Below are 54,126 nucleotides of genomic sequence, written 5' to 3'. Positions count from 1 at the left end.
CTGGTCTCAAGTGCAAACACCTCGTCGACGTCGCCCACCACCATCGGCGCGTAGACCAGCTGATCAGGGTCGCGCAGCATGCTCATGCGGCGGCCTTGGCGGCGTTAATCGCCAGCCGCTCGGCGCTGGTGTAGGCGATCTTGTTGCGCAAATAAAGCGGCTGGGCCTGGGCTGCCGGCACGGCCAAGCCGGCGGCCAAAGCGTCCAGCGCCAGCTCGGCCAACTGCCGCGCGTGCGGCATGATGTCGGTCAGCGCGGCGGCGGCGTACGCTCGCCCTTGAAAGGCATCCGGATAGGCGGCAAAGCCGTTGCCGCAAGCGGTCAAGGGGCCATCGGTGACAAGCGGTGCAACAGCGGCCGGGGCGCACAAGGCCGGACCGGCGACCAGCTGCGCGCCGCGGTACTGGGCCCAGTAGACTTCACCCATGCGCGCGTCGAGCACGGCCAGCACGTCGGCCGCGCCCGTTTGCTGGCGGCAGGCGAGCGCCATGGCGTCCAGCGTGACCAGCGGCAGTACCGGCAGGCCCGCGCCGTAGGCCAGGCCCTGGGCAATGCCGCACGCGGTGCGCACGCCCGTAAAAGAGCCGGGGCCGGCGCCAAAGGAGATGGCGTCGCACTGGGCCAGGCTGATGCCGGCTTCGGCCAGCAGTTCCTGGACCATCGGCAGAATCGCCTGGGAATGGGTGCGCACGCCCGACGATTCGCGCGACAGCACGGTGGCGCCGTACAGCAGAGCGCACGACGCGGTCTCGGACGAGGTTTCAATAGCGAGGATGATAGGCATCCCCGTATTTTAACCCGACCGCGCGGCGATCGAGCAGTGCAATGCCGGGCAAGGTAGAATGCGGCTCATGCACAGCCACACACTTGACGAGCGCAACCGCGGCACCACTTCCCAGGCCCTGGCCGGGGGCGAGTGGCTTGTCGCCTGCCTGTGCGCGGCCTGGTGCGGGACCTGCGGGTCGTACCGGGCCGCGTTCGAGGCGCTGGCCGCGCGCCACCCGGACAAGCATTTCGTGTGGATCGATATCGAAGACCAGGCCGATGTGGTCGGGGACCTGGATGTGGATAATTTTCCGACCTTGCTGATCCAGCGGCATGACGTGGTGGCGTTTTTCGGGACCGTGCTGCCCGATCCCGTGCTGGCCGAGCGGATATTGCTGTCGCAGGTGGCGCAGTCGGATGCGGAATTGGCACGCCAGGCGCAGGGCAGCGAGGAGCGGCGCACATGGCAGCGCGAGTGCAACTTGCGCACGCTGCTGGGAAACGCACCCTGAGCACGGCCGTAGGTCGGAAAAGGGGGCCGCCCAGGCTCGCGCTTTTCCGGTATCTACGGTTTCCAGTTCGTCAGCAGCACTGCAGGCAATAGCGGCCGGCTGTAGAAATACCCCTGCGCCAGGTTGCAACCATGGCGCAGCAGGAACGCCGCCTGCTCCTCGGTCTCCACACCCTCTGCGATCACCGACAAATTCAAGCTCTTACCAAGCTGGATAATCGCGATCGCAATCGCTTCGTCGTTCACATCCGTCGAAATATCCTTGATGAAGCTGCGGTCAATCTTGAGCGTTTGCACCGGCAGCTGCTTGAGATAGGCCAGCGACGAATAGCCGGTCCCAAAATCGTCAATCGCCAGCCCCACCCCAATCGAGTGCAGGTCGTTGATGAACACCAGCGCGTCGCCGGTATTCATGATCACCGACTCCGTCACTTCAAGCTGCAGGCGCTGCGGCTCGAGCCCCGTCTCTTTGAGTATCTCGCTCACCATGTTGACAATGCTGCCGCGCTCGAACTGCTTGACCGACAAGTTGACCGCGATCTTCGGCACGTACAGCCCCGCCTCCTGCCAGCGCACCATCTGCCGGCATGATTCGTACAGCACCCACTTGCCCAGCTGGTTGATGAAGCCCGTGTCTTCGGCCAGCGGAATGAAGCGCACCGGCGGCACGGTGCCGAGCTCCGGATTATCCCAGCGTACCAGCGCTTCCACCCCGATCAGGCGGCCGGTATCGATTTCAATCTGCGGCTGGTAGTTGAGGTAGATTTCGTTCTTGTCGATCGAGCGGCGCAGCATCGCTTCCAGGCGCAAGCGCTCGACGCCCTCGCCCGTCATCGACGGCGCGTAAAACTGGTAGCCGTTGCGCCCGCGCGCCTTGGCCTGGTACATGGCGACGTCGGCGTTCCGGATCAGCATATTCAGGTCGGCGGCGTCGTTCGGATACAAACTGATGCCCACGCTGCCGGTGACGAACAACTCGTAGTCCGACACCATGAACGGCTCCTCGAACATGGCCATCAGCTTTTCGGCCACGTGGCCGGCGCCGAACTGGCCGTCGACGTTCTCGAGCAGGACGATGAATTCGTCGCCGCCCAGGCGCGCCAGCGTGTCGCCGTCGCGCAGGCGGCCCGCCAGGGCGGCCGCCACCTGTTTCAGCAGCTCGTCGCCCACGTGGTGGCCGAGCGTGTCGTTGACGTTCTTGAAACGGTCCAGGTCAATGAACAGGACGGCCAGCTGGCGATGGTCGCGCCCGGCGCGCTGCAGCGCGTGCTGCAGGCGGTCGTGGAACAGCAGGCGGTTGGGCAGCGCCGTCAGCGGGTCGTGGTGCGCCATGTGATCGAGCTTGTCCTGCGACTCCTTGACCTTGGTGATGTCGCTAAATACGCCCACATAGTGGGTGGTCGCGCCGCTGTTGTCGCGCACCGCCGAAATGGTCAGCCACTCCAGGTACAGCACGCCGTTCTTGCGCCGGTTCCAGATCTCGCCGCGCCAGAAGCCCGTTACGGCCAGTTCATTCCACAGCACCGTATAAAAGGCGCTGTCGTGGCGCGAGGAGCGCGTGAGCGTCGAGTCCTGCCCCAGCGCTTCCATCTCGGTGTAGCCGGTGATCTGGGTGAACGCGGGGTTGATAGCGATGATGCGGCCATCGAGCCCAATGACCATCACGCCGTCGGCGATGTGTTCGAGCACCGTGGCCGACAGGCGCAGTTTTTCTTCCGCCTGGCGGCGCTCGGTGACGTCGGCGTAGACCCAGATGCTGCCGTCGGACGGATGCAGCGGGTCGAGCGCGCGTCCGCTCAACAGGCACCAGAACAGCGTGCCGTCGCTGCGCCGGTACTGGCGCTCTTCGCTGAAGTTGCGGTCCAGCGCCAGCGCGGCGTACTGCACCCTGCCGGCCGTTTCATACGCTTCCTGGTTGGCGAACACCATGGCCGTCGACTGGCCCACCATCTCGCTGTTGGTGTAGCCGAACAGCTCTTCGCAGCGGCGGTTGACCGAGACCACGCGCCGTCCGCGCACGAACATCACGCCGAACATGACGTTGTCGAGGATGGCCGACTGCTCGGCCAGCAAGCCTTCGATGCGCATCTCGTTGTGTTTGCGCTCGCTGATGTCGGAGATGATGCCGTCGATCCAGTCCGCGCCGCCGGCCGGGTCTTTCTGCGGCTGGCCGTGTTCGGCCACCCAGCGCTCGGTGCCGGAAGCGTCGGTGATGCGGTATTCGATGGTGTAAGGGCGGCCATCGGCGAGCGCCCCCTTCACCGTGCGCGCGTGCATGCGGCGGTCTTCCGGGCAGACGATGTCGGACCATTTGTCCGACGAGGTGCGCATCAGCAGCGCGGCCGGGTAGCCGGAGATGTCTTCGATGGCGTCGCTGACAAAGTCGATCGGCCCGCCCGGACGCACGCGAAACACGGCGCCCGGGACCTGGGTAACGATGGTGCGAAAGCGTTCCTCGCGCCGGCCGATGTCTTCGAACAGGCGCTTGATGGCGACCCGCATTTCTTCCATCTGGCCGGCCAGGCGTCCGAGCTCGTCGCTGCCGCTCAAGTCTAGCCGCGTTTCAAAGTCGCCGTGCGAGAGACGATCCGAAAAATTCATCAGTTTGCGCAGCGGGACCAGCAGCCGACGGTTCAGGAACAGCACGATGAGCAGCAGCGAAATGGTCAGCTGGAAAGCGAGCACAAAGGCATAGTTGCTCTGCTTGTTGTGCAGGTCTTGCTGGCTGCGGGCGTCATCCATCTCGACGACGATGCGGCCGATGCGCTCGCCGCGCACAAGAATGTCGCGCTCGGCGCGAAACACATTGCCGATCGGGCGATTGGGCGAATGCACGTTCATGAACTGGGTATCGGACTGGCCGATCACCTGGATCTGCAGCACCGACGGGTCGCGCATGACCGACTCGACCAGCGACTGGGCTGAATCGGCGTTCATGTTCCAGAGCGACTCCTGCATGCCGAGCGCGAGGATGTCGGCATTGCGCTGAAGCGATTCGTTGAGCGCCGTCTTGGCCGACTTTTGCTCCTGCACGCCGATCAGCACATAGCTGCCGACGATGGCAGGAATGACCAGCCCGCCAAAGACGACCAGCAGCAGCGCGCCATAAATTGACAGGCCGTACAGCGCACCGAGCCGGGCGCGAAGACGTTGGTAGACGGTATCAGGCATTCAAGAAGGGGATCAACGTTTTTTTCATGGATAAGCGCGGCAAGTTATTCCAAATGGATTATGCACGGAAAGTGACGCCGAAGCCATGAAGCAAGCGCCATCCAAACGGAAACAGCCCATGCCGAGCGGGATGGGCTGCAACTTGTTATGATCGCAGCACTTTTCAAAGGGGAATTCCATGACTTTTTCCATGTACGAGGCATCCGTGCCGGTTTTCAAGCAGATCCTGACCAGCCTGTCCGCCATCCTGGACAAGGCAGAAGCGCACGCAACCGAAAAAAAGATCGAGCCGAACGCCTTGCTGCAAGCGCGTTTGTACCCGGACATGTTCCCGCTGGCGCGCCAGGTGCAGGTGGCGTGCGATTTTGCCAAGGGCGCATCGGCCCGGCTGGCCGGCGTGGATGTGCCGCGCTACGATGATACCGAGCAGTCGTTTGCAGATTTGAAGGAACGCATTGCCACGGTGATCGCGTTTATCGACGGTTTGCCGCAAGATGGGATCGAGGCCAGCGCGCAGCGCGATATCAGCACCAGCAGCGGGGCCAATGCCAAGCAGTTCAAGGGGCAAGTGTATTTGATGCATTATGCGCTGCCGCATTTTTACTTCCATGCGACGACCGCGTATGCGATTTTGCGGCATAACGGGGTGGAAGTGGGCAAGAAGGATTTTATTGGCAGTTTCTAACTGCACCTCTCTGTAGAGGTGTAGCGACATCGTTCTCGCCAATGCAGCGGTCCGATGGTCCCATGGAGTATTGAACCCACATCGTCCTCGCCCACGAGGCTGTCGCAAAATGGTCGGATATCGCGTAGGTCGGAAAAGGGCAAGGCCCGCATTCCGACATGCGCCGCCGAGACGCATGGCGGAATGCGGGCCTCGCCCTTTTCCGCCCTACATTGACGGGGCTCGCGACCAGCGCCAATGCGCGCAAACGTTTTGCCGCAGCCTCGTGCGCGAGGACGATGTGCGTTTCTGCGTAAATGTGCTTACTGTTATTACTGTTAAGTATTCCGGCGCGGATAACCCTGGCTCAGGATTCTCTGCCACACCAGTTCCTTCTCCTGCGCACTCATCGACACCCAATGGGCCACCTCGATCACGGTGCGCCCGCAGCCGCGGCACACATCATCAAAGGTCGTTGAGCACACCGCCACGCACGGCGTATCGGCCCTTTCGGGCACGCTCACGGGCGCCTCATTTGGCAGGGCCGACATCGAGCTTGTCCCAGCCGTCATGGCCCAGTTTTTGCAACGTCTCGATATTCTTGTCGAAAATATCTTCGGCCTCGGGAAACGCCTCGACCGCGCGGCTGATGCTCTCCTCGCGCAGCAAGTGCAGAATCGGGTACGGCGAGCGGTTGCTGTAGTTGCCGATATCGTTCACATCACTGTCGGCGAACTGATAGTCAGGGTGGAAACTGGCCACCTGCAACTCGCCATCCACCTGCATGTCTTCCACGGCAGCATCCGCCACGTCCAGAAATTCGTTGTAGTCGAGAAAATCGTTCAGTACAAAAGGATGAATCAGCAGGGTCGTGTCAGTCACTTCCGGGGCCGTGTCCGAGAGCCGTTGCAGTTCGTCCATCAACGTTTCCAGCAAGGCTTCAGGGGTCGTCGCGTTCGAGACGACATAGCGCACTTGCTGCTTGACGTGGACCGCTTTGGCAAAGGGGCAAAGGTTCAGGCCGATCACGGCTTTTTCAAGCCAGTTGCGGGTGGCGGCGATGATCTGGTCATCGTCGGCGTGGGGATTGGGGGTGTTCATGGGATGCTTTCGTCAAGTCTGGCAGGTTGCGCCGTCCCTAAATTGTAACCATTCTTTGCGGGTACTCATAGTTTAGCAACGGTGCGGGAGTACTTTAAAGACGGACGCGGCGTTGAATTGGTATTGCCGGATAGAATCTTACCTATTCATCAACAGCTGCAAAAAGCGCCCTTTCCAACGGGGGGATAATGCAGATACTCCCCCTCAGTATCGTGTTTCACGCATGCGAAAATGACACGTATGTTTGCCATTTTTATCGCATACTCCCGCCAATTGGTCTGTGCCGCGGCAGCCGGACCGGGCCAAATAGTTGCCATAAAATTTACCGTCGTTACAATCAATTGGCTTGACTCGACAAGCGAACGCTACGTACACTCCGAACTTATCTGTCGTCAGTCCAAAGTTCCAGGACGCAACTATGGAAGTGCCATGACCGAAATGACTCGCACCAAAGCAGCGCTCGCAGTATTGGCTTTCACGTTCGCACCGGCTCTTTGCCATGCGGACAGTACCCCGGCTACCGCCCTTGCCGCGCCTGCAGCTGTCGCGCCCGCCAATGCCACGCCATTCGCCGCCGCCAAGCCACTGCAGTTGCCGCAGTTTTCGTCCCTCAAGGTGGATGAATTCAAGGAAACCGACGTCTGGGGCCGCATCCGCACCGGTTACGCCATCCCGGATATCAGCAATGCGCTGGTCGACAAGCACGTCAACTATTACAGCTCGCGCCCGGAATACCTGGCCCGCATCTCGACCCGCGCCAACCGCTACATGTTCCACGTTGTCCAGGAACTGGAAAAGCGCAACATGCCGACCGAGCTGGCCTTGCTGCCGATTATCGAGTCCGCGTTCAATCCGCAAGCCTATTCCAGCGCCGACGCTGCCGGCATGTGGCAATTTGTGCCGGGCACGGGTCGCGACTACAACCTCAAGCAGAACATGTTCAAGGACGAGCGGCGCGGTGTCGTTGCCTCGACCGACGCCGCCCTGACTTACCTGCAAAAGCTGTACACCATGTTCGGCGACTGGCCATTGGCCCTGGCCGCCTACAACTGGGGTGAAGGCAACGTGCAAAAAGCCATCAAGCGCAACCAGGCGATGGGCAAACCGACCGACTACGAAAGCCTGTCCGAGCTGATGCCCGCTGAAACGCGCAACTACGTGCCCAAGCTGCAAGCGGTCAAGAACATCATCGCCAACCCGGCCCAGTTCAACGTGTCGCTGCCGGCGATCGACAACACGCCGTATTTCACCGCCGTCGACAAGACCGGCGACATCGATCTGACCCTGGCGGCGCAATTGGCCGAACTGTCGGTCGACGAATTCAAGGCGCTCAATCCGCAGTTCAACCGCCCCGTCATCACCGGTGGCGAGCAAACCAAGATTTTGCTGCCGCAGCATAATGCGGAGAAATTCCGCCTGAACCTGGCATCGTGGGGCCGCGCCCTGTCGACCTGGACCACGCACAAGATTTCCGGCGCGCGCGAAACAATCGCCTCGCTCGCGTCGCGCTTTGGCACCACGCCGGAAGTGATTCGCCAGGCCAACAATATTCCCGGGAAATCGGGCGTCAGCCTGGGCTCGACCATCCTGGTGCCCAAGACGTCGGCCTCGGTCAATGTCGATATTGCCGAGCACGTGGCCGACAGCGCCGTCATGTCGCTGCAGGCCGAGCGCACGGCCCGCCCTGCCCGCGCGCAAAAGATGAGCAACGCCGAACGCATCAAGGCCAAGATGGCTTCGCTGTCGGGCCGCGTCTCGAAAGGCGCGCTCAAGACCGCGGCGGACAGCCCGCGCCGCAAGTCGCGCAACGGTTGATTGTGCCAAAAGTAAAGGCCGGCCGCGCTCACCCGCCGCCGGCTTTTTCCGTTTTTGGTGGCCACACGCAACGCATTACCCTATACAACTACAGTGAAAGTACTGTATAGTCTTGTTTGTGCGCTGCAGTATGTTTTGTTGCAGCCGACTTAAGCAGTAAAAAACTAGCAGCTTCGCAAGCCTGGGCATATCCACCGGATTGCCCGTATAAAGCCCTCCCGCCTTTGGTGTCGCACCTGACACCGTCCCGGCGCAAAGCTTTTGTGCCGAAATTTCTTTCATCCTGAGTCATTTCGTTGTTGTGGTTGGCGTTGCTATTTTGCGTCCGGAGCATCTGCTCGGGCGCTGATTTCTATCGAAAGAAAAGAACACATGAGTTTTGAAGCACTAGGCCTCCACGCGTCTATCGTAAAAGCAGTGACCGATGCCGGTTACACCAAGCCGACCCCAGTTCAGGAGCAAGCCATTCCTGCTGCGATCGAAGGACGCGACTTGCTCGTGTCGTCGCAGACCGGTTCCGGCAAGACGGCAGCATTCATGCTGCCAGCACTCCACAAATTCGCTGTCGCCGAGCAATCAGCAGCCGCCAAGACCGCAGCCCAGGAAGCGCAATCTGCGCGCGCCCGCGGCGAGCGTCCACGTTTCAAGGCAGCCCAGCCTAAAATGCTGGTACTGACCCCAACGCGCGAACTGGCACTGCAAGTGACCAGCGCCACCGAAAAATACGGCACCCAGATCCGCCGCATCAAGGCTGTATCGATCCTGGGCGGCATGCCTTATCCTAAGCAGATGCAATTGCTGGCCCGTAACCCGGAAATCCTGGTCGCGACCCCTGGCCGTCTGATCGACCATATGGAATCGGGCAAGATCGATTTCTCGGAACTGGAAATCCTGGTCCTGGACGAAGCTGACCGCATGCTGGACATGGGTTTCATCGACGATATCGAAAAGATCATCGCCGCCACCCCGTCGAACCGCCAGACGATGCTGTTTTCGGCAACCCTGGACGGCATGGTCGGCAACATGGCGCGCCGCATCACGACCAACCCGCAGATCATCCAGATCGCCGGTTCCGCTTCCAAGCACGAGAACATCTCGCAGCGCGTTCACTTCGTCGACGATTTGTCGCACAAGAATCGCCTGCTCGACCATTTGCTGCGCGACGAAACGCTGGACCAGGCCGTGGTCTTCACCGCCACCAAGCGTGACGCCGACACCATCGCCGACCGCCTGAACATCGCCGGTTTCTCGGCCGCAGCACTGCATGGCGACATGCACCAAGGCGCGCGTAACCGCACGCTCGACGGTCTGCGCCGCGGCCAGGTCAAGGTACTCGTTGCCACCGACGTTGCCGCGCGCGGTATCGACGTGCCGAACATCACCCACGTGTTCAACTACGACCTGCCAAAGTTCCCCGAGGACTATGTGCACCGTATCGGCCGCACCGGCCGTGCCGGTCGCAATGGCCTGGCGATCTCGCTGGTGAACCATGCCGAAGGCATGAACGTCAAGCGTATCGAGCGCTTCACCAAGCAGCTCATTCCGGTCAACGTCATCGAAGGCTTCGAGCCGAAGAAGACGGCGTCCGCGCCACGTTCGGCAGCGCGTCCTGGTTCGTGGAAGCCGGGCGACAACCGCGCGGCCGCGGCCAAGCCGGGCCAGCGTACCTTCAGCAAGCCTAGCGCTCCGCGCAAGGAAGGCGCAACGGCCGGCGGCGGCTACAAGGGTTCGAACCCGCGCTCGACCGACGGCGCCCGTCGTTCGTACGGCGATCGTTAATCGATGCCATGAGCTCTCGCGCAAGCGGGAGTCTCCATCAAGACGGCTGCTTCGGCGGCCGTTTTTTTTCGCCTTGTGAAAAGATTGCCGGTGCTACGCAAGTGATAATGTGTATTCAAGGAAATTTAATCGGGGAGAGCGGTGCGTCTCGAACGTTTTTGTGCCGCCATGTGCCTGGCCGCAGCCCGCGGCGAGAACGCAGAGCGCATGAAGCCGCGAACAGGTAAGACGGCCGCCACCGCAGTTGCGGGAAAATGGCGCTGCTGGCACTGGCGTGTGCGCTTGCGGGCGCCGCGCAAGTGGGCAGCGCTGTTGCCGGCGAGATGTACAAGTGCCGCTCCGCTCAGGGAAAGCTCGCCTATTCGCGCCAGCCTTGCCCTGGTAACGACAAGGTTATCCGACAGTTCACCGTGCCCGCACCTGCCATCGACGAAGGCGACCGCGCTGTTGTCAGCGCGGCGCAGCGCACGCGCAATAATACCCAACAATTATTCATTCTGGAGCTGACCCGGCACCGTCGCGAACAGGAAGACGAGCGGCGCGCCGCGAACCAGCGCAACGAGGCACGCAACGCAAAGTGGCAGCGCGAAATCGATGGTGCGAATGCCAAGGCGCTTGCGCAGCGACGCGCCAACGGGTATGTGACTTGCATGGCGCCCCATGGGTGCTGAGCGCTGGCGGTCCACTACCCTTGCCGCCTAATTTGTGATAATGTTGCAAATTATTTATCTATTTAGCGAGCCAGCACATGTCCACACCATTTAAACCCGCCCTGTGCCTGACGCTCTGCGTTGCGCTTGCCCTGTCCGCTTGCAAGCCGAAACCGGGCGAGCCCACCGCGGAGCAAAAAGCGGCGGCGGCGGCAGCAGCAGCGGGGACGCCCGCTCCTGCTGCAGCTCCTGCTGCCGCGCCCGCGGCAGTGCCGGCGGCCGTGCCCGCACAGGCCAGCTCGGCGGCAATAGCCGACCTGGACAAGGTCGCCGTGATCGCAAAGCCGCTGCCACCGTTCCCGTATATCGACTATCCGCCCGCCGTGGACGAAAGCGCGCGCGAAACCAAGGAATCGGATTTCGACCAGGTTGGCGTTGTCGTCGGCGACAAGGTGCTGATGGTCGAAGGACGCATGAAACTCAGCGGCTTTTTGCTGCGCGACGCAAAAATCTCGGAGTTTCAGGCAAGGCGCGACTATACAAAAGCAGCGCTTGATATGGGCGGCGTAAAAGTCAACACGCTGGCGCCGAAGGAAGACGCTTTTTATGCAGCCAATGGCATGGGCGGCGAGCGGACCGAGGCCATCGACCAGAAGCGCTATGAGCTGGATAAAAAAACGCACTACCAGGCGCCGCTGTCCTACGACGTGTATTTCCTGCCTACGGCGGCGGGTCGCAGGTGGCTGGTGTTGATGTTTGGCGATGACCGCGTGCGCATGCTGGCGCTCGAAGAAAAGACGACCGCCTCCTCGGTCAAGCTGGTGGCCGCCGCCGCCATCAAGTCTGCGCTGGACAGCAAGGGTCACATCGCGCTGTACATTAATTTTGACACCGACAAGGCCGTGCTGCGCGCCGAGGGCAAGCCGGCCGTGAATGAAATCGCGACGCTGATGAAAAAGGAAAGCACGCTCAAGCTGACCGTGGAAGGACATACCGACAATGTCGGCGAGGCCAAGCACAACGTGGCGTTGTCGCGCGCGCGGGCGCAAGCGGTGGTCGATACGCTGGTCAAGGATGGTATTGACGGCGTGCGGCTGACCGCTGCAGGGCTCGGTGCGGACAAGCCGATTGCCGATAATGGCAGCGATGAGGGGCGGGCAAAAAACCGCCGTGTCGAGTTGGTGAAGGTTGTGAAGGGATAAGCGACAGCTAACGTCGGCAGCTAACGTCGGCAGCTAACCCAGGCAGTTGGCGTACCGACCTGCGGTACAAGCTGTGAGAGACGGGCGCAGGCTCCTCGCGGCCTTGCTGAACAAGGTCCGCGATGTCGCTTCAACGTCAGTCCTGATGCCGCTTTTGCACGCCCGGCGCTTTCAATAGGCACAAGTCCGAAAGCCGGCAAAGATATCGTCGCGCTCGGGCAGGTAAAAATTGCGGTACCTGGCCGACGCCATCCTGGCCTGCGTGGCGAACGACGCGCCGCGCAGCACCTGGTGCGTGGTGAACCACGGCGCTGAATATTCGCGGTAACGGTCCGCCACAAAGCCCGGATACGGCTCAAAGGGCGAGGCCGTCCACTCCCACAACTGCCCCCACCGAAAGCCGGCCTGCCCCGACAGCGCCGCATACTCCCATTCCGCTTCGGTCGGCAAGCGGCGCCCGATCCAGGCGCAATAGGCCTGCGCTTCGTACAGATTCACATGACGCACCGGTTCGGCGGGCGCAAGGGTCGACAAACGTCCCATGCGCATGCTGCGCCAGTTGGCGCCGTCGCGCTGCCAGTAGCGCGGCGACGAGCGCTCCTGCTGCATCAGCCAGGCGCTGCCGGCCACGCTCCAGAACTGGCGGTTCTGGTAGCCGCCGTCGGCCATGAACTCGGCAAACTGCGCATTGGTCACCACCCCCGAATCGACCTCGAACGGGGCCACGTAGCACTGGTGCGCGGCCCGCTCGTTGTCGAACGTAAAACCGCCCTCTTGGGCGCCGAGCATGATGGTCCCGCCGGGATAGCGAATCGCCGCGCCCGGCGTGTGCGACGGCTCGTCGCGCGAGAGCGCCAGCGGCACTTGCACCCCCAGCGTTTGCAAGGTGATCAGCAGCGCTTCGCCGTGCATGTCTTCGTGCGCCAGCGCCAGCCGGTACGGATACAGCGCGGCGTCGGTGCCCGGCTCGCGCGCCAGTTTGTCGAGCACGCGGTCGTGCACTTCGTGGCAGTAGGTTTTCAGCGCGCCGGCACTTGGCAGGTCGAGCGTCCAGCGCGAGCGGTGCGGCACCAGGTTCGAATCGAACCAGTCGTCGCCGCGCGTGAGCAGGCAATGGTGCTGGGCATCGGCCGGGTGGCTCGAGCGCGCCTCGCGCAAAATGAACCATTCGGCGAACCAGGCGGTGTGGCCCAGTTCCCACAAGGGCGGATTGATGGTGGCGATGTGGGGCACGCGCGCCAGCGCCTCAAAGCCGGCCTCGGCGCAGCAATCGAACAGGCTCAGCGTATAATTTCTCGCCCCTTGCAACGCGTCGGCCAGCTGCTGCCCCTTGGCATGCCGGAACGACGGCGATGTTGGTGATGTTATAGAGTTCATCATTCAATTGTAGCGACTTTTCCGAGGATGCCGGTGTCAACCAAGCACGTGCTGATCGTCAGCCCCGCCCTGGCGCGGGAAAATAACGGCAATTGGCAAACCGCCAGGCGCTGGTGCCACTTCCTGCGCAGCCGCTACCAGGTAACGATCGCGTCCGACTGGAACGGCGACGCCAGCGCGCCCGACCTGCTGATCGCGCTGCACGCGCGCCGTTCGGCCGCCGCCGTGGCCGCTTTTGCCCGGGCGTATCCGGCCCGCCCCTGCGTGCTGGTGCTCACCGGGACCGACCTGTATCGCGACATTGACACGGCGAGCGAGGCCCAGGCCTCGCTCGCGAGCGCGGGCGCCCTGGTGCTGCTGCAAAGCGACGGCATGGCGCAGCTTGCGCCCGCTTTGCGTGCCAAGACGCACGTGATTTACCAGTCGGCGCCAGCGCTGCGTCCGGTGGCGCATGGCGCGCAGCGGCGCTATTACGATGTCTGCATGATCGGCCATTTGCGCGCCGAAAAAGACCCGCTAACCTTCATGCGCGCCAGCACGCTCGTCACCAGCGCCAAGGCACGCCTGCTGCACATCGGCGGCGCGCTTGAGACCGCCCTGGGCCAGGCCGCCAACGCCACCGTCGCCAGCAATGCGCGCTACCGGTGGCTGGGCAACCTGGCGCACAGCGTCACCCGCCGGCGCCTTGCCCGCAGCCACGCGATGGCAATCTGTTCGCTGATGGAAGGCGGCGCCAACGTCATCATTGAAGCGGTGACCAGCGGCGTACCGGTGCTGGCCAGCGACATCAGCGGCAACCGCGGCATGCTGGGCGACGACTATGCCGCTTATTTTCCGGTCGGCGACGCGGCCGCCCTCGCCCGCCTGATCGATCGCAGCATCGACGACCCGGCGTTCCATGCCTTGCTAAAGGCGCAATGCGCGGCGCGTGCCGCCTTGTTCGCTCCGGGAAAGGAACGCAACAGCTTGTTGCAATTGGTAGATAATATGTTCCGAGGATAATTTTTTGCCTGAGGAAAAATAAGCCATGAATACGGCACGGATTCCCGCCGCGGCAAGTACCTGGCAGCGCCTGGTCAGGCTCGTGTTGACCGACGACTTCCGCCAGCGCCGCCGCATCGTCATGGTCTTGATGACGGCGGTGCTGTATATGGTGTGTCTCGCGCTGCTCACTTACGGGGTAGTGTTTGGCATTTTCGCCGGCCAGGGTGTGATCGTGCTCGGCATCCTGTGCGCATTGACGGCGACTGTTTTTTACGCGCTCGTGCGCAGCGGCCTGAACCTGCGGTTTTCCGAACCTTCGCTGGCCTTTCCCCAAGCCATGGTCGCGCAAACGCTGGTAGCCACCGCCTACGCGGTCAGCGGCCCGGCGCATGCCGCCAACCTGATCTTCCTGGCCATGGTGATGTTTTTCGGCATGTTCGACATGCGCCTGCGCAACGTGCGCATCCTGATGTTTTACACAATTGGTTTGATTGGCGCGGTGATGGCGTGGAAATCCCATGTCGACCCGCTGGTCTACCCATGGGTGCTGGAGCTGATCTACTTTGCGACGGCCACCACCGCCCTGCCCGCGATCTCGTCGCTGGCGGTGCAACTGACCAAGATGCGCAACCGCCTGCGCAGCCAGAAACAGGAGCTCGAAGCGGCCCTGGCCCACATTCGGCAAGTGGCCACCCACGACGAATTGACCAAGCTGGCCAACCGGCGCCACATGATTGCGCTGCTGGGCGAGCACATCACCCGCCACGCGCGCGGCGGACCCGGTTTTTCGGTCGCGCTGGCCGACATCGATCACTTCAAGAACGTCAACGATACCTACGGGCACCGGGTGGGCGACGAAGCGCTGGTCGCCTTTGCCGCCCAGGCGCGCGCCCACTTGCGCAATACCGACATCATCGCGCGCTGGGGCGGCGAGGAATTTTTGTTGCTGTTGCCCGAAGCGCCGCCCCCGGGCGACCCGAACGTGGGCATCGAACGGCTGCGCGCGGCGCTGGCCGTGGCCGAGGCCAGCGCACAGGCGCCGCACTTGCGCATCGCGTTTTCGACCGGCATCACGCGCTATATCGACGGCGAACAGATCGACGACATGATTGAACGCGCTGACCGCGCCCTGTATGCCGCCAAGGCCGGCGGTCGCAACCGGACCGCACTTCTGTAAGCACAGCATCAGGCGCGCCTGCCGGGGACGGCACCAAGATGCGTGAATCTGCCGGCCGACGCCGTTTCGGTCATAATCTCACGCATTGATATCACTTCAGAGATGAACACACCATGAGCAATACGCCCGAACAAGCCATCAAACTGACCTCGTTCTCGCACGGAGGCGGCTGCGGCTGCAAGATCGCGCCCGGCGTGCTGGCCGAGATCCTGAAAAATTCGACCGGCTTTCCCGTTCCCAAGGAATTGATGGTCGGCATCGAAACGGCTGATGACGCCGCCGTCTACAAGCTCAACGACGAGCAGGCGCTGATCGCCACCACCGATTTTTTCATGCCGATCGTCGACGACCCGTATGATTTCGGCCGCATCGCCGCCACCAACGCCATTTCCGACGTGTACGCCATGGGCGGCACCCCGATCATGGCACTGGCCCTGGTGGGCATGCCGATCAACAAGCTGCCGCTGGAAACGATCGGCCTGATCATCCGTGGCGGCGAAGCCATCTGCGCCGAAGCGGGCATCCCGATCGCGGGCGGACACACCATCGATTCGGTCGAGCCGATCTACGGGCTGGTGGTGCTCGGCCTGGTGCACCCGTCCAAGGTCAAGCGCAATGCCGACGCCCGCGCCGGCGACGTGCTGGTGCTGGGCAAGCCGCTCGGCGTGGGCGTGCTCTCGGCCGCCCTCAAGAAAGATGCGCTGGGCGCCGACGGCTACGCGGCGATGATCGAGAACACCACCAAGCTGAACAAGCCGGGCAAGGCACTTTCCGAAATGGCCGGCGTGCATGCGCTGACCGACGTCACCGGTTTCGGCCTGCTGGGGCACTTGCTGGAACTGGCGCGCGGCGCCAAGCTGACGGCGCAACTGCAGATGGCGCGCATTCCCTTGCTGCCCGGCGTCGAGCAACTGGCCCATGACGGCTTTTTTACCGGCGCCTCGGGTCGCAACTGGGATGCGTACGGCAAGGACGTCACGCTAGCTCCGGCCATCACGCCGGCCCAGCAAGCCTTGCTGACCGACCCGCAAACTTCGGGCGGGCTGCTGGTGTCGTGCGACCCGGGCAGCGTGGACGAGGTGCTCGCACTGTTCACGCGCGAAGGCTTTGCCAGCGCCGCCGTGATTGGCAGCATGCAGGAGGGCGCCGCGCGCATCGACGTCCAGGTCTGATCTGGCGCCAGGCCATCTCGCCCGTTGGCTTTTTGCCGTGCTCGGCTCCGGGTGGAACCAGCTACGCGCGCCCCCACGCCCGGCTTGCCCGGGCGCTGGCCGGGTAAGCCGGCTCAGCGCCGGTCGCGCCGCCTTTGGCCGCGCAGCATGTCGAGCCTGCCCTGCGCCTCGGCCAGACCGTGGGCCACGTACAGCACCGCGCCGGCGCCGCCAATTGCTGCAACCGCCATCAAGATGATTTCCATGATTACATTCCTTTTCAGTGAGCAATATCAACCTTCATCCCACTTTGCCACCAGGTTCCTTCACTCGGCTTGATCAATCGCAAGCGTTCATATCAAGCGTGCGCGGCGCGGGGGGGTATGATCAAGATCTCACTTTGAAGGAGAACACGATGCCTTACATCGATGGATTTGTCCTTGCAGTCCCCAAGAACAAGCTAGACGAGTACCGCAAAGTTGCCACCCGCTGCGGCGAAATCTGGCGCGAACACGGCGCCTTGGCCTTTCGCGAAAACGTCGCCGACGACGTCAAGCCGGGCAAGCTGACCTCTTTCCCCCAGGCGGTCGACCTGCAAGAGGGCGAAACCGTCATCTTTTCCTGGATCGTCTACGCCTCGCGCGCCGCGCGCGACGAGATCAACGACAAAGTCATGAAAGACCCGCGCATGACCGAGCTGTTCAAACCTGAAAACATGCCCTTCGACGGCAAGCGCATGATCTACGGCGGCTTTGAATCGCTGATCGACATGTAGGTTTGTATAGATGAGTTTGTGCAACTAAGCGTTGACAAACAAAGCGGGCCTCACGTAAAGTAAGTCTATGACTTTCCCCCTGCACCTGTCGTCTTTCCTACTGCAAGCTGGCGCGCTATCGCCAGCTTCGCTACTAGCTGCACGCGCTTAAACAGCGCCGTGCACCGCCGGCTCCCAGCCGTCGATCAGTCGATTAGTACTTTTACCCCCGGAAAAGACCCATGTTCGCACCCATCACCACCCTGCTGCTACTGCTAAAGCTACCGATCGGTTGCCTGGCCTAGCGTTTCGTGGCCGCCCGGCAGCCTCTCGCCACACCGCGTCCCCTTTTTCGCCAGTCCCAACCGGAGCACCCAGACATGATCAGCAATCCAGCAGCCAAATATCGCGCCTTTCCCGCCATCGACTTGCCCGACCGCCAGTGGCCGACCCGGACCATCACGGCCCCGCCAATCTGGATGAGCACCGACCTGCGCGACGGCAACCAAGCCTTGATCGAACCGATGAGCACCGAAAAAAAGCTGCGTTTTTTCGACATGCTCGTCAACATCGGCTTCAAGGAAATCGAAGTGGGTTTTCCGTCAGCCTCGCAGACCGATTTCGATTTCGTGCGCACCCTGGTCGAAGAAAACCGCATCCCCGACGACGTGACGATCATCGTGCTGACCCAGGCGCGCGATGAACTGATCCGTCGCACGGTGGACTCGGCCGTGGGCGCCAAGCGCGCCATCGTTCACCTGTACAATTCTGTGGCCCCCGTATTTAGGCGCGTGGTGTTCAACATGACGCGCGAAGAAATTGTGGCCATTGCCGTCAACGGCACCACGCTGGTCAAGCAACTGGTGGCCAATCACCCGCAGACCGAGTGGGGCTTTGAATACAGCCCGGAATCGTTTTCCACCACCGAACTGGATTTTTCGCTGCAAATTTGCGACGCCGTCAGCGCCGCGTGGCAGCCTACACCGGCGCGCAAAATGATCTTCAATTTGCCGTCGACAGTGGAATGCAGCACCCCCAACATCTACGCCGACCAGATCGAATGGATGTCGCGCAAGCTGGCGCGGCGCGACGCCATCGTATTGTCGGTGCACCCGCATAACGACCGCGGCACCGCCGTCGCGTCGGCCGAACTGGCCGTGCTGGCCGGCGCCGATCGCGTCGAAGGCTGCCTGTTCGGCAATGGCGAGCGCACCGGCAACGTTTGTCTCGTGACGCTGGCCATGAACCTGTACACGCAAGGCGTGCACCCGGGCCTGGACTTTTCCGACATCGATAGCGTGCGCCAGCTGGTCGAGCAGTGCAACGAGTTGCCCGTGCACCCGCGCCATCCGTACGCGGGCGACCTGGTGTTTACAGCCTTTTCGGGCTCGCACCAGGATGCGATCAAGAAGGGCTTCGCACAGCAACAGAGCGACGCGCTGTGGGAAGTGCCGTACCTGCCGATCGACCCGGCCGACCTTGGCCGCGGCTACGACGCCGTCATTCGCGTCAACTCGCAGTCCGGCAAGGGCGGCATGGCTTACCTGCTTGAAAAAGATTACGGCCTGGCATTGCCGCGCCGCTTGCAGATTGAACTCTCGCGCGCCGTGCAAAAAGTGGCGGACGCCAGCGGACGCGAAATTTCCGCCGCCGGCATCCATGACATATTTTCCAGCGAATACCTCGAGCAGCAAAGTCCGTACGCGTATGCGGGCCACAAGATGGTGGAAGACACCAGCAGCGCCCAGCCGGTCCAGATCGACATTACGCTCTCGCACGCCAATGTGGTGCAGCAGCTGCAAGGCGGCGGCAACGGCCCGATCGACGCCTTTGTGGATGCGCTGGGACTCGATATCAAGCTGATGGATTACCATGAGCACTCGATCGGCTCGGGCGCCGACGCGCGCGCCGCGTGCTACGTGGAGTTGCGCCTGGCCGATGGCCCGACCGTGTTCGGCGCGGGCATCGACAGCAATATCGTGACCGCCTCGTTCAAGGCGGTGCTCAGTGCCGTGAACCGGGAACTGGTGCGCAGCGCAGTGAGCGCATAGCGGCATAGAGCTTGTCGCAAAGGTCAGTGCGAGAATACTTCGCACTGCAACGGAACGTCGGTCGGCAAAGCCGACCCCTTTGCGACAGCACCCCGCGAGCGCGTTTAATGCATCCCGGCGCGCGCGGTGCCGATGATGCGGCCTTCAACGGCCGCCACCAGCGGCGAGAGCTGGCGCGGACACGCCGCATCGACATAGGCGGTGGCGATCTCGAACGGATCGACCACGAATTCGCCGTTGGCGTACATGCTAAAATTACCCACCACGCAACGCCCGAACAAACGCGAACCCGGCGTTTCCTCGATATACCAGCCGCCGCCATACTGCTGCGCGAAATATTCGCCGATAAAATACATCATGCGCACCAGCAGCCAGCTGCGATCGTCAGCGTCGGCAATGGCCATGTCGGCCAGCGCTTTTTCCACATACGGCAAATAGTGGCCGGCTTGCGTGAGCACTTCCTGCGGCGGCTCGATGCCCAACGCGTCGATAAAGTCGACCAGCACCGGCGCCAGTTCGGCATGGAAGTGCTCGAAGGTAGCCTGTCGTTCGACGGGCGTGGCAGCGTGTTGGGATGGCATGGTTGCTCGAATTGCGTGGGATTGATCAAGTATTTTTCACAGCTCTGCCAAGCTTAACCGAAGGCGAACTCGGCAGGATAAATACTTATTCCTCTTGCGTTGACTTGACGCTTTGAACCAACACTGACGCCACCAAAATATCCGCATCGGGTTATCCGATGCAGAACAAGCACTGTTTGCCACCGTAAGACAATACTGATTACGGAAAGTTCGTCGGTATCGATCATGACGCGACAACGCGCACGAAAAAAAAGCCCGCCGAAGCGAGCTCTGTTCCAATGTATTACCAATGCTTTGTTCGTGTCTCAGGCGCCCATGCTATCTGCGTGGTGCCCTGACGTGTAAATCGACCAACGTATTCGGAAGTACAAATCCAGGCTGGTTGCCGCCGTCTACGCACCAACATTACACATATAGGCGCGAGGCGCAGGGCCCGGATAGTGCCGCGGTTCGCAAGAACCCCAACAACAGAACGCAGTATAGCACGGCTTTGTGCGATGCAGCAAAGATTATTTGATCCCGCAGCGCCAACAGCGAAGACGGCGCGGCAAACCTGCGCCCCTTACTGTGGCGCGCCGGTCGTCAGGCCAACCGGCTCGTCGCCCTGCTCGTCGCGCCCCACCCGCTCGTATTCGGCGATCACCTGCGCGCCGAACAGCAGCAAGGTCGCGCCGATCTCCAGGCTGAACATGACGACGATGGCGGTCGTCATCGAACCGTACACCACGTTCACCTGCGACAGCGTGGTGAAATACCACACCAGCACGTGGCGCGCGATTTCCCACAGCAGCGCCGCTGTTACACCGCCGATCAGCGCGTGCGGCAGCGACAAGCGCCCCACCGGCATGACCAGGTAGATGGAACTGAGCACCAGGATTTCACCCGTCAGCCCCAGCAGGTACAGCAGCACGCCGGACACGCCGCCCAGCTGCCACTGGTAACCGAGAAACTGCAAGCTTTCCTCGCCCATCACCTGCAGCCCGCCGGCCACCAGCGTGATGATCATGATGCCGGCGCCCAGGCCGACGATGTAGCAATACGGCAACACGGCCGAAATGAAAAAGGCGCGCCGCCTGATCTTGACGCGATGATGAAAGATCACCGACATGGCGTTTTCGAGGGCCGTAAAGGCGAGCGAACTAAAAAACAGCATCACCACGAACAGCACCCAGGTGACCAGATCGCGGTCGCCCAGGAAGTGCGCCAGTTCAGCCACCACCGCCGCCGACTGGCTCGGCACCAGCCACTCCAAATAGCGCGACAGCGTGGCGAGCAGTTCGTCCTGGTCGATCACATGCGACAGCGCCACCACCACCAGCATCAGGAACGGCACGATCGACAGCAGCGCGTAATAGGCCACGGCGCCGGCCAGCAGCAAACCCTGGTTGGCCTTGAAGCCCTTGAGCGTCTGCCACAAAAAGGCCAGCGGATGCTTGACGATATAGGCATTGGCGCGGCCATTGAGCAGCTTGATGTCGAAGTGGGGCAAATGCAGTTGACTCATCGCGCCAGCCTCAGGCCCGAAAACTGCCAGCGTGTGGAAGCCGGAAAAAAATTGCGGTAACTGGCACGAGCGTGCCCCGGTGGGGTGGCGCAGGACGAGCCGCGCAGGACGTATTGATTGAGCATGAACTTGCCATTATATTCGCCAAGCGCGCCGGGAGCGCACACGTAACCGGGATACGGGCAATAGCTGCTGCTGGTCCACTGCCAGCAGTGCCCGTACAGCTGCTCGATGCGCGCGCCCTGCGCGTCTTGGGCGGCCACTTCCCACTCCGCCTCGGTGGGCAGGCGCGCGTGCATCGCCTGCGCGCAGGCGGCCGCCTCGAACAGCGACAGGTGCGCGACGGGACGCGCCAGGTCGAGCGCAACCTCGCCGGCGAGCGTGAATTCATGCCAGGCGCCGTCATCGTCGCGGCGCCAGTACAAGGGGTGTTCAAGCGCATGCCGGCACACGTCATCCCAGCCTTCGGCCAGCCACAGCGCGGGATCGCGGTAGCCGCCCGCTTCGATAAAGGCGAGGTACTCGCCATTGGTGACCAGACGGCGCGCCAGCGCGAACGGCGCCACATAGGCGCGATGGCGCGGCAGCTCGTTGTCGAAGCAGAAGCCGGCGCCGTCATGGCCAATGTCGACCAGCGCGGCCTGACAGCCAATCCACTCCTGAGGCGCCGCTTCGCCATGCTCTGGCGGTGAAGGCGAATACGCCGGCAGCAGCGGATGCTGCGCCAGCAAGTGCAGCACGTCGGTCAGGATCAGTTCCTGGTGCTGCTGCTCGTGCTGCAGGCCCAGCGTGACCAGCACGGCCAGTTCGGCGTCCTCGGGCAGCTGCGCCATCAGACGCGCCATGCGCGCGTCCACATTGGCGCGGTAATCGCGCACGTAGGCCAGCGCCGGGCGCGTGAGCAGGCCGCGCGCGGCGCGCGGATGGCGCTCGCCGATGCCGTTGTAGTAGGAATTGAACAGCACCCTGAACGACGCATCGAAAGGCGCGAAAGCGCGCTCGAAGCGCTCCAGGATGAAGGTCTCGAAGAACCAGGTGGTATGCGCCAGGTGCCACTTGACGGGACTGGCGTCGGGCATCGACTGGGCGCCGCAATCTTCGTCGGACAAAGGTTCGGCCAGCGCCAGCGAGCGCGCGCGCACCTGCGCGTAAATCGTGGTAGCGTCCATCTCAGGCCGGCAGCGCGCGCGCATACACCAGCGCAAACCACGCTTTGGGATCGGTCCACAGCGCGACGCTCTGAAAGCCCGACTGCTCGATCAAAGCACTGATGGCGTGCGGGCGGTACTTGTAACTGTTTTCGGTATGGATCCGCTCCCCGGCAACGAAGCGGCGCGCTGCGCCCTGCCACGTGACGGTAAGCGCCGCGCGCGCCTCGAGGTGCATTTCGATGCGGCTTTCAGCCTCGTTGAAAAAGCCCAGGTGGCGCCATTGCCGCACATCGAAGTCGGCTCCCAGCAGCCGGTTCACATGGCGCAGCAGGTTCAGGTTGAAGGCGGCGGTCACGCCCAGTTCGTCGTCATAGGCAGCGTCAAGGATGGCCTTGTCCTTGACCAGGTCGATCCCGATCAGCAGGGCGCCGTCGTTGCCGCACTGGGCGCGCGCGCGGCGCAGGAAGGCACACGCCTCGTCGGGAGTAAAATTGCCGATCGAAGAACCGGGATAGAAAAACAGGCGCTTTTCGGCGCGCACCTCGCCCGGCAACACGAGCTGCTGGGAAAAATCCAGACCCAGGCCGGTCATCTCGATGTGCGCAAAACGCTGGCGCAAGCGCTCGATCGCCTCGCGCAAAAAGTCGTAGGATATGTCGAGCGCCACATACTGGGCCGGATGGAGCAGCGGGAACAAGGTCGCCGCCTTGGCGCAGTTGCCCGCCCCCAGGTCGATCAGCGTGGCGCCCGGACCGATGGCGCGCGCGATGTCGGCCCCGTGCCGCTCAACGATGGCAGCTTCTATGCGAGTCGGGTAATATTCGGGAAGCTCGCAGATCGCCTCGAACAATTTGGAACCGAGCGCGTCATACAGGAACTTGGGCGAGAGCATGGCCCGGTCGGCCAGCAAGCCGGCCTGCAGTTCCGCCGCAATGGCGCTCGTGGCAAGGGGATGCGCCGCGTCGGCGGTGGGAGAAATTGGCATGGTTGTATTGGCGCACGGGCGTCAGGTGGCTTTGTGGGGTTTTTGTTATCATAGCCGATTACGTTTTTTTCGACGGTTGGCCACGTTCAATCGTGACTACCGCTTGCTGTTTGCCAGGCACCTTTTTATAGACAGGTTCATATGACACATTTTTCCGCGTTTCGCACCATCAAACACTTGCTGACCGCTTCCGTTACTGCCGGCCTGATGCTGGCCGCTTCCAGCGCGCTGGCCCAGGTCACCCCGGGCGTGCTGCGCGTGTCGGCCATTCCCGACGAAGCGCCGACCGAACTGCAGCGCAAGTTCAAGCCGCTGGGCGACTACCTGGCCAAGGCCACCGGCCTGAAGGTCGAATTCACCCCGGTGACCGACTACGCGGCCTCGGTCGAAGGCTTGGTCAACAACAAGCTTGACATGGTCTGGTTCGGCGGTTTTACCTTCGTGCAGGCCAAGGTGCGCAGCAAGGGCCAGGTCGTGCCGCTGGTGCAGCGCGCCGAAGATGAAAAATTCCGCTCGGTGTTCATCACCACCGCCAAGGATATCAATTCGCTGGCCGACCTGAAGGGCAAGACGCTCAGCTTCGGCTCCGAGTCGTCCACCTCCGGCCACCTGATGCCGCGCTCCTACCTGCTGGCGGCCAAGATTAATCCTGACACGGACCTCAAGCGTATCGCCTTTTCCGGCGCGCATGACGCCACGGTTGCCGCCGTTGCCGGCGGCAAGGTCGATGCCGGCGCGCTCAACATCTCGGTCTGGGAAAAGCTGATCGCCGAGAAAAAGGTCGATCCGGCCGCGGTGCGCGTGTTCTACACCACGCCTGGCTACTTCGACTACAACTGGACCGTGCGCAGCGACATGAGCCCGGCCCTCAAGAAAAAAATCACCGACGCCTTCCTGGCGCTGGACAAGTCCACAGCCCAGGGCAAGGAAATCCTCGAACTGCAACGCGCCACCAAGTTCATTCCTACCAAGGTTGAAAACTACACCGCGATTGAAGCTGCCGCGCACAGCGCCGGCCTGCTGAAATAAGCGTTCAAGTCAACACCCCATGACCACCTTCCTGCTCGATCAGCTCACCGTGCGCCACCTTGCCGCCGGCAAGGCCACCGCGCTCGACGCGATCGACCTGGTGGTCACGCAGGGCGAGCAACTGGCCATCATCGGCCCTTCGGGCGCCGGCAAGACCACGCTGCTCTCAACCCTGGCCTGCGCCCACCGTCCCGCCCATGGCCGTTTCGCGTTGTTCGGCGACGACCCGTGGGCGCTCGGGGACGCCGCGCGCCACCGGCTGCGCGCGCGCCTGTTCCTGGCGCCGCAAACGCCGCCGCTGCCGCCGCGCCAGCGCGTGGTCAATGCGGTGCTGGCCGCGCGCTTGCCGCACTGGAGCCTGTGGCAAGCCTTCGCTTCACTGATCACCCCCTCCGACCCCGACGCCGCCTTCGACGCCCTGGCGCGCTTTGGCCTGGGCGACAAACTGTATGCGCGCGTGGACCGCCTTTCGGGCGGCGAACGCCAGCGCTGCGGCCTGGCGCGCCTGCTGCTCTCGTCGGCCCAGGCATTGCTGGTTGACGAGCCGCTCTCGGCGCTCGACCCGACGCTGGCGCAAATGACGCTCGCCGCGCTGCAGCACGAAGCGGCCAGCCGCAACGCCACGCTGGTGTGCAGCCTGCACCAGGTCGATATCGCGCGTGCCAATTTTGCCCGCATCGTCGGCCTGCGCGACGGGCGCATCGTGTTCGACGCCGCGCGCGACAACGTCACTGATGCCATGATCGCCGCGTTGTATCAGAACGAGAGCATGACCGTGCGCGAAGCGGAAGCGCACGAAACGCCGGAACGGCTCGCCGTCGGCGCCTGTTTTTAACTGATGGCGCCACAGGCCATCCTGCACCGCGATCCCGCCTGGCGCGGCCGCGTCATCACCGCCCTGGTCTGCCTGGCCTTGCTGTGGCCGGCGCTGGTGTACTCCGAATTCAAACCCTGGATCCTGTTCGACCTGCGCAGCCTGCGCTCGGCGGGCAGCTTCCTGCTCGGCTTTCTGACCCCGGCCACCGAGCGCGGGTTTTTACTGATGGTGCTAGAGCAGACCTGGCAAACCGTTGCCATCGCCACCGCCGGCCTCACGCTGGCGCTACTGGGCGCCATTCCGGCCACCCTGATCGTCACCGAACGGCTGTCCATTTCGCGCCTGGGCACGCACCGCATGCGCCTGCGCTCGAGCCTGCTGCGCCAACTGGTGCGCTGGATACTGATTGTGCTGCGCAGCGTGCCCGAACTGGTATGGGCGCTGCTGTTCGTGCGCGTGGTGGGCCTGGGGCCGACCGCCGGCGTGCTGGCGATCGCCATTTCATACAGCGGCATGCTGGGCAAGGTGTACGCCGAAATCCTCGAGTCGTCCGACGCGCGCGCCACCGATGCGCTGCTGGCAAACGGCAGCTCGCGCCTGGCCGCACTGCTGTACGGCGCGCTGCCCGAATCGGCCTCCGAGCTGGTCTCGTACACGGTGTACCGCTGGGAGTGCGCAATTCGCGGTTCGGCCGTGATGGGCTTTGTGGGCGCGGGCGGCCTGGGCCAGCGCATGCAGGAATCGGTCAATGCCATGAATGGCGGCGAAGTGTCGACCATGCTGATCATGTTCGTGCTGCTCGTTGCGCTGGCCGACCTGGTCTCGCGCATGCTGCGCAAAAGGCTGGCATGACAGCTCGCCGCCACCCCGCGCGCCCCTTCCCCGCCCGCCCCCGGCGCGCGCTGTCGACCTGGCTGCTGCTGGCCGCCCTGGCTGCGCTGGTGGTGGCCAGCTTCGCCTCGCTGCCCCTGCAGTGGGCCGCATTTTTTACCGCCGACGCCACGCGCTCGATGGGTGAATTTTTAAGCGGCTTCGCGCCGCCCGACCTGGAACCGGCCTTTGTGCTGCGCGTGGCGCAGGCCAGCGCCGAGACGGCATCGATGTCGGCACTGGGCACGCTGCTGGCGGTGGGCGGCGCGCTGGCGCTGGCCTTGCCGGCGTCCGGCCGTTTTGGCGGTACGCTGCGCATTGTCGCGCGCGGCCTGCTCAACGTGCTGCGCTCAATTCCGGAACTGGTGTGGGCCTCGCTGCTGCTGGTGGCCGCCGGCCTGGGGCCGTTCGCCGGCACGCTGGCGCTGGCCGCGCACACCAGCGGCGTACTGGGGCGCCTGTTTGCCGACGCGCTTGAAAACGCCGAACTGCTGCCCGAAACCACGCTGCGCACCAATGGCGCCGGCGCCATGGCCGCCTTTATGTACGCCACGCTGCCGCAGACGCTGCCGCAAATGCTGTCGTACACGCTGTACCGCTGGGAAAACAATATCCGCGCCGCGGCCATCCTGGGCGTGGTCGGCGCCGGCGGCCTGGGCCAGCTCCTGAAGTACAACCTGTCGCTGTTTAACATGCCCAGCGCGGCCACCGTCGTCATCGCCATGCTGCTGCTGGTGGCGATGGTGGACGCCGTCAGTTTCGCGCTGCGGCGCGCGCTCACCCACTAAGACAATCCCATGCTCGAACTACGCGACCTGAAAAAAACCTACGGCGGACGAACCGTGCTGCACGGCCTGTCGCATCACTTCAAGGCTGGCGAATTCGTCGCCATCATGGGTGAATCGGGCGTGGGTAAATCGACTTTACTGAACCTGATCGCAGGCCTCGATGCCCCCGACAGCGGCGACATCGTGATTGACGGGGTGCGCATGGCCGCGCTTGACGACGACGCCGCCACCGGCCTGCGCCGCACCCGCATGGGCTTTATTTTCCAGGCCTTCCACGTCCTGCCGCACCTGACGCTAGCGCAAAACGTGGCGCTGCCGCTGCTGCTCAACGGCCAGCCGCGCGAGCGCGCCGGCCAGATGCTGGCGGCGGTCGGCTTGCAGGGGCGCGATCACGACTTTCCGCGCCAGTTGTCGGGCGGCGAAATGCAGCGCGTGGCGATCGCCCGCGCGCTGGTCCACAGGCCGGCGCTGGTGCTGGCCGATGAACCAACCGGCAACCTCGACCCGGAGACGGCGGACAGCATTCTGGCGCTGCTGCGGGCCGAAGTGAAGGCCAGCGGAGCGAGCGCGATCATGGTCACGCATTCCCACGCGGCAGCGGCGCAGGCCGATAAAACCCTGCTTTTGACACGCTCGGGCCTTCAAATCGTGACTAATACGCACAAAAATGGGTAACACGACCATTTTTTTATCAACTTTGCTGCGAATATATTCTTATCGTAGTATTATCAAAGCACCCGCGCCGCATGAAATGTCGCCAAATGTCACGTGCGGGCCGAAAGCGACAGCAAAGGTCGCTCCCTCGCCCATCAAGCAGGTAACCTTTTGAGGAGAGTACGATGAACGTACGGCAAAAAAAATTGGAAATGATTGAGGCGATGAACCGCGCCCGGGCACTCGAGCCATCGAGCTTTGTGCCTAACAAGCTTCTGGACACCTTGATCGAAAAGATGAAGCTCAAGAACGATGCGGAATTGTGCCGCGTGCTGGAAGTGCAGCCGCCAATCATCAGCAAGATTCGTCACCGCAAGCTCGCAGTCGGCGCCACCATCCTGTTGCGCATGCACGAAAAGTCTGAAATGAGCATCAAAGACTTGAAGGAACTGTCGAACACGTCAATGCACTAAGACGCGCGCGTCAACGTCATGCTGCCAGGCGCCGGCAGCCGATCAGATGATCCCGATCGGCGGCGCCGTTGTATAGCAAGCTGCAAAGGCCGCACCCAAACCATGTGCGATCACCCGTATTCGGTCTTATTCGCTTTTAGGGCGTCCCGTTTTCAGTTGCGGCAGGCTGGCCAGTACCCGTTGCAGGGTTGCCAGATCGAGCTGGCTGATGAGCGCTACGCCGATGCGCAGCAATTCACTCTTCTTGATTTCAAATCCCGCCTTGATGCAGGCTTTTTTCACTTGTCCCAGCACCGCGTATTCCTGCTCGGGCATGGTGAAGCTGTCGCGCACCAGCTTGGCCTTGCTCTCTTTGCTCTCCTTGGGCAGCTCGGGCGCGGCGGCCGCTGGCGCTCGGGCCGGCGCTTTTGGCGCTGCTTTCGCGACCGCTTTGGGCGCCGCGCTCTTTTTCAGCGCAGGCTTGGAAGCGCTTTTCGCTGCCGGCTTGACGGCCATTTTTTCTGGCGCAGGCTTGGCTGCTGCCTTGACGGCTGGCTTGGGCGCTGCTGTTTTCACGGCTGGCTTGGCGGCCGGCTTGACGGCCAGCTTTTCAACTGGCTTGGCGGCTGCTTTTTTTGCCGCAGCCTTGACCGGCAGCTTGGCCGCTGCCGGGTTGGCGGCAGGCTTTTTTGGCGCTGCCGGTTTCAGGGCGGCGACTGCGTGGCCGTTGGTTTTTGCGGTTGGGGACTTAGCCATGGCAACTCCATTGTTTAATCGTTAAAACAATATATATCATTTAGCTTCTATTGTGAAGCGAGCCGCTTGGCAAACAGTACGCCAAGTCGGCATGGTATGCCCAGCATCGATTGCTTGACCAGCGACAATTATTGATCCAGATCATACCGAGCACGCGCGCCGGGCGGATTACGCTACCCGGCGCACGCTGAAGTCGACGCCCACTTCATCCCAGCATTCCTGCTCTTTTTCGATCCAGAACGAGAGCGTCGGATGGCTGGCCACCCAGTCGCGCTTGATCTCCAGTTCGATCTTGTGCTTCATGCGCAGCTTCAGTTCCGCGCCCGAGGTTTCCATGCGCGCATGCATGAGCAAGATCGCCATGCGCAGCGCCAGCACCGCCTTGGCGAAATCGGCCTCCGACAGCGCATCGGCCACCTTGCGCAAATTGCCCTTCTGGGCCAGCACCAGCCTGCCCATCAGTTTTTGCTCGCGCGTGGTAAAGCCCGGCAAGTCGGCGTTTTCGACCATGTAGGCGGCATGCTTGTGATAGCCCGTCTGCGACAGCGCCAGCCCGATTTCATGCAGCATCGCGCTCCACTGCAGCGGGCGCAGGCAGCTCTCGCCGGCCGGCTTAAGCTGGGCGTACAGCACGCCGGCCTGCTGCGCCACGCGCGCGGCGCGCTCCTGGTCGACGTGGAACTTGGACGCCAGTGCGGCCACCGACTGCTCGCGCCGGTCGCGCTGCATCGAACGCAGATACAAGTCCCACATCACGCCCATGCGCAAACCGGCTTCGATCGGCTGCACGGCTTCGATGTCGAGCTCGCGCACCAGCGCGATCAAGATCGCCAGACCGCCGATGATGGTGCCGGCGCGCTCGGGCCGCAGGCCGGCCATGTCGATGTTGGCCACCTGTCCAAAGCCGATGAAGCGCTGCTTGAGCGCTTCCAGAGAGAGCGCCGACAGGCGCGCGTCGCCCAGCTTGTTCCTGGCGATGATGTCGGCAATCGCGCGCGCCGTGCCGGACGAACCGTAGGCCGCGTCCCAGTGGAGCTGCTCATAGAACGGCGCGGCGTCCTCGAAATGGCTGCGCGCCGACAGGATCGCCGCTTCATAGGAAGCCGCGTCGATGCGCCCGCCGACGAAAAACGACAGGCTTTGCTTGACCGTGCCGATGCTGAACGATTCGACCCGCTCGATGTCCGGCCCGCGCCCCAGTATCAGTTCGGTCGAGCCGCCGCCGATGTCGATCACCAGGCGCCTTTCGGCTGGGGCGGCGAGCGAATTGGCCACGCCCATGTAGATCAGGCGCCCTTCCTCCTCGCCCGAAATGATTTCGATCGGGTAGCCGATGGCTTGCTCGGCAAGCGGCAAAAAGGCGGCGCTGTTTCTGGCGATGCGCAGCGTGGACGTGGCCACCACGCGCACCGCATCGAGCCGGTAACCGGATAGCACGGCGGCAAAATTGTGCAGGCACGCCAGCGCCGACTGCCTGGCAGCTTCGGTCAGGTTGCCCTGGGCGTCCAGTCCTGCGGCCAGGCGGATTGGTTCGCGCATGCTTTTGAGGACACGGATGGCGTCGCCCTCGTGTTTGCCGATATGCAGGCGAAAACTGTTAGAACCTAAATCAACTGCGGCGTACATCGTAGCCTCTTCATCAAGTAGCATATTCATGGGAGGCATTCCGGTGGAGGGCGTCTGCCCACTCTACCGGGTCCGGATGACCGGCGTGTGACGCGACCGGCCGGCAGCATGCATCAGGCCGGCAGCGCCGCCGGCGCTGCTTCGACCACGCTGTTGCGGCCCTGCTGCTTGGCCTGGCGCAGCGCTTCGTCGGCGCGCTTGAACAGGCTGACGGTATTGTCGTCGGGTCGGATCACGGTCACGCCGAAACTGGCGGTCAGGGTGATCATCGCGCGTTCGGTTTTGATGGCCCCGCCGGCGACGGCGGCGCGCATGCGCTCGGCCACCAGCAGCGCTTCGGCCACGCCCGTGCGCGGCAGCAGCAACGCAAATTCGACGCCCACCAGACGCCCGAGCTGGTCGCTGTCGCGCAGCTGCTTTTTGCACACGTCGATCACTTCGCGCAGCACCGCGTCGCCGGCCGGGTGGCCATAGCTGTCGTTGACGCGCTTGAACTGGTCCAGGTCGATCAGCACCAGCGCGGTGGGCACGCCCGGGCGGCGCGCCAGCGCCATCCAGGGCGCCAGTTTATCGAAAAAGCCGCGCCGGTTCGGCACGTCGGTGAGCGGGTCGACCAATTCCAGGCGCGCCAATTCTTGCTGCAACTGCTCGCGCGAAAGCAGCAAAAAGCCAAAGCCGCCCAGCAGCATCAGGATATAAAAGGCGCCCGAGGACAGCGTTTGCAGCAAGCCATTGCTAAGCCAGCCCCAGCCGCCGGGCATGGTCAGCACCAGCACCGCGCGTGCGGCCACCAGCAGCGCCAGCAAGACAGTGGCGACCACCAGGAAACGGCGCAGCATGGAGCCGTTGCGCCAGCCGGTGGCCAGCGCGGCCGCGCCCGACAGGTAGCAAGCGCCTAAAATGAGGGAACTGGCCACCACCCGCATGCCGATTTGATCGATGTAATAACAGGCGAAAAACGCCAGGATTGCCAGCGCCAGCAGCGGATAGGTCAGGCGCCGCCAGCCGAGCTTGCCCGCACCTTCCCACAGCGCGCCCGACTCGAGTGCGACCCCGACGAACAGCACCGCGTAGCCGATGGGAATCGACACCGGGTCGGGCACCACGCCGTTGCCGCGAAAATACAGTAGCAGCCAGGCTGCAGCCTGGCATTGCTTGGAAATGCTCCAGATCGACAGCGACGGCGACTTGCCGCTCTCGTACTGGTAAAAGAACAAGGCCCCGCACAGCGTGATATTGCCCAGCGCCAGCGCAAAAACCAGGGTGGTGATATCGATCATGCGCCGCTGCGCTCAGGTTTCGTGTTCAACATTGGTGCTGCCGTCGCCGATTTTGCTGGCCCATGCGCGCGCAAAAAAAGCGCGCTCGATCTCGGTCGGCTCGCCGCTCCAGAACACGATCAGCGTGCCCTTGTGGTCATGCAGCTGGCTGAATTTTTCAATGAAGCCCTCGCCCACGCCGTGCGCGTCGGCCAGCGCCACCGCGTAGCCGTAGACCCGGGTCAGGCGCTCGATCCGGTCCGGTTCGGTCTGGCTGTTGGTGGCGGTGATGGTCGGGTGGTCGAGGAACATGGGCGCCTTTCATGGGGATCAGGATCAGCTTATCAGAAACCGGTGCCGCGCAACAAGCAGGGCGTGCGCGGCGCGCCGGGATATACTTGCCCTGGGCAACTTGCCCACAACACCACCAGGTCCACGCCGCCATGCCGCCACGCCCCGCTCCCTTGCCGCCCTGCCCCGCGCCGCTGGTCAGCACCGAGGGCGACTTCCGCACGCTGGCCTTTGCGCCGGGCGAGGTGCAAAGCGCAATGCGGCTGTCGGACCCCACGCGCCTGGTGCTGGCCTATTGCCGCGCCATCATGTGCTTTGCGCTATTCGTGCCGCGCCCGCGCCACATCATCATGGTGGGCTTAGGCGGCGGCTCGCTGGTGAAGTTTTGCCATCGCCATTTTCCCGACGCAGCCATCACCGTCATCGAATCGCGCGCCGACGTCATCGCCCTGCGCGCGCAGTTTGCCGTACCGCCCGACGACGCGCGCCTGCGCGTGGTGCATGCCGACGCCGCCGACTGGCTGGCGCGTTTTGCCGGCAGCGCCGACGTGCTGGTGGTAGACGGCTTCGAGCGCACCGGCCTGCCGCCCGCCCTCGGCAGCGCCCGTTTTTACGGCGATTGCCGGCGCGCGCTGGCCGATGGCGGCGTGCTGGTGGCAAACATCTTCAGCTATGACCCGCACTACCCGCGCATGCGCGCGCGCCTGTCGCTGATGTTCGACGCGCGCGTGTGCTGCCTTGCGCGCGCCGCCGGCAACAACCGCATCCTGTTCGCGGTCAAGGCCGGCATCGGAGCGCACGCGCCGCGCGCGCTGCGGGTGCAACGCTGGGTGGCGCGCGCTGACGCTCGAGGCTTGCGCTTTGGCCTCGGCCTGTTCCATGCGATGCTGGCGCAAGCAGTGGTGCTCTGGCTAGCGCACCGTGATGCCATCCAAAAGGCAACAAAATCCCGGAATTAGCATTGCCGTTCCGCAATGCATTTGCCCGATTGCATGGTTCTATGACACACTGGCGGCGCACGCAAGAACGGCGCAGCCGCGCCGCCACGCCACGCCACCGTTAGGACACTAGGACATGCCGCGTCGTCGCCTGCACCTCTCGCTTGCCGTTGCGGCAGCCCTGACCCTGGGCGGCGCTTTGGCCGCCACGTTGGCCGTGTCGGTGGCGGTCGGCCGGCTCGAGTCGGGCAAGGTCGCGCTCGCCTTCCAGCAGCGCGCCGGCGTGCGCGTGGCGGCGATCCACCAGGGCCTGGACGAGGCGGTCGAAGTGCTTACCGTCACCAACCAGCTCTTCGGCGCGGTGCAGCCGGTGACGCGCGATCAATTCCATGACTTCACCACGCCGCTGCTGGCGCGCTATCCTTTCATCCAGGCCTTCAATTTTCACAGGCGGGTAGGTGCCGCCGAGCGCGTCTCGGTCGAGGCTGAACTGGCGGCGATCGTCCCGGGCGTGCGCATCACCGAGATGGTCGGCGGGCACCGCAGCGTCGCGCCGGCGCGCGCTTTTTACAGCATTGTCGACTACCTCGAACCGATGGCCGGCAACGAAGCGGCGTTCGGGCTGGACGTCGCGCCCAACACGCGCGTGATGGCGGCCCTCGAGCGCGCCACGGTCAGCGGCCGGGCCGCTTCCACCGATCTGATCAGCCTGGCGCAGGACACGCGCAGCAACGGCGGCTTCCAAGTGATCATGCCGGTCTACCGAGCCGGCGCGCCGCTGGCCACGGCCGCGCAGCGGCGCGCCGCGCGGGTGGGTGACACGGCAGCTATCATCCGGGCCGGCGCGCTGGTGCAGAAAATTCTCGACGGCGGCAAGTTGCAAACCGATCCAAGCGTGCAGATGTGGGTGTACGTGGGCGCGCGCGCCGATCCCGCGCGCCTGGTGTACGCCAGCGCCGGCGCGCCGGCGGCGCCGCCGCCGGCGCTGGCCGGTTCGCGCCTGGAACGCTGGCTCGCGCCCGACACCCGCATCAGCGTGCAGCACACGCGCGACATCGCCGGCCAGCCGTGGCACGTGATCGTCGGCCAGGCCGAGCGCGCGCTGCTGCCGGACCACATCGGTTCGCTGTCCTGCCTGCTGGGCGGGATCCTGTTTTCGCTGTTGATGACGGCCTTCGTGCAAACGCTGGTGCAGCGCTCGCGCCGCGTGCAACGCCTGGTCAACGAGCGCACGGCCGACCTGAAACTGTCGAACCAGCGCCTGATCGACGACGTCGCCGCGCGCGGGCGCGCCGAGCACGCGCTGCAGCTGAGCGAACAGCGCTTTCGCCAGCTGGTGGCCATGTCGTCCGACTGGTATTGGGAGCAGGATGCCGAGCTGCGTTTCGTCAACATCACCGGCGGCATCGATGAAAAAGGCGGCATGCCGCCGGAGCGGCTGATCGGGCGCACGCGCTGGGAAGCGGTGGAAGGCATGCAAGCGAGCGCCTGGGGCCAGGCCCACATCGCCCAAGTGATGGCGCACGAACCGTTCGAAGATCTCGAATACGCCACGCGCGACGATTTCGGCGAATTGCGCTGGTTTTGCGTGAACGGCGAACCGTTGTTCGACGAGCGCGGTAACTTTTCCGGCTACCGCGGCACCGGGACCGACATCACCGCGCGCAAGCTGACCGAACAGCGCATCGGGCATATCGCCCAGCACGACGTGCTCACCGGCTTGCCCAATCGCAGCCTGCTGCAAGACCGCCTGGCCGAGGCAGTGGCGTACTCGGCCCGCAGCGCGCGTCCGGTGTGGGTCATGCTGGTCGATCTGGACCGCTTCAAGTTCGTCAACGACAGCATGGGCCACAAGGCCGGCGACGTGCTCTTGATGACGATCGCGGCGCGCCTGCGCTCGGCGCTGCGCGACACCGACACCGTGGCGCGCTTGTCGGGCGACGAATTCGTCGTCATCCTGGCCGAGCACGACGACGAGCAACTCGCGCCCGACATCGTGCAGCGCCTGATGGATGCCATCGCCCAGCCGGTCATCCTGGGCACCAAAGAGTTTTTCGTCACGTGCAGCATTGGCGTAGCCGTGCATCCGCCGAACGGCGCCGCCAGCGACAGCTTGATCGAGCATGCCGACATTGCCATGTACCGCGCCAAAAAGCTCGGGCGCAATAATTTTCAGTTTTATACGCCGGCCATGAATGAAGAAGCCATGGAACGGGTGCGCATTGAAAGCGCCTTGCGCAATGCGCTCGAACGCAATGAATTCGTGCTGCATTACCAGCCGCAGGTCAACCTGGCGAGCGGCCAGATCGTGGGCATGGAAGCGCTGATCCGCTGGCAGCATCCGGAGCTCGGCGTGGTGGCGCCGTCGCGCTTTATTTCCGTGGCCGAGGAAACCGGCCTGATCGTGCCGATCGGCGCCTGGGTGATGCGCACCGCCTGCCGGCAAAACAAGCAGTGGCAAGATGCCGGGCTGGGCGCGCTGCGGGTAGCGGTGAACCTGTCGGCGCGCCAGTTTGCCGCGCCCGACCTGCTGGCCGACATTACGGGCGTCCTCGAGCAGACGGGGCTGGCGGCGGCCTGCCTCGAGATCGAATTGACTGAAAGCCTGTTCATGAGCGACGTCACGACCGCCGTCGAGGTGTTGCATGGCATGAAGTCGCTGGGCGTGAATTTGTCGATCGACGACTTCGGCACCGGTTACTCGAGCTTGTCGTACCTGTCGCGCTTTCCGATCGACGTGCTCAAAATCGACCGCTCGTTCGTGTCCGACATCGCGAGCGACGCCAGCGACGCGGCGATTGTCGCGTCAATCATTGCCCTGGCACACAATTTAAAATTGTCGGTGATTGCAGAAGGGGTGGAGACGGCCGAGCAGCTCGACTACCTGCGCCGCCACGGCTGTGACGAAATGCAAGGCTACTACTTCAGCCGGCCGCTGGCCGCTGACCACTTCGAGCACCTGTTGCGCCAGCGCGCCTGCCTGCCGCCAGACCCTGCGGCAGGCGCGGTGCGCGCCGCGTGAATCCGCCACACATATTTTGTGGTTATTTCGACATGAAAGCTTGGAAATAGCTTATCATCCATAATCATCCGAGAATGTCGGAGTGCGAAGGAGAAACCAGATGAACCAGCCGACCCCCATGCAGCGCGCCCCGCGCACCGACTTTCGCACACGCGACGTAGTCAACCAGGCCATTGCCGCGATTCCCACGCTGGGATTGCAGCAAGTTGCCGAATTTCTCAACGCGATGAACGTGCCGCCTGAAGTGGCGATCCGCACACTGGTCTACCCGACACGCCGCCGCAACTTCTGATCACTGATGACGGCGCATGCGCAAACGGGGTCGGACCACCGGATGGGATAACAAGTCCTGTCCAGTGGTCTGACCCCGTTTTTGTTTGACGGCGTTTTGTTGCTGCAGGTTGCTGCAGGTTGCTGCAGGTTGCTGCAAAACCGGTTCAGTTGTTCAGCTTGTCCTGCGCCTCGATATCGGCCAGCGATTCGCTGCCTTTGTCGGTAATGGCGTAACCGCCCGCTTCAAGCGCGACGATGTGGCTTTTCTTGCTCAGGAACAGGCCGACATCGGCATCGAGCACTGCTTGCGGGTCAGCCGTGAGCGCGCGCAGCGCGCTGATGCAGCGGCGCAAGAACAGCGACTGGCGCCCGTTCTCGGTCAGTGCTACCCGGCCATCCTTGGCGTATTCGATCAGTTTCAGGCCGGACAGGCGCTTGGCGTTGCGCCCGACGCAGGCGTTGACGCGGTCATGCTGAGCGCCACGTTCGATGTGGCCGAGCGCATCATATTCGTCGGTCGTCAGTTTTACATTCTTCATTGCAGCTTTCATAGGGGCCAGATTTCGGCCCCCATGGTAACCGCACGCGCCGCCGCGGGCAACCCGCAAAACACGCGCGGCGCGCCGAGCCGCTCAGTTGAAGTTGCGAATCACCATCCACAACAGGCCGATGGTGACAAAACAGCTCACCAGCAGCGCTGCCTGCAGCGGCCTGGAGTCGAATACCGAGCTTCGTCCAAGAGGAATTTTATTGTGTAAGGAATTGCCCATCATATTCTCCCGTAGGGATCACAAGCGATTGTTGGAAGACCGGTTTTACTATGCAGTATTTGTGCCGAGAATGGCAAATTATTCCACGACTTTGTAGCCATAAAGCAACGTATGTTGCTATTTTGCTGGTGGCGCTATTGCGCGCCGGCGGCTTGGTCGGGCTGCTAGGATCACCACACCGACCGACCACGCACGCTTGACCACGGAGCCTATCATGCCCAACACCAAACCCTTCCCCGACCCGGCCACTGCCCACGCCCTTTCCGACGAAGCTGACATCGGCAGCGGCGAAAAAACGCCGGGACAGCTAGAAACTGAACAAATGATCCGCGAAATCCCCCCGCTGCCGCCTTCGGGTCAGCAATCGGCCGAAGACGATGCCGCAGGACGCGACGCGGTTGGCGCGGGACGCGAACGGCGCGAGCATGACGCCTCGCTTCAGCGCGACGAACCAGCCGACAACCTCGACGCGCTCGATCCGGCCCCGCCAGAGGGAAACTAAGGAAAGTGAACGAGGAGGGTAAGCAAGGCGCTAAGCAAGCCGTCCTGCTCAGGCCCGCAGCGAGGCCCGCAGCGAGGCCCTCAGCGCTACCTTGAGCGGTGTCTGGGGCGCGCGCGGTTCCTCGACCGGCGCATTGACTGGCGGGGGCACATCCTCCGGCACCGGGGGTGGTTTTGGTTCGGGCACCGCCGGCGCGTCCGGGTCGGGCGTGGAATGGGCGCGCGCGGCGCCAGGGCTTGTTGCTTGCGTAACCATGATGTGCCTTTCTGCGTACTTTGTTGCAAGATTGGCTGCGACGTTTGCGGCGACGGACGTCACCAAACGCGTCGCGACCCTCTTGGCTGGATTACCGCGCGCCCTGCAGGCACGTGGCAATGACGGCCCCGCTGGGCCGCTGCGGCATCAGTGTTTCTGTTTTTGCTTGGCGCCGCCGCCGGCACCGCCCTCTTCGCCGGCCTTTTGGCGCGACATGTGCTCGTGACTGCTCTTGTCGGTGCTCTTACCGGCATTTTCCTTGGCGACGTCTGCCTCCGACTTGTGATCGGACTGCTGGTTTTGCGTTTCGTTCGTTTTAGATTGCGTCATGGTGTGCTCCTTGAGTGAAGTGAAGTTAAAAAACAGTTTGAATGGGTGGGTTAAGGCGCCCGGCGCGACAAAGCCAGCAAGTTGTCGACCTCGGTGCGCGCCACTTCCACGCCCGCCACGCAGGCAATGTCGGCGGTGGCATGCCCGCCCGCCGTCTGCGACCGGGTGATCGTCGCCGCCGGGTCGCCATCCTTGCCGCCGTCGACCGTTTTGCTGATGCGATACTCGAAGTCCCACATGTCGCCGCAATCCTTGAGCGGTGTCACGGCAATGGTGAAACCCTTGTACTCTTCCGTTGTAATTTGCATATGTTTCTCACTTGTTTTTCGCAGACTATCATGGAAAAAGTGAAACTTCCGTACGGTGCTTCAATCGTGCGCGGGCCGTCCCGCCTGGCGCTGTTGCCTTGCCGCAGCAAAACTCGGTATAGTCTGACAACTCAACTTCCCGCACCCGCCCCCATGACGTTTCGCATTCGCTCCCGGATCGCTTCGCTCGTACCCGCCCTGTTTGCGGCCGGCGCCGCCGCCGCCCCGATGACGCTGGCCGATTACTTGGCGCTGTCTGGCCCCGCGCCCACCGCCACCATCACCTATGGCAGCGCGCCTTCACAGTTTGCCGAATTGTTCCGCCCGGCCGGTCCAGGCCCATTCCCTGTCGTGGTGCTGGTGCATGGTGGCTGCTGGACGGTCAAATACGGGGGCATCACGCAAATGCACAATGTGGCCGGGGCGCTAGCCGCGCGCGGTATTGCAGTATGGAACGTGGAATACCGCCGGGTTGACGAAGACGGTGGCGGCTACCCCGGCACCTATCTGGACATGAACGCCGCGCTCGACAAGCTGGCAAGCGAGGCCCGGCGCTACCAGCTCGACACTGCGCGCATCGTCGCCATGGGCCACTCGGCGGGTGGGCAGCTGGTGCAATGGATCGGCGCGCGCGCAAAGATTGCCCCGTCCAGTCCCCTGTTCCAAGCCAAGCCGCTGCCGGTGCGCAGCATCATCAGCCTGGGAGGCCTGGCCGACCTGCGCCATGAACAAGCGCTGATCAAGTCGAGTTGCGGGCTCGACCTGGTGCAACTGACCGGCTTGCCCAGCGCTACCCGCCCGAACGCGTTCGTCGACACCAATGCTGCCGAGCTGATGCCCAACGGCAGCCGCACGCTGCTGATCACGGGGGCGCTCGACACCATTTCGCCGCCTCGCGTAGCCTACGCCTACGCGGCGCGGGCCCAAGCCGCCGGCGACAGCGCCAGCGTGCTGATCCTGCCAAACGCCAGCCATTACGATGAAATCGCCGCCATTTCTCCTGCGTGGGAACTGATCCTGCCAGAAATCAAAAATGCCCTAGGCATAGTCAGATAACCATCTTCCAAGGAAAATTCTTGTTGCGTGCATGCAACAAGCGACACTGGATAGCTTCCCACTTCTGGTATCGTCGATTTACGCGTCAACTTTCAACCTACGCTTACCTTGCGCGCAGCGCTGGCCCATTCCCCGCCAGCCAACGGTTTTTTGGCATTCCAGCCGCCTAGCGCCCCAGCCTCGCCTTGGACAAACGCAACACGCTGCATGTGCAGCAAAAGGAACACCATGCATCAACTCGACACGGCTGCAGGCGCTGAATTTCTCGCCTTTACCATGGGTCAGGAAGAATACGGACTCGACATCCTGAAAGTTCAGGAAATACGCGGCTACGAAGCGGTCACCACCCTGGCCAACGCGCCGGATTATTTTAAAGGCGTCGTCAATTTGCGCGGCGTGATCGTCCCGGTAATCGACATGCGCATCCGCTTTGGCCTAGGCACACCCACTTACGACGAATTTACCATTGTCATCGTGCTCAATATCGGCGGCAGCGTGATGGGCATAGTGGTTGACAGCGTCTCGGACGTGACCACGCTCGCCCCCGAGCAGATCCGCCCCGCCCCGCAACTGGGCAGCGCGATCGGCGCCGACTACCTGATCGGAATGGGCACGATCGACGGGCGCATGCTGATCCTGATTGACATCGACAAGCTGATGGGCAGTGACGACATTGGCCTGACGCGCAAGCTGGCTGCCTGATTTTTTGCCAAATTAATGCATCTATTCGAAGCTACAAAGGAAACGCTATGTTTAACAATATGACCGTACGAACCCGTCTGCTGTCCGGCTTTTTGCTGGTGGTACTTCTGGGGGCCGTCGTGGCCGTAATTGGCATTGCCAGCATGGCGAGAATGAATGCACAGGCCAGGCAGGCGTATTCGGACGACTTGCTGGGCATTTCGGCGAGCAAGGAAGCCAACATTAACTTGATTTACATGACGCGCGCCATGCGTAACATGCTGCTGACAAGCAGCGCCGAAGACAAAGCCAAGTACGCGCGCGTTGCCGATGAAGCACGCAAGACCATGCTGGAGCGGATCGCCGTCGCGCGCCCGCTGTTTCGCAGCGCCGAAGCAAAAACATTGTTCGTGGAGCTGGACAAGGGCCTGGCCGACTACGAGGCGGGACGCCAACAGGTGATCAAGCTGGCCGCCGGCGAGCGCCCGGAAGAGAAGGCGGCCGCAATAACGTACGCACTTGGCCCGTTGTCCAAAATAGTGAACTATGCCGACGACAAGCTGACCCAGATTGGCGTGACCAAGGAAAAAATCGCGGCCGAGTCGGCCGCGGCCTCCGACCAGGAGTACACCGACACGCGCACCCTGATGATCGTGCTGGTCCTGGTTAGCGTGGGCGCGAGCATCGGCCTTGGCCTGTGGATTACCAGGGTGCTGACGCGCCAGCTGGGCGGCGAGCCGGCGTATGCGGTCGAAGCGGCGGGCGCGATTGCCGCCGGCGAACTGTCAAACCCTATTCACACCGGCAACGGCGACCAGAGCAGCCTTCTGTTTGCGATGGAAGCGATGCGCAAATCGCTCGTCAAGATTGTCGGTGAGGTGCGTAGCGGCACCGACACCATCGCTACCGCCTCCAACCAGATCGCCGCCGGCAACCTGGACTTGTCCTCGCGCACCGAAGAACAGGCCAGCTCGCTGGAAGAAACTGCCTCTTCCATGGAAGAGCTGACCAGCACCGTCAAGCAAAATGCGGACAATGCGCGCCAGGCCAACCAACTGGCCGTGTCGGCCTCGGAAGTGGCGCTCAAGGGCGGCAGCGTGGTGGCCGAAGTGGTCGACACGATGGCCTCGATCAACGCATCGTCCAAGAAAATTGTGGACATCATCGGCGTGATCGATGGCATCGCGTTCCAGACCAACATCTTGGCGCTTAACGCGGCGGTGGAAGCGGCGCGCGCCGGCGAGCAGGGCCGCGGCTTTGCCGTTGTCGCCACCGAGGTGCGCAACCTGGCCCAGCGCTCGGCGGCGGCGGCCAAGGAAATCAAGACCTTGATCAACGATTCGGTCGACAAGGTCGACGCCGGCGGCAAGCTGGTCGACCAGGCCGGCGTGACGATGGCCGACATCGTGCAGTCGATCACCCGCGTAACCGACATCATGTCCGAGATCGCTTCGGCAAGCATGGAACAGACCATGGGCATCGAGCAGATCAATTCGGCCATTGCCCAGATGGATGAAGTAACCCAGCAAAATGCGGCGCTGGTGGAACAAGCCGCGGCCGCGGCCGGTTCATTGCAGGACCAGGCAGCCGCGCTGGCCGAGGTAGTGAGCGTCTTCAAGCTGGGCTACGACACGGCGGCGCCGGCCGCGCGCGCGCCTATGCGCAAGAGTCCGGCGGGGCGTCTCGTGGCCCGCCCTGCACCGGGCGCTGCACCGAACCCAACTAAGGCTGCGCTCGCGCCCGCCACGCCGGCCGCGCGCCGGCCCGCGCTGTCGAACAGCGCGGCAGAGGACTGGGAAGAGTTCTGATCGGCCTGGTTTGATTTCGACGCCCGGCCGCTTGCAACCCCCTTGGCCTGTTTTTTTGTGCGCTTCCGCACAGACTGGTATATCTCTCAGGAACTAGTCTCGGGCATCTGACAGTTTTTTAAGGGGCTTAAATTGAAACATCCATCGTTATGCATGATCGCCGCCTGCCTCGCCGGCGCAGCCCTGGCGCCTGCCCAGGCAGCCCCGGCCAAGACCACCGTTGCCAAGAGCGCGCCCGCCCCAACCGCACTCGCGCCAACCGTACTGAACGCGGAAACGGTCAACGCCGCCGGCAAGGGCGCGCCCACCGACGGCAAGCCGGACAGCGCAACAATCCTGCGCGCCCAAGTGCTGCTGGACCGCGCCCACTTCGCGTCGGGCGAGATCGATGGCGCCGCCGGTTCCAACCTGAAAATGGCACTCGTTGGCTTCCAGCGCAAAAATGCCATCAAGGAAACTGGCACGCTTGACGCGGCCACCTGGACCGCGCTCAATGCCGACCCGGCGCCGGCGCTGGCCACTTACACACTGGCCGATGTCGACGTCGCCGGTCCGTTCACCCCGATTCCCGAAGACATGGCCGCCAAAGCCAAGTTGCCCACGCTGGGCTATGCCAGCGCGCTCGAAGGCCTGGGCGAAAAATTCCACGCCAGCACCAAGCTGCTGCAAAAGCTGAACCCGGACAAGGACCTGACCAAGGTCGGCGAGCAAATCCTGGTCCCCAACGTGCTCGATACCGAACCGCTGCCCAAGGCGGGCAAGATTGTCGTCGACAAGTCGGACCGCACGCTCGCCCTGCTCGACGCGAGCGGAAAATTGATCGCCCAGTTCCCGTCCTCGTCCGGTACCGACAAAGACCCGCTGCCGATCGGCACCTGGAAAGTGAACGGCGTGTCGAAAAATCCAAAATTTCACTACAACCCGAAACTGTTCTGGGATGCGGACGCCGGCGAAAAGAAAGCGACCATTCCATCCGGCCCGAACAACCCGGTCGGCGTGGCCTGGATCGACCTGTCCAAGCCGCACTACGGCATCCACGGCACCCCGGTGCCCGGCTCGATCGGCAAGACCCAGTCGCACGGCTGCATTCGCCTGACCAACTGGGATGTGCAAACGGTGACGGCGTCGGTCGGTCCCGGCACCGAAGTGCTGTTGCAAGAATAATTGCTATTTGAAATTTACTGCGTAAAACGAGAGAAGGAACACTTCCATGAAATGGTTATTGACGTTTTTGGCCGGCTTGCTGTTGGGCGCGGGCGGTTTATTTGTTTATCTGCGCCAGGTGGGCCACGTGGACGCCCAGCCGGTCGTGGCCGTGGCGCCCTGCCCGGCCGTGGTCAGCGCTCCGCTTGTCCCCGGCGCCGTCATTGCGCCGGGCAGCCTGCCGCCGGCCCCGATCGTGCCGACCGACTTGAGCGAAGCGGACTTGCCGCTGCGCCCCGTGCAAACGGCTGCCGAAGCGGCCTTGACAGCATCGGCTGCGAGCTCGGCAGCAGCGAGCGCCAACAAGCTGCTCATTCCGGTGGACGGCATGAAACTGGCGCAGCTGTCGGATAATTTCGACCAGCCGCGCGGTACCGAACGCCACCATGAAGCGCTGGACATCATGGCACCCAAAGGCACCAAGGTACTGGCGGTGGCCGATGGCAAGGTGACCAAGCTGTTCGAAAGCAAGGCCGGCGGCCTGACGGTGTATCAGTTCGACGCGACCGACAAGCTCGCTTACTACTACGCCCACCTCGACAAGTATGCCGAAGGCTTGAAGGAAGGCGCGCCGATCAAGCGTGGCGAGCTGATTGGCTACGTCGGCGTGACCGGCAATTCCGCCGCCAACGCACCGCACCTGCACTTCGCCGTCTTCGAGCTCACGCCCGAAAAGCAATGGTGGAAAGGCACGCCATTAAATCCCTACCCCATGATGGCTGACTAAGACCTGGCGGCCACAAAAAAATCACCGCCTCACCCGGGGTCAGATACCCATTACGACACGAGCCCATCAGCGAAAGCGGATGGGCTCGTGTCGTAATGGGTATCTGACCCCGGGGTGGATTTTTAGCAATTATTCATCCACGTCGGCGCCCACGTTGATGGCGGCGTAGGCGCGCTGGACGGCGAGCGCTTCCTTGCTGCTCATGCCGTACAGTTCCTGGGCCGAGGCGATCATCTTGGCGCGCGCGTCCTTGTAGTTGGTGACCGCCGTGAACTTGGTGGTGGCGGCCTTGAACCAGATCTTGTACGCCTTGTCGGTGCCGATCCCGCTCATCGCCGTCGGCTTCTTGACCAGGTATTTGCTGTAGTAATCGCTCTCTTTCTCGGCCTTCGATCCTTGCGCCAAAAAGTAAAACATGCGGTTGTTCGGCCCGCTGCTGTAGTGCACGTCGAGCCGCTTGAGCGAACTGGTCCAGGCGTCCGGACTACTGCCATCCTTGCCCGGCTTGTACATCCAGCGCAGCGGCGTCCCATTCTTGCTGATTTCCTTGCCCATCACCCAGTCATTGCCCACGTCCGGAATCTGGTCGCCGCTGCCGCCCGCGCGCGCGTAGGCTTCGACCACTTCGCCCGAAATGTCCGAACTCGATTCGTTCAGCCCGCCCGACTCGCCGAAATACAACAGGTTCGAGGTGGCCGCCGTCACGCCATGTCCCATTTCGTGCCCCACCACGTCGATCGAGCCCAGGCTGGTGAACGAGGAACCGTCGCCGATGAACATGCACTTGCAGGTGTCGCTGTAGTAGGCATTGTCGTAAGCGGTGTTGACGTGCGCGGCGATGTAGCTGGCCGTGTTTTGCCCGTCCAGCGAATGCCAGCCAAGCACGTTTTTCAGCATGTCATAGGTATTCATCAACCCCCACATGGCGTTCACTGCCGCGGTCTGGCCGTTGGCGTCGGTGGTGCTGCCGCCCGCTTTGTACTGCAAGCCGTCGCCCCAGTCGTTGCTGGTGTGGATAAAAATCTCGCCGGCATCGGTGCCGTGATCGGCGTTGGTAATGGCCATCGCGCCAAACTGGCCGCCGGTGCCGCGCAGCGGGTCGAGCATCTTGAAATTTTTTCCGTCCGGCGTCGTGCTCAGCGGGACTACGCCGTTGTACTGGCTCTTGCCGCTGCCAATGGCGGTTTGCAGCATGCTCCACTGGTCGATAATGCGCCCGGTGCTGGCGCTGACGATGGTGTCGTGGTACAGCGGCTGCCGGTTCAGGCGCATGCGGGTGCGCACGTGATAGGCCAGTTCATGCGACTCGACAACGTCGGCCACGTCCAGCGCATTCAATTCTTCTTCCGGCTTGTTGACGGCGGAAGGCAGGCGCTCGGTCTTGACGATCGGGTAAATGATCAGCTCGGCGCGCGGTGGCGCGACCGCCACCCCGCCGGCAGCGACCGACTTGACCGCCGTCTCGATCGCTTGCTGGGGCGTGATCGATGGCTTGACGTGAAACGCGGGCGGCGTGCCTGATCCGGCAGGTTTGGGACCCGGCGCCTTGCCCAGCCCCTGGCGCCGTTCGGCCACCGACTCCGACAAGATCTTGCCGCTGCTGTCGCTCACGACGACCGACTCGGAACCGAACACGCGCACGCCCTTGTAGGTGTGATCGGCGCGCACCACCTGGGTGCCGCTGGGACCGGGGTGCTGGCTGGCGACGGCGAACTGGTGGTCGCCGTCCAGGCCGCGCTGCGCGCGCCGCGCGCCCAGTTCGCCGATCAGGGTCGACAGGGCTTGCGGCGACTGCACCGCCGGGCCGTTCATCAGGGGCACGGCGGCGTTGGCCGAGGCCAGCGCCAGCAAAGGTAGTGCCCCCAGTAAAGCGGCCAGCGAAGTTTTGCGGATCTTCATCTCGTTCTCTCCAATAAGAAAATGTCATCGCTACAAACGGACTGAGCAATGTCAATATTGGGGGAGATGCAGCCGGGGTTTTTGCAGCAACGCAAAGACTTGCCGATCCTGATTATCGGCTTGTCATCGTCCTGGCGTTCGAGATTGAAAACTTCGCGCTGGATCAAGTGGCCGGCAAATAAGGGGAACTTTTCAAGCTTTGCGGATGCCTGGCGCGCGCTTGTAAAACCCTTCCAGTTCGCGCTGCACCAGCGCCTGGCCCTGGTCGATGACAAAATCCTGGAATGCCGCCGCCACTTTGGGGATCGGGTGGCCGGCCAGGTGCATCACGTGCCAGTCCGCTTCCACGGGATTGCCCGCCATCGGCAGCAGGCCGATCAGGCCCGCCTGGAACTCCAGTGCGCACGCGTGCACCGACAAAAAGCCCAGCCCCAGCCCGGCCGACACCATGCGCTTGATCGCCTCGTTGGACGAGACTTCGGAGCCGAAATTAAGCGGATGGCCGCCCTCCTTGAACAGTTTTTCCACCGCCGTGCGGGTGCCCGAGCCGCGCTCGCGCACCAGCAGGTTGGCGCCCGAGACGTCGGCCAGCGTCACTTTTTTCTTGCGCATCAGGGGATGGGCGGGGCTGGCGACAAAGCCCATCGGATGGCGTGCGAAGCGGGCCGCGTTGGTGCGAAACTCGCGCGGCGGCGTGCCCATGATGGCCAGGTCGATTTCCTGGCGCGCCAGCATGTTGACGATCTCGACCCGGTTCCCCACCTGCAGCTTGAGGCGCACGTCGGGACGCGCCATCGTAAACGGCACCAGCAGCGGCGGCAGCAAGTGTTCGGCCGTGGTCACCACGCCAATGCGCAGCGTGCCGCTGCTGATGCCATTGAGCGCGGCCAGCTCGTCGCCGGCCTGCTCCCACAGGTGCAGGATGCGCTCTGAAAACGCGGCCATCACTTCGCCGGCGGCGGTCAGCTGGATGCTGCGCCCGACCTTGCGCGTGAGCGCGGTGCCGGCGATGTCTTCCAAGGTGCGCAGCTGCAGCGACACCGCCGGCTGGGTCACGTGCAGCGCCTCGGCCGCCTTGGACACGCTCTCCAGGCGGGCCACGAGAACGAGCGACTGGAGCTGGCGGAAGCTGGCGTGATACATAAGGTTTTCCTTATTGATTATTAAAAAAGTCTGATTTTTCTTTTAACAAGATACGATTTATATTAACAGTCATTGGAGGAACACATATGCAAACGATCGTCATTGTCGGTGGTGGGGCCGGTGGGCTGGAACTGGCGACGCGCCTTGGAGACAGCATGGGCAAGGCCGGCACGGCGCGCATTGTGCTGGTGGACCGCTGGCCGGCCCACTTCTGGAAGCCGCTGCTGCATACGGTTGCCTCGGGCAAGCGCGACGCCCAGGCCGCGCAGATCGACTACGCGGCGCAGGCCTGCGAGCATGGCTTTGATTTTCACCGCGGCGAAGTGCTCGGCGTGGACCGCGCCGCGCGCCGCATCGCGCTGGCCCCGTGGCTGACCGATGACGGCGTCGAAGTGCTGCCGGCCCGCTCGCTCGGCTACGACAAGCTGGTGCTCGCACTGGGATCGGTCACCAATTTCTTCGGCGTGCCGGGTGCCTGCGAGCATGTGCTCACGCTGGACGACGTGCCGCAGGCAGAAGCGTTCCACCAGCGCTTCATCGACGGCTGCATTCAGGCCAGCGCCCGCAACGCGGCCGGGGCCGGGCTCGACGCCAGCCTGGACGCCAGCCTTGACACCGGCATTTACCCCGGCCTTGACGCCGGTCTCGACATCGTCATCGTCGGCGGCGGCGCCACGGGCGTGGAACTGGCCGCCGAACTCAGTCACAGCGCGCGCACGCTGGCGCGCTACAAGGTGCATGCGCTCGACCCGGTCCGCAATGTCCGCATCCGCATCCTCGAACGCGGCCCGCTGCTGCTGCCGCACTTGCATCCGCGCCTGTCCAAGCGCGCCGCGCGCCATTTGCGCTCGCTGGGAATTACCGTGTGCGTGGACACAACCGTAGAGCGGGTGGAGGCGCATGCCGTCGTCGACAACGAAGCGCGCGTGTTCCCCTCCTCGATCACACTGTGGGCCGCGGGCGTGGAAGCGCCGGCCATGTGCGCCACGCTGGGGCTGTCCGTCAACCGCCTGCGCCAGATCGCAGTGGGGCCGTCGCTGCAGTCGATGGACGACGCGGCCATCTATGCCATCGGCGACTGCGCCAGCTTTGTCTGTCCGGTCAAGGGGACGGTGCCGCCGCGCGCGCAGGCGGCGCATCAGCAGGCGATGTTCTTGGCACAAACCTTGGCACAAACACTGGCGCACGGTGCTTCAACGGCGGCGTTTGCGTATCGGGACTATGGTTCACTGGTGTCGCTCGGGCCGCTCGCCGCGGTCGGGGTGCTGGCCGGGACCGTGGGCGGGCGCAAGTTCCAGGTCGGCGGGCTGCTGGCGCGCTGGCTGTATTCGCTGATGTACAGGAAGCACCTGATGGCGTTGCACGGCTTTGCCAGGATGGCGGCGCGCACGGTGGCGGACTGGATTGGCGAGAAGATTTCGCCGTCGGTCAGGCTGCACTAGCCCGCCATCTGCTTCCGGTTACTGCTCCGCGTTCAGCAGCGCGGCAGCCCAGCTGCGCGCCTCGTCGAGCGTATAAAACACGGCCAGCGGCAGCACTCCCTCGTAGGCTTTGAAGAAGCTCGACTCCACGAAATCGCGCCCTTCAACGGTCTTGTCGGCCACGATCGCATGCGCCACGCAACCCAGCGTGCGCGCCGCATGCTCCGCGCAGCGCCGCAGCACCAGCAGCGCCTCGGGCGTGGACAGCATCGAACCATGGATGACGGCGACCCCGACATGCGGACCCACGCCCATCGCCACGGGCTGCACCGCAAGCGCCCACGCTTGGACCAGTTCCTTGTTCCAAGGCCCGGTCACGTCTGAAATAATCAGGCGGCCGTCAACCCGGGTCAGGAAGGTGCCGTGGGGGCGAAAGGCATGGGTGGGAGTTCTCTTGTGCAGCATGCGCAAAGTATACACCAGCAGGCATGCCCGACCAGTGCTTCAGCGCCGCAGTGGCCGGCGCGCGCGCGCGCCGCGGGCCGCGTGCACGCCGTCGAGCCAGTCGCGCCCGCCGCCGGCCAGCGCCGCGTCGATCACTTCCTGCGGCAGCGAAAACACGCTCGCCCAGGCCGCACGCCCGTCTGCCGTATTGGTCGGAAAGTCGTGCCGCTCGATCGGCCAGCCGTATTTCCGCATCAAGGCCCGCACTACCGTATGCAAGGTGACTTTGCGGTTCTCGAAAATGCTTTCCATGCCCGCCATGTCGTCCGACGCCAGCAGCACCGCCAGCACCTGGGCCCGCATGGTGGCCGGGCCGGTGGGAAAGCGGCCCACCTTCTGTTCATTTTTCTGGTTCATCGCCGCTAGCATACCAGCGACAGCGCAACTAGCAGCGCCAGCGGGAACTTTCTTGAAATTGCACTGTCTATGATTGCATGCTTCCTATCGCTTCTGAACAATACGATGTGGCCGCCATCATGGGCGGGCTGTACGGCGACGGCATCATCGCCTGCCAGGGCGCCTTTTCACGGGCATTTATCGACCAACTGGGCGACGAGATCGCGGTGCTGTTCGCCGAAGCGCGCAGCCGCCCCGGCGGCGCACTTGAACGCGGTCCCAACCGCTACTACGTCGAGATTCATCCCGAACGCCTGTCCGGCTTTGCCGCCATTGCCGCCCACCCGTGGGTGCACGCCGTCTGCAGCGCCGTGCTGGGGCCGCACTACCAGATTGTTGAAGCAGGCTTCGACATCCCCGGCCCGGGCGCTATGCGCCAGCCGTGGCACCGCGACTTTTCGACCCCGCCCGAAACGTTGATCGGGCGGCGCCTCAATTCACTCGCCTTCAACATCACGACCGTCGACGTGCAAGACGATATGGGTCCGCTCGAAATCGCGCCCGGCACCCAATGGGATGACTGGCCGGGCGACCCAATGTTCCCCCCGCTTGCCGCGTGGGAGCGCTACGAGCAGCGGCGCGTGCGCAAGCGTCCGCAGATGGGCGACATCTCGGCCCGCTCGGCCCTGACGATTCACCGCGGCACGGCCAATGTCTCGCAGCAGGCGCGCCCGGCGTATGTGCTGGGCGTGGACGGGCCTGACGGGCGCAACGCCGAACGCCACGACCTGCAGCTCACGCGCGCTTACAACGACAAATTGCCCGCCGCGCTGCGCGATCATCTGCACTGCCGCATAGTCGACACCCTGCAGCCACTGGTGCAGGCGCACACGATACAAGGCCTGTTGATGGGAGCGAAAGGCTGATGCATGCTATATTTTTCCCGAAGGAGACAGCCCATGGATGATCACCACCACCTCCCCCGTCCCGATTACAAGTCGGCCAAGCGAGTCGAGCAGGCGCTCAATGTGCAGGCCGTGCTCGACACCCACGCGGCCGCCTTGTACCTGCGCTCGCGCGGGATCGACTTTGCGGTGGCGCTGCGCGTACTGACGCGCCCTGCCCGCCGGCGCGCCAGCAATTGACCTTTCAAGCACGTCTCCCGGCTGCGTTCGCGGCCGTTTTATTTCCGCTTAGCCAACTAAAACCTGTCACGTAGGAATTAGACGACACGTTTATTTTCTTGTGCCCTACATTCCCGCGTCGGTTGGTCCGATGACTGCGGCTGCTCAACCATATAAAGTTCTACCCAGATGAAGCGCGCAGCAACGATTGCAGCGCACGACGCAGCCATACACTTAAAGAGGCCACCCATGTACCAGCCGCAATCGATCCGCCCTTCCGTCAACGTTCCTGCCGCAGCCGTGCGCGACATTGTCCTTGGCGCGCGCAGCGAACTGGCGTGCGCCCCGGTCAGCCTCACCGGCGCGCAGCAGAACGAATTGCTCAGGGCACTGGGCCGGGTCGATCTTGAGCGCCTGTTCCCTAACCTGGAGCTGGTGCCGCTGAAAAAAGGCGACTACTTGTACGAATTTGGCAGCAAATTCGACTACGCCTACTTCCCGACCAATGCGATCGTCGCGCTGCATTACGTGATGGAAGACGGCGCCACGACCGAAATCGCCGTGGTTGGCCGCGAAGGCGTGGTCGGGGTGGCGATGTATGCCAATGAACGGGCGAGCTGCTCGGCCGTGGTGCAGGCTGCGGGTTACGGCTACCGTCTGCGCACCGATGCGCTGCGCAACCTGTTCAACGAAGGCGGGCCGTTTGCCCAGCTGATGATGCGCTATACCTTCGCGATGTTCGTGCAGCTGGCGCAAAATGTGGTGGGCACGCGCCATTCGACGCTTGAACAAAAGCTGTGCCGCTGGTTGCTCGAACGGCTGGACCGCTCGCTGTCGAGCGAACTGAAGGTTACGCAGGAAACCATGGCGACCATGCTCGGCGTGCGGCGCGAAAGCATCACGCTCGCTGCCGGCAAACTGCAGGCGGAAGGCTTGATCCAGTATCGGCGCGGGACGGTTGCCATTCTTGACCGTGCGGGTCTGGAAGTGTGCGCCGGTGCTTGCTACAAGGCGAGCCGGGTGGGGTTTGATCTGATGCGCAGCCACCAGTAAGATCGGGGCGATTGCGCAGCAGCACAGTCAGTCGACGTGCCAGTGGCCGCGCCCCATACCGGAGGTTCTGCAACCTACAGTCGCCCACGTACAAACGTTTACATGCTCAGCAATGTCCACCGAACTCATGTCACCGTTCGCCCCCTAACACTCATCGATGGCAACTTCGGTGCTGGTGTCGAGCATCGTTCCATCGCCATAGTTCTCAATCACCGGATCTAAGTTTTCGGGCGCATGAAGAATCGTTGGGCCCCTTGAGCACGCTTGCCGCGTCAGGTACTGCGTCAAGCCCTCGGCCTGAACTTCTGGAGGGATCGCTGCCTGCATTTCCCCCAGCAATTCAACAGCCGCAGTCACGATCCATCCTACCGAGCGAAATTTCGGGCTGACGATCTGAATATTCTGCGAGTCGGTCTGGTCGAAGAAACCGTGTTGCAATTTGTGTCGCACATAGGAAAGCGTAGTAATACCACCTATGATGCGTCTCTCCAAATATGCCTGGCTTTTATCGTCATCGTAGCGAACGACCTTGTCCGGAAACTCGTATCCCTCGGCTTCCAGCAGCGTCTCGGTGATAATGCTTGGCAGTAGCGGTCGCCCATCTTCGTGGCCGACTTCGAATAGCAAGATTTTCTTGAGTTTCTTGATCTCTTTCTGCAACTCCGTATCGGATTTTTGAATGGCGATCTTCGCAAGATAGTCCCGAATAAAGCGATTGGACGCCTCCATGATTTCATCCCTGCTCTTGTCCGGATGTGCTTGCAAAAATCTGTCATCCATATCGAGCATCTTCCATGCGTGGTTCAGGTCATGGATGAGAAATTCAAGCGGAGATTGCCAGAACTCATCCACATACACGGGCTCGGTCGACAATCCGACGAAATAGATAGCGGTGCCCCGAACCTTCAAGAAGTCCGTCGCAGAGACGTTATCGAACGTCGGAATGATGATTGCTTCCGGGATTCGGCTCATCAGGCTTTCGTAGCGGTACCAGTAATTCTTCTGAAAGTGCGTGCTCAGATTTTTTCTGGTACGCCATACCACGTCAAAGAAGCCTACAGCTTCAAATAAGACGCGCAAGGTCGGAGCATACGGACACATCGGTCCATTCTCGATCGTGACGTGATGAAGCTTGTGCAGCACCTGGTCTCGCATGATCAATAATGCCGCATTGCCGCGGCAGGTTTCATCGACCGTTGGGGAAATCATCTGGCTGCGGACATAGTCGACGACCGGCAATAACTCTATGATCGGCGTGTCCGCCCTGTCATTATTCTGGCTGAACCGCGCCCTGATACCACGGTAAACGTCCAACGGATTAGTTACCGTTTTCCGGATCCATTCATGATGGGAAACGCCTTCGGTCTTCGTGAAATTCTTTGCGAGGAGCGCGGCAACAATTTGCTTGTGATGTCCAAAAGCGAATGTGCCGTTTTTCGTGTTAGGTGTGGTAACCAAGCTCTCAGCGATCCATCGGCCCTGAACCCCGTCCGTATCCGGGATCTCGACGAGTAGGCCGATTGTGTCGACGATATGGCGCGGGTCCGACGGGGCGGTAATGTCCTTGAGGTGATCGCGGAATCCGTGCGATATGGTCCGGTCCATATAAACTCGGGCTTCTTTGCCAGCATCGGTCGCAGAAAAATAGTACTTTCGTCCGTTGCGTTCCGCGGTTCCATAATGGATGGCGGTAGCTCGCAGCACCTTGGATGCGGTAATCCTTAACGCAGCAAAAATGTTGCCGGGGATTCCAGTGTCGTTCAGCTCGTCTTCGTCCCGGAGCAACCCGCCTGGCAGTGCCATGCCTGTGGGAAAAAAGGCCCGGTCAAGGATCAGAAATTCCTTTCCGCTCGGCCCTTCGCGCATTACAAGGACGTCGACAGTTCTGCGAACTAGCGTGCCCTGTTCAATTCGGTCCTTCGCTCGCGTCTTGAGCTCTTGATCGGATAGCAGTGCGGCGATCACTTTGGATCGGGGCTCGATGCTCAGATATCTGGCGATGTCAACTTCGATGCAATTCTTGCGAATCGGGTCACGCAGGCGATGAAACCAGTAGATCATATACATCAGCGACTCGGCATATAGCGTTGCCGGAAAACTTTGCGTATCGAGAGTCACCCGATACCGGCCGAGTATGCCGAGAACGATTTCAGTCAAGACGTCGGAACGTTCAGGCGGATAAGAAGGCGGCGGAGTTGCTCCCGAAACTTTTCCAATATCCTGCAAGCCAAATCGCGGCGGGAGCTCGTCAAATGCCATCCAATCTTCCTTAATATTTTCGTCGCGTCGAAATTCTTTACAAAGCTCGGCAGGCACACTGAACAAGTATTCATGTTCAGTCCTCGCCAGCGCTGATGCAGCCATTTACCCTTCCATTGACCAAAGGAAAAGCAAACTTTAGTTTACAGTCATCCGGCGCACTGCCTTTGATCGTCTGCTTTTGGCCGACAACCACCGATTGTACCCGACGGCTGCAGTGCGGTCCGATCTCGGCCGCTGCCGCCCCCTTGCGGTCACTCCGCAAAACGCGCACAGCGCGAGTACGCGATCGGACGCAGGGTATTGCAGTGATAAAGAACGTATATTTTCAACAAGCAAAATAGGTGACTGTTCAGCGCCTATGCAGTGGGCTGGATAGGATTACCGGCGAAGGCGCGTTGCAGCACCTCCAGCATGCCGTGGCCCTGCTTTCGCAGCGTATCGAGGCAGGAGCGAATGACGCAGAAATTTTCAGCGCCTTCGACGGTGCGGAAGCAGCCTGAAATCTTTTGCTTCACCTTGGGCATGCGCACGGCGCGTTCAGCCACGTTGTTGGTGAACGGGACGGCGAGATCGCGAATGAACAGCAGGATGGCATC

At 62.7% G+C, this 54,126-nt stretch carries 56 protein-coding genes (1 of these 56 only partly in view); 30 read left to right on the top strand and 26 right to left on the bottom strand.

Features of this window, described 5'->3' with window-relative positions:
• A protein-coding gene (rimI, locus tag ACP7D4_RS17730) for a ribosomal protein S18-alanine N-acetyltransferase (protein ID WP_426210420.1) crosses the window boundary here: on the bottom strand, positions 1-86 show its start. Its footprint begins 385 nt before the window's first position; the window shows 86 of its 471 coding nt (coding positions 1-86); its start codon is at positions 84-86; the stop codon falls past the left edge of the window.
• Positions 83-784 carry a tRNA (adenosine(37)-N6)-threonylcarbamoyltransferase complex dimerization subunit type 1 TsaB gene (gene tsaB, locus ACP7D4_RS17725; protein ID WP_426210418.1) on the bottom strand — a complete coding sequence of 234 codons (702 nt, stop codon included), beginning with the start codon at positions 782-784 and terminating at the stop codon, positions 83-85. The genes rimI and tsaB overlap by 4 nt, the downstream gene beginning before the upstream one ends.
• A 67-nt stretch (positions 785-851) precedes the next feature.
• Between tsaB and ACP7D4_RS17720 the strand changes: the two genes are divergently transcribed.
• Complete coding sequence (locus ACP7D4_RS17720; RefSeq protein ID WP_426106475.1) at positions 852-1,277, top strand: thioredoxin family protein; 426 nt, start codon at positions 852-854, stop codon at positions 1,275-1,277.
• Positions 1,278-1,330: 53 nt separating this feature from the next.
• Here the strand turns inward: ACP7D4_RS17720 and ACP7D4_RS17715 are convergent, their stop codons facing one another.
• The gene (locus ACP7D4_RS17715) at positions 1,331-4,447 is read right to left on the bottom strand and encodes a bifunctional diguanylate cyclase/phosphodiesterase (RefSeq protein ID WP_426106477.1); all 3,117 of its coding nucleotides are present in this window, start codon (positions 4,445-4,447) and stop codon (positions 1,331-1,333) included.
• A 178-nt stretch (positions 4,448-4,625) separates the two neighbouring features.
• Between ACP7D4_RS17715 and ACP7D4_RS17710 the strand changes: the two genes are divergently transcribed.
• On the top strand, positions 4,626-5,132 hold the full coding sequence (locus tag ACP7D4_RS17710; RefSeq protein WP_426106478.1) for a DUF1993 domain-containing protein: 507 nt from the start codon (positions 4,626-4,628) through the stop codon (positions 5,130-5,132).
• 317 nt (positions 5,133-5,449) lie between these two features.
• On the opposite strand, the gene ACP7D4_RS17705 is transcribed toward ACP7D4_RS17710, so the two are convergent.
• Positions 5,450-5,662, bottom strand: a complete 213-nt coding sequence (locus ACP7D4_RS17705) for a DUF1289 domain-containing protein (protein ID WP_426106479.1) — start codon at positions 5,660-5,662, stop codon at positions 5,450-5,452.
• Entirely contained in the window at positions 5,643-6,212 is a 570-nt protein-coding gene (locus tag ACP7D4_RS17700; RefSeq protein WP_426106480.1) for a DUF1415 domain-containing protein, read from the bottom strand. The genes ACP7D4_RS17705 and ACP7D4_RS17700 overlap by 20 nt, the downstream gene beginning before the upstream one ends.
• Before the next feature lie 438 nt (positions 6,213-6,650).
• Here ACP7D4_RS17700 and ACP7D4_RS17695 point away from each other — a divergent pair, with 438 nt between their 5' ends.
• From ACP7D4_RS17695 to ACP7D4_RS17680, 4 genes are all read left to right on the top strand, one after another.
• Positions 6,651-8,027: a transglycosylase SLT domain-containing protein gene (locus ACP7D4_RS17695; RefSeq protein WP_426106522.1), complete on the top strand. Its 1,377-nt coding sequence runs from the start codon at positions 6,651-6,653 to the stop codon at positions 8,025-8,027.
• Between the two features lie 372 nt (positions 8,028-8,399).
• Complete coding sequence (locus ACP7D4_RS17690; protein WP_426106481.1) at positions 8,400-9,806, top strand: DEAD/DEAH box helicase; 1,407 nt, start codon at positions 8,400-8,402, stop codon at positions 9,804-9,806.
• Positions 9,807-10,060: 254 nt separating this feature from the next.
• On the top strand, positions 10,061-10,477 hold the full coding sequence (locus tag ACP7D4_RS17685; RefSeq protein WP_426210417.1) for a hypothetical protein: 417 nt from the start codon (positions 10,061-10,063) through the stop codon (positions 10,475-10,477).
• 77 nt (positions 10,478-10,554) lie between these two features.
• A complete protein-coding gene (locus ACP7D4_RS17680; protein WP_426106483.1) occupies positions 10,555-11,658 on the top strand; it encodes an OmpA family protein in 1,104 nt (367 codons plus the stop codon).
• 171 nt (positions 11,659-11,829) lie between these two features.
• Here the strand turns inward: ACP7D4_RS17680 and senA are convergent, their stop codons facing one another.
• Positions 11,830-13,035, bottom strand: coding sequence for a selenoneine synthase SenA (senA, locus tag ACP7D4_RS17675; protein ID WP_426210415.1), 1,206 nt, complete (start codon positions 13,033-13,035; stop codon positions 11,830-11,832).
• 27 nt (positions 13,036-13,062) lie between these two features.
• Between senA and senB the strand changes: the two genes are divergently transcribed.
• The 3 genes from senB (at position 13,063) to selD (ending at position 16,368) form a co-directional block, all read left to right on the top strand.
• Complete coding sequence (gene senB, locus ACP7D4_RS17670; RefSeq protein ID WP_426210413.1) at positions 13,063-14,037, top strand: selenoneine biosynthesis selenosugar synthase SenB; 975 nt, start codon at positions 13,063-13,065, stop codon at positions 14,035-14,037.
• A 25-nt stretch (positions 14,038-14,062) separates the two neighbouring features.
• A complete protein-coding gene (locus ACP7D4_RS17665) occupies positions 14,063-15,196 on the top strand; it encodes a GGDEF domain-containing protein (RefSeq protein WP_426210411.1) in 1,134 nt (377 codons plus the stop codon).
• 113 nt (positions 15,197-15,309) lie between these two features.
• Positions 15,310-16,368, top strand: a complete 1,059-nt coding sequence (gene selD, locus ACP7D4_RS17660) for a selenide, water dikinase SelD (RefSeq protein WP_426210409.1) — start codon at positions 15,310-15,312, stop codon at positions 16,366-16,368.
• A 113-nt stretch (positions 16,369-16,481) separates the two neighbouring features.
• Here selD and ACP7D4_RS17655 read toward each other — a convergent pair whose 3' ends face one another.
• On the bottom strand, positions 16,482-16,613 hold the full coding sequence (locus ACP7D4_RS17655; RefSeq protein ID WP_426210407.1) for a hypothetical protein: 132 nt from the start codon (positions 16,611-16,613) through the stop codon (positions 16,482-16,484).
• 149 nt (positions 16,614-16,762) lie between these two features.
• On the opposite strand from ACP7D4_RS17655, the gene ACP7D4_RS17650 reads away from it, so the two are divergent.
• On the top strand, positions 16,763-17,122 hold the full coding sequence (locus ACP7D4_RS17650) for a DUF1428 domain-containing protein (protein WP_426210405.1): 360 nt from the start codon (positions 16,763-16,765) through the stop codon (positions 17,120-17,122).
• A 359-nt stretch (positions 17,123-17,481) separates the two neighbouring features.
• Positions 17,482-19,152 carry a 2-isopropylmalate synthase gene (leuA, locus tag ACP7D4_RS17645; protein ID WP_426210403.1) on the top strand — a complete coding sequence of 557 codons (1,671 nt, stop codon included), beginning with the start codon at positions 17,482-17,484 and terminating at the stop codon, positions 19,150-19,152.
• 104 nt (positions 19,153-19,256) lie between these two features.
• Here the strand turns inward: leuA and ACP7D4_RS17640 are convergent, their stop codons facing one another.
• The 4 genes from ACP7D4_RS17640 to egtD form a co-directional block, all read right to left on the bottom strand.
• Positions 19,257-19,733, bottom strand: a complete 477-nt coding sequence (locus ACP7D4_RS17640; RefSeq protein ID WP_426106492.1) for a hypothetical protein — start codon at positions 19,731-19,733, stop codon at positions 19,257-19,259.
• 562 nt (positions 19,734-20,295) lie between these two features.
• Positions 20,296-21,237, bottom strand: coding sequence for a YihY/virulence factor BrkB family protein (locus ACP7D4_RS17635; protein ID WP_426106493.1), 942 nt, complete (start codon positions 21,235-21,237; stop codon positions 20,296-20,298).
• A complete protein-coding gene (gene egtB / locus ACP7D4_RS17630; RefSeq protein ID WP_426106495.1) occupies positions 21,234-22,406 on the bottom strand; it encodes an ergothioneine biosynthesis protein EgtB in 1,173 nt (390 codons plus the stop codon). Before egtB ends, ACP7D4_RS17635 begins: the two co-directional genes overlap by 4 nt.
• Position 22,407: 1 nt before the next feature.
• Positions 22,408-23,373, bottom strand: a complete 966-nt coding sequence (gene egtD, locus ACP7D4_RS17625; protein ID WP_426106497.1) for an L-histidine N(alpha)-methyltransferase — start codon at positions 23,371-23,373, stop codon at positions 22,408-22,410.
• Positions 23,374-23,514: 141 nt separating this feature from the next.
• On the opposite strand from egtD, the gene ACP7D4_RS17620 reads away from it, so the two are divergent.
• The 6 genes from ACP7D4_RS17620 (at position 23,515) to ACP7D4_RS17595 (ending at position 28,004) form a co-directional block, all read left to right on the top strand.
• The gene (locus ACP7D4_RS17620; protein ID WP_426106498.1) at positions 23,515-24,402 is read left to right on the top strand and encodes a putative selenate ABC transporter substrate-binding protein; all 888 of its coding nucleotides are present in this window, start codon (positions 23,515-23,517) and stop codon (positions 24,400-24,402) included.
• Between the two features lie 19 nt (positions 24,403-24,421).
• Complete coding sequence (locus tag ACP7D4_RS17615) at positions 24,422-25,237, top strand: phosphonate ABC transporter ATP-binding protein (protein ID WP_426106499.1); 816 nt, start codon at positions 24,422-24,424, stop codon at positions 25,235-25,237.
• 3 nt (positions 25,238-25,240) lie between these two features.
• Positions 25,241-26,071, top strand: coding sequence for a PhnE/PtxC family ABC transporter permease (locus tag ACP7D4_RS17610; RefSeq protein ID WP_426210401.1), 831 nt, complete (start codon positions 25,241-25,243; stop codon positions 26,069-26,071).
• The gene (phnE, locus tag ACP7D4_RS17605; RefSeq protein WP_426106503.1) at positions 26,068-26,877 is read left to right on the top strand and encodes a phosphonate ABC transporter, permease protein PhnE; all 810 of its coding nucleotides are present in this window, start codon (positions 26,068-26,070) and stop codon (positions 26,875-26,877) included. The genes ACP7D4_RS17610 and phnE overlap by 4 nt, the downstream gene beginning before the upstream one ends.
• Positions 26,878-26,886: 9 nt before the next feature.
• Positions 26,887-27,552: an ABC transporter ATP-binding protein gene (locus ACP7D4_RS17600; protein WP_426106504.1), complete on the top strand. Its 666-nt coding sequence runs from the start codon at positions 26,887-26,889 to the stop codon at positions 27,550-27,552.
• A gap of 164 nt (positions 27,553-27,716) precedes the next feature.
• A complete protein-coding gene (locus ACP7D4_RS17595; RefSeq protein WP_426106505.1) occupies positions 27,717-28,004 on the top strand; it encodes a hypothetical protein in 288 nt (95 codons plus the stop codon).
• Positions 28,005-28,130: 126 nt separating this feature from the next.
• Here ACP7D4_RS17595 and ACP7D4_RS17590 read toward each other — a convergent pair whose 3' ends face one another.
• The 4 genes from ACP7D4_RS17590 to ACP7D4_RS17575 form a co-directional block, all read right to left on the bottom strand.
• Positions 28,131-28,739, bottom strand: a complete 609-nt coding sequence (locus tag ACP7D4_RS17590) for a hypothetical protein (protein WP_426210399.1) — start codon at positions 28,737-28,739, stop codon at positions 28,131-28,133.
• 168 nt (positions 28,740-28,907) lie between these two features.
• A complete protein-coding gene (locus tag ACP7D4_RS17585) occupies positions 28,908-30,365 on the bottom strand; it encodes a Ppx/GppA phosphatase family protein (protein WP_426106523.1) in 1,458 nt (485 codons plus the stop codon).
• A 113-nt stretch (positions 30,366-30,478) separates the two neighbouring features.
• Positions 30,479-31,645 (bottom strand): GGDEF domain-containing protein, encoded by a 1,167-nt coding sequence (locus ACP7D4_RS17580; RefSeq protein ID WP_426210397.1) that lies wholly within the window; start codon positions 31,643-31,645, stop codon positions 30,479-30,481.
• Positions 31,646-31,657: 12 nt separating this feature from the next.
• Positions 31,658-31,936 (bottom strand): hypothetical protein, encoded by a 279-nt coding sequence (locus ACP7D4_RS17575; RefSeq protein WP_426106509.1) that lies wholly within the window; start codon positions 31,934-31,936, stop codon positions 31,658-31,660.
• Between the two features lie 131 nt (positions 31,937-32,067).
• Between ACP7D4_RS17575 and ACP7D4_RS17570 the strand changes: the two genes are divergently transcribed.
• The 3 genes from ACP7D4_RS17570 (at position 32,068) to ACP7D4_RS17560 (ending at position 36,167) form a co-directional block, all read left to right on the top strand.
• A complete protein-coding gene (locus ACP7D4_RS17570) occupies positions 32,068-32,874 on the top strand; it encodes a transferase spermidine synthase (RefSeq protein WP_426106511.1) in 807 nt (268 codons plus the stop codon).
• A gap of 115 nt (positions 32,875-32,989) precedes the next feature.
• Positions 32,990-35,875 carry a bifunctional diguanylate cyclase/phosphodiesterase gene (locus ACP7D4_RS17565; RefSeq protein WP_426210394.1) on the top strand — a complete coding sequence of 962 codons (2,886 nt, stop codon included), beginning with the start codon at positions 32,990-32,992 and terminating at the stop codon, positions 35,873-35,875.
• A 100-nt stretch (positions 35,876-35,975) separates the two neighbouring features.
• Positions 35,976-36,167, top strand: coding sequence for a hypothetical protein (locus ACP7D4_RS17560; protein ID WP_426106514.1), 192 nt, complete (start codon positions 35,976-35,978; stop codon positions 36,165-36,167).
• A 145-nt stretch (positions 36,168-36,312) separates the two neighbouring features.
• Here the strand turns inward: ACP7D4_RS17560 and ACP7D4_RS17555 are convergent, their stop codons facing one another.
• Complete coding sequence (locus tag ACP7D4_RS17555) at positions 36,313-36,687, bottom strand: hypothetical protein (protein ID WP_426106515.1); 375 nt, start codon at positions 36,685-36,687, stop codon at positions 36,313-36,315.
• Between the two features lie 93 nt (positions 36,688-36,780).
• Entirely contained in the window at positions 36,781-36,918 is a 138-nt protein-coding gene (locus ACP7D4_RS17550) for a hypothetical protein (protein WP_426210392.1), read from the bottom strand.
• Between the two features lie 214 nt (positions 36,919-37,132).
• Between ACP7D4_RS17550 and ACP7D4_RS17545 the strand changes: the two genes are divergently transcribed.
• On the top strand, positions 37,133-37,420 hold the full coding sequence (locus ACP7D4_RS17545) for a hypothetical protein (RefSeq protein WP_426107887.1): 288 nt from the start codon (positions 37,133-37,135) through the stop codon (positions 37,418-37,420).
• A gap of 48 nt (positions 37,421-37,468) precedes the next feature.
• Here ACP7D4_RS17545 and ACP7D4_RS17540 read toward each other — a convergent pair whose 3' ends face one another.
• The 3 genes from ACP7D4_RS17540 to ACP7D4_RS17530 form a co-directional block, all read right to left on the bottom strand.
• Entirely contained in the window at positions 37,469-37,675 is a 207-nt protein-coding gene (locus ACP7D4_RS17540; protein ID WP_426210390.1) for a hypothetical protein, read from the bottom strand.
• Between the two features lie 147 nt (positions 37,676-37,822).
• On the bottom strand, positions 37,823-38,005 hold the full coding sequence (locus ACP7D4_RS17535) for a hypothetical protein (RefSeq protein WP_426107885.1): 183 nt from the start codon (positions 38,003-38,005) through the stop codon (positions 37,823-37,825).
• 50 nt (positions 38,006-38,055) lie between these two features.
• Positions 38,056-38,313, bottom strand: a complete 258-nt coding sequence (locus tag ACP7D4_RS17530) for a hypothetical protein (protein WP_426107884.1) — start codon at positions 38,311-38,313, stop codon at positions 38,056-38,058.
• A 153-nt stretch (positions 38,314-38,466) separates the two neighbouring features.
• Here ACP7D4_RS17530 and ACP7D4_RS17525 point away from each other — a divergent pair, with 153 nt between their 5' ends.
• The 5 genes from ACP7D4_RS17525 to ACP7D4_RS17505 all read left to right on the top strand — a co-directional run bounded on the left by ACP7D4_RS17525 (position 38,467) and on the right by ACP7D4_RS17505 (position 43,788).
• Positions 38,467-39,369: an alpha/beta hydrolase gene (locus ACP7D4_RS17525; protein WP_426107883.1), complete on the top strand. Its 903-nt coding sequence runs from the start codon at positions 38,467-38,469 to the stop codon at positions 39,367-39,369.
• Positions 39,370-39,597: 228 nt separating this feature from the next.
• The gene (locus ACP7D4_RS17520) at positions 39,598-40,071 is read left to right on the top strand and encodes a chemotaxis protein CheW (RefSeq protein WP_426107882.1); all 474 of its coding nucleotides are present in this window, start codon (positions 39,598-39,600) and stop codon (positions 40,069-40,071) included.
• Positions 40,072-40,130: 59 nt separating this feature from the next.
• Positions 40,131-41,858 (top strand): methyl-accepting chemotaxis protein, encoded by a 1,728-nt coding sequence (locus ACP7D4_RS17515; RefSeq protein ID WP_426210388.1) that lies wholly within the window; start codon positions 40,131-40,133, stop codon positions 41,856-41,858.
• Positions 41,859-41,990: 132 nt separating this feature from the next.
• Complete coding sequence (locus tag ACP7D4_RS17510; RefSeq protein ID WP_426210387.1) at positions 41,991-43,022, top strand: L,D-transpeptidase family protein; 1,032 nt, start codon at positions 41,991-41,993, stop codon at positions 43,020-43,022.
• A gap of 46 nt (positions 43,023-43,068) precedes the next feature.
• Positions 43,069-43,788, top strand: coding sequence for a M23 family metallopeptidase (locus ACP7D4_RS17505; RefSeq protein WP_426107879.1), 720 nt, complete (start codon positions 43,069-43,071; stop codon positions 43,786-43,788).
• A 129-nt stretch (positions 43,789-43,917) separates the two neighbouring features.
• Here ACP7D4_RS17505 and ACP7D4_RS17500 read toward each other — a convergent pair whose 3' ends face one another.
• Together ACP7D4_RS17500 and ACP7D4_RS17495 are read right to left on the bottom strand one after the other, a co-directional pair.
• Complete coding sequence (locus tag ACP7D4_RS17500; RefSeq protein ID WP_426107878.1) at positions 43,918-45,687, bottom strand: M4 family metallopeptidase; 1,770 nt, start codon at positions 45,685-45,687, stop codon at positions 43,918-43,920.
• Positions 45,688-45,879: 192 nt separating this feature from the next.
• Positions 45,880-46,830, bottom strand: a complete 951-nt coding sequence (locus tag ACP7D4_RS17495) for a LysR family transcriptional regulator (RefSeq protein ID WP_426107877.1) — start codon at positions 46,828-46,830, stop codon at positions 45,880-45,882.
• A gap of 86 nt (positions 46,831-46,916) precedes the next feature.
• Between ACP7D4_RS17495 and ACP7D4_RS17490 the strand changes: the two genes are divergently transcribed.
• On the top strand, positions 46,917-48,272 hold the full coding sequence (locus ACP7D4_RS17490; RefSeq protein ID WP_426210385.1) for an NAD(P)/FAD-dependent oxidoreductase: 1,356 nt from the start codon (positions 46,917-46,919) through the stop codon (positions 48,270-48,272).
• A gap of 18 nt (positions 48,273-48,290) precedes the next feature.
• Here the strand turns inward: ACP7D4_RS17490 and ACP7D4_RS17485 are convergent, their stop codons facing one another.
• Together ACP7D4_RS17485 and ACP7D4_RS17480 are read right to left on the bottom strand one after the other, a co-directional pair.
• Positions 48,291-48,716: a hypothetical protein gene (locus ACP7D4_RS17485; RefSeq protein WP_426210383.1), complete on the bottom strand. Its 426-nt coding sequence runs from the start codon at positions 48,714-48,716 to the stop codon at positions 48,291-48,293.
• Between the two features lie 39 nt (positions 48,717-48,755).
• The gene (locus ACP7D4_RS17480; protein ID WP_426107874.1) at positions 48,756-49,112 is read right to left on the bottom strand and encodes a hypothetical protein; all 357 of its coding nucleotides are present in this window, start codon (positions 49,110-49,112) and stop codon (positions 48,756-48,758) included.
• Between the two features lie 77 nt (positions 49,113-49,189).
• Between ACP7D4_RS17480 and ACP7D4_RS17475 the strand changes: the two genes are divergently transcribed.
• The 3 genes from ACP7D4_RS17475 to ACP7D4_RS17465 all read left to right on the top strand — a co-directional run bounded on the left by ACP7D4_RS17475 (position 49,190) and on the right by ACP7D4_RS17465 (position 51,268).
• A complete protein-coding gene (locus tag ACP7D4_RS17475; RefSeq protein WP_426210381.1) occupies positions 49,190-50,017 on the top strand; it encodes a phytanoyl-CoA dioxygenase family protein in 828 nt (275 codons plus the stop codon).
• 33 nt (positions 50,018-50,050) lie between these two features.
• Positions 50,051-50,236, top strand: coding sequence for a hypothetical protein (locus tag ACP7D4_RS17470; RefSeq protein WP_426107872.1), 186 nt, complete (start codon positions 50,051-50,053; stop codon positions 50,234-50,236).
• Positions 50,237-50,464: 228 nt separating this feature from the next.
• Positions 50,465-51,268: a Crp/Fnr family transcriptional regulator gene (locus ACP7D4_RS17465; RefSeq protein WP_426210380.1), complete on the top strand. Its 804-nt coding sequence runs from the start codon at positions 50,465-50,467 to the stop codon at positions 51,266-51,268.
• A 144-nt stretch (positions 51,269-51,412) separates the two neighbouring features.
• Here ACP7D4_RS17465 and ACP7D4_RS17460 read toward each other — a convergent pair whose 3' ends face one another.
• Together ACP7D4_RS17460 and ACP7D4_RS17455 are read right to left on the bottom strand one after the other, a co-directional pair.
• Positions 51,413-53,632, bottom strand: coding sequence for a hypothetical protein (locus ACP7D4_RS17460; RefSeq protein ID WP_426107870.1), 2,220 nt, complete (start codon positions 53,630-53,632; stop codon positions 51,413-51,415).
• A gap of 254 nt (positions 53,633-53,886) precedes the next feature.
• Positions 53,887-54,126, bottom strand: a 240-nt coding sequence (locus tag ACP7D4_RS17455; RefSeq protein ID WP_426210378.1) for an IS66 family transposase, incomplete at its 5' end; no start/stop codon positions are given.

Origin of the sequence: Massilia sp. TWP1-3-3, assembly GCF_049897805.1 — a bacterium.
GTDB lineage: Bacteria > Pseudomonadota > Gammaproteobacteria > Burkholderiales > Burkholderiaceae_D > Telluria_A.
The sequence above is the reverse complement of the archived record's forward strand: the minus strand, read 5'-3'. Positions and strand labels throughout refer to the sequence as shown.

Excerpts from the sequence above, each read along its gene's own strand:
- tsaB (WP_426210418.1), bottom strand. The coding sequence starts at position 784 with ATGCCTATCATCCTCGCTATTGAAACCTCGTCCGAGACCGCGTCGTGC.
- ACP7D4_RS17720 (WP_426106475.1), top strand. The coding sequence starts at position 852 with ATGCACAGCCACACACTTGACGAGCGCAACCGCGGCACCACTTCCCAG.
- ACP7D4_RS17715 (WP_426106477.1), bottom strand. The coding sequence starts at position 4,447 with ATGCCTGATACCGTCTACCAACGTCTTCGCGCCCGGCTCGGTGCGCTG.
- ACP7D4_RS17710 (WP_426106478.1), top strand. The coding sequence starts at position 4,626 with ATGACTTTTTCCATGTACGAGGCATCCGTGCCGGTTTTCAAGCAGATC.
- ACP7D4_RS17705 (WP_426106479.1), bottom strand. The coding sequence starts at position 5,662 with ATGTCGGCCCTGCCAAATGAGGCGCCCGTGAGCGTGCCCGAAAGGGCC.
- ACP7D4_RS17700 (WP_426106480.1), bottom strand. The coding sequence starts at position 6,212 with ATGAACACCCCCAATCCCCACGCCGACGATGACCAGATCATCGCCGCC.
- ACP7D4_RS17695 (WP_426106522.1), top strand. The coding sequence starts at position 6,651 with ATGACTCGCACCAAAGCAGCGCTCGCAGTATTGGCTTTCACGTTCGCA.
- ACP7D4_RS17690 (WP_426106481.1), top strand. The coding sequence starts at position 8,400 with ATGAGTTTTGAAGCACTAGGCCTCCACGCGTCTATCGTAAAAGCAGTG.
- ACP7D4_RS17685 (WP_426210417.1), top strand. The coding sequence starts at position 10,061 with ATGGCGCTGCTGGCACTGGCGTGTGCGCTTGCGGGCGCCGCGCAAGTG.
- ACP7D4_RS17680 (WP_426106483.1), top strand. The coding sequence starts at position 10,555 with ATGTCCACACCATTTAAACCCGCCCTGTGCCTGACGCTCTGCGTTGCG.
- senA (WP_426210415.1), bottom strand. The coding sequence starts at position 13,035 with ATGAACTCTATAACATCACCAACATCGCCGTCGTTCCGGCATGCCAAG.
- senB (WP_426210413.1), top strand. The coding sequence starts at position 13,063 with ATGCCGGTGTCAACCAAGCACGTGCTGATCGTCAGCCCCGCCCTGGCG.
- ACP7D4_RS17665 (WP_426210411.1), top strand. The coding sequence starts at position 14,063 with ATGAATACGGCACGGATTCCCGCCGCGGCAAGTACCTGGCAGCGCCTG.
- selD (WP_426210409.1), top strand. The coding sequence starts at position 15,310 with ATGAGCAATACGCCCGAACAAGCCATCAAACTGACCTCGTTCTCGCAC.
- ACP7D4_RS17655 (WP_426210407.1), bottom strand. The coding sequence starts at position 16,613 with ATGGAAATCATCTTGATGGCGGTTGCAGCAATTGGCGGCGCCGGCGCG.
- ACP7D4_RS17650 (WP_426210405.1), top strand. The coding sequence starts at position 16,763 with ATGCCTTACATCGATGGATTTGTCCTTGCAGTCCCCAAGAACAAGCTA.
- leuA (WP_426210403.1), top strand. The coding sequence starts at position 17,482 with ATGATCAGCAATCCAGCAGCCAAATATCGCGCCTTTCCCGCCATCGAC.
- ACP7D4_RS17640 (WP_426106492.1), bottom strand. The coding sequence starts at position 19,733 with ATGCCATCCCAACACGCTGCCACGCCCGTCGAACGACAGGCTACCTTC.
- ACP7D4_RS17635 (WP_426106493.1), bottom strand. The coding sequence starts at position 21,237 with ATGAGTCAACTGCATTTGCCCCACTTCGACATCAAGCTGCTCAATGGC.
- egtB (WP_426106495.1), bottom strand. The coding sequence starts at position 22,406 with ATGGACGCTACCACGATTTACGCGCAGGTGCGCGCGCGCTCGCTGGCG.
- egtD (WP_426106497.1), bottom strand. The coding sequence starts at position 23,373 with ATGCCAATTTCTCCCACCGCCGACGCGGCGCATCCCCTTGCCACGAGC.
- ACP7D4_RS17620 (WP_426106498.1), top strand. The coding sequence starts at position 23,515 with ATGACACATTTTTCCGCGTTTCGCACCATCAAACACTTGCTGACCGCT.
- ACP7D4_RS17615 (WP_426106499.1), top strand. The coding sequence starts at position 24,422 with ATGACCACCTTCCTGCTCGATCAGCTCACCGTGCGCCACCTTGCCGCC.
- ACP7D4_RS17610 (WP_426210401.1), top strand. The coding sequence starts at position 25,241 with ATGGCGCCACAGGCCATCCTGCACCGCGATCCCGCCTGGCGCGGCCGC.
- phnE (WP_426106503.1), top strand. The coding sequence starts at position 26,068 with ATGACAGCTCGCCGCCACCCCGCGCGCCCCTTCCCCGCCCGCCCCCGG.
- ACP7D4_RS17600 (WP_426106504.1), top strand. The coding sequence starts at position 26,887 with ATGCTCGAACTACGCGACCTGAAAAAAACCTACGGCGGACGAACCGTG.
- ACP7D4_RS17595 (WP_426106505.1), top strand. The coding sequence starts at position 27,717 with ATGAACGTACGGCAAAAAAAATTGGAAATGATTGAGGCGATGAACCGC.
- ACP7D4_RS17590 (WP_426210399.1), bottom strand. The coding sequence starts at position 28,739 with ATGGCTAAGTCCCCAACCGCAAAAACCAACGGCCACGCAGTCGCCGCC.
- ACP7D4_RS17585 (WP_426106523.1), bottom strand. The coding sequence starts at position 30,365 with ATGTACGCCGCAGTTGATTTAGGTTCTAACAGTTTTCGCCTGCATATC.
- ACP7D4_RS17580 (WP_426210397.1), bottom strand. The coding sequence starts at position 31,645 with ATGATCGATATCACCACCCTGGTTTTTGCGCTGGCGCTGGGCAATATC.
- ACP7D4_RS17575 (WP_426106509.1), bottom strand. The coding sequence starts at position 31,936 with ATGTTCCTCGACCACCCGACCATCACCGCCACCAACAGCCAGACCGAA.
- ACP7D4_RS17570 (WP_426106511.1), top strand. The coding sequence starts at position 32,068 with ATGCCGCCACGCCCCGCTCCCTTGCCGCCCTGCCCCGCGCCGCTGGTC.
- ACP7D4_RS17565 (WP_426210394.1), top strand. The coding sequence starts at position 32,990 with ATGCCGCGTCGTCGCCTGCACCTCTCGCTTGCCGTTGCGGCAGCCCTG.
- ACP7D4_RS17560 (WP_426106514.1), top strand. The coding sequence starts at position 35,976 with ATGAACCAGCCGACCCCCATGCAGCGCGCCCCGCGCACCGACTTTCGC.
- ACP7D4_RS17555 (WP_426106515.1), bottom strand. The coding sequence starts at position 36,687 with ATGAAGAATGTAAAACTGACGACCGACGAATATGATGCGCTCGGCCAC.
- ACP7D4_RS17550 (WP_426210392.1), bottom strand. The coding sequence starts at position 36,918 with ATGGGCAATTCCTTACACAATAAAATTCCTCTTGGACGAAGCTCGGTA.
- ACP7D4_RS17545 (WP_426107887.1), top strand. The coding sequence starts at position 37,133 with ATGCCCAACACCAAACCCTTCCCCGACCCGGCCACTGCCCACGCCCTT.
- ACP7D4_RS17540 (WP_426210390.1), bottom strand. The coding sequence starts at position 37,675 with ATGGTTACGCAAGCAACAAGCCCTGGCGCCGCGCGCGCCCATTCCACG.
- ACP7D4_RS17535 (WP_426107885.1), bottom strand. The coding sequence starts at position 38,005 with ATGACGCAATCTAAAACGAACGAAACGCAAAACCAGCAGTCCGATCAC.
- ACP7D4_RS17530 (WP_426107884.1), bottom strand. The coding sequence starts at position 38,313 with ATGCAAATTACAACGGAAGAGTACAAGGGTTTCACCATTGCCGTGACA.
- ACP7D4_RS17525 (WP_426107883.1), top strand. The coding sequence starts at position 38,467 with ATGACGTTTCGCATTCGCTCCCGGATCGCTTCGCTCGTACCCGCCCTG.
- ACP7D4_RS17520 (WP_426107882.1), top strand. The coding sequence starts at position 39,598 with ATGCATCAACTCGACACGGCTGCAGGCGCTGAATTTCTCGCCTTTACC.
- ACP7D4_RS17515 (WP_426210388.1), top strand. The coding sequence starts at position 40,131 with ATGACCGTACGAACCCGTCTGCTGTCCGGCTTTTTGCTGGTGGTACTT.
- ACP7D4_RS17505 (WP_426107879.1), top strand. The coding sequence starts at position 43,069 with ATGAAATGGTTATTGACGTTTTTGGCCGGCTTGCTGTTGGGCGCGGGC.
- ACP7D4_RS17500 (WP_426107878.1), bottom strand. The coding sequence starts at position 45,687 with ATGAAGATCCGCAAAACTTCGCTGGCCGCTTTACTGGGGGCACTACCT.
- ACP7D4_RS17495 (WP_426107877.1), bottom strand. The coding sequence starts at position 46,830 with ATGTATCACGCCAGCTTCCGCCAGCTCCAGTCGCTCGTTCTCGTGGCC.
- ACP7D4_RS17490 (WP_426210385.1), top strand. The coding sequence starts at position 46,917 with ATGCAAACGATCGTCATTGTCGGTGGTGGGGCCGGTGGGCTGGAACTG.
- ACP7D4_RS17485 (WP_426210383.1), bottom strand. The coding sequence starts at position 48,716 with ATGCTGCACAAGAGAACTCCCACCCATGCCTTTCGCCCCCACGGCACC.
- ACP7D4_RS17480 (WP_426107874.1), bottom strand. The coding sequence starts at position 49,112 with ATGAACCAGAAAAATGAACAGAAGGTGGGCCGCTTTCCCACCGGCCCG.
- ACP7D4_RS17475 (WP_426210381.1), top strand. The coding sequence starts at position 49,190 with ATGCTTCCTATCGCTTCTGAACAATACGATGTGGCCGCCATCATGGGC.
- ACP7D4_RS17470 (WP_426107872.1), top strand. The coding sequence starts at position 50,051 with ATGGATGATCACCACCACCTCCCCCGTCCCGATTACAAGTCGGCCAAG.
- ACP7D4_RS17465 (WP_426210380.1), top strand. The coding sequence starts at position 50,465 with ATGTACCAGCCGCAATCGATCCGCCCTTCCGTCAACGTTCCTGCCGCA.
- ACP7D4_RS17460 (WP_426107870.1), bottom strand. The coding sequence starts at position 53,632 with ATGGCTGCATCAGCGCTGGCGAGGACTGAACATGAATACTTGTTCAGT.